We start from the raw sequence: 57671 nt of genomic DNA on the forward strand, positions 1-57671 counted from the left end.
CGCGGCGACATCCGGATCGACGTGGACTTCGTCGGCGCCTTCCACCAGGCAGCGCAGCAGCGCCGCCGGGGTGATCATCTTCATGTACTTGCACGACGCGCGGTCGTTGACCGCCTGGAAGTCGACACCTGGTGCCGCCCTGCGCAATTGGTGCAGCATGCCGACCTCGGTGGCGACCAGTACCTTCTGTGCGCGGGTCTGGTGCGCGGCGTCGAGCATGCCGCCGGTGGACAGGATCTTGACCCGGTCGGCCGGGAAGGCTCCCTCGCCCGCCAGGTACAAAGCCGAAGTGGCGCAACCACATTCGGGATGCACGTACAGTTCGGCGTCAGGGTTGGCACGCGCCCGTTCGGCGAGCTCGTCGCCGTTGATGCCGGCGTGCACGTGGCATTCACCGGCCCACACGTGCAGGTTCTTGCGGCCGGTCACCCGCCGCACATGCGCGCCCAGGAACTGGTCCGGGCAGAACAGCACCTCACGGTCGGGGTCGATGGAGGCGACGACGTCGACGGCGTTCGAGGACGTGCAGCAGATGTCGGTGAGCGCCTTGACCTCGGCCGTGGTGTTGACGTAGGAGACGACCACGGCGTCGGGGTGCTCGGCCTTCCAGGCGCGCAGGTCGTCCGGCGTGATCGAGTCGGCCAGGGAGCATCCGGCCCGCTGATCCGGGATCAGCACGGTCTTGTCCGGGCTGAGGATCTTCGCCGTCTCGGCCATGAAGTGCACGCCACAGAACACGATGGTGTCCTCGGGCGCCTCGGCGGCGATCCGCGACAGCGCCAGCGAATCCCCTACGTGGTCGGCGACGTCTTGGATCGCGGGCAGCTGATAGTTGTGCGCCAGCACGGTGGCGCCGCGCAACCGTGCCAGCCGGCGGATCTCGGCAGCCCACTGCGCGTCGCCGTCGACCCCGGCATAGCCGGTGGGCGTGCTGATGATGCGGGCCGCGAGCTCATCACAGATGGCGCCGACCCCCAGCGCCCGGCTGCGCCGTGCTTGCGATCGCCGCTCCGCGAGCGTGTCCATGCGATTCAAAATCGTCATGGCGGCTCCTTTCGCACTCAGGAGGTTTTCGACTTACAATCGAAAACATGCCCAATGGTAGCACCGCCCACGAAGTGCTCGCCGTCGTGTTCCAGGTTGGGATGGTTACCGGCGGCTCACAAAAGGGAAAACCCCAGTTGAACGTGCTGTTATGGCAGCGCGCCCAGGATCCGCAGCGCGGCGCGTGGTCGCTGCCCGGTGGACGGCTGCGCAACGACGAGGACATGACCACCTCGGTCCGCCGGCAGCTGGCCGAGAAGGTCGATCTGCGCGAACTGTCCCACCTCGAACAGCTCGCGGTGTTCTCCGATCCGCAGCGGGTGCCGGGTGGGCGGATGATCGCCTCGACGTTCCTGGGGCTGGTGCCCTCCCCCGCGACACCTGAGTTACCCCCGGACACGCGCTGGCATCCGGTCAATGCGCTGCCACCGATGGCCTTTGACCACGGACCGATGGTGGCCCACGCGCGCACCCGCCTGGTCGCCAAGATGTCCTACACGAACATCGGATTTGCCTTGGCGCCAAAGGAATTCGCACTGTCCACGCTGCGCGACATTTACGGCGCGGCGCTGGGCTATCAGGTCGACGCGACCAATCTGCAGCGGGTACTGGCCCGCCGCAAAGTCATCACCGCCACCGGGACCATCGCCCAGTCCGGCCGCAACGGCGGGCGACCGGCCGCGCTCTACCGCTTCACCGACTCCCAACTGCGGGTCACCGACGAATTTGCTGCACTGAAGCCCCCCGGATAGGGCTGACAATGGATTGTGACGAGCGACACCCGGCGCGGTTTTAGGCGTGTCGACGGTTTGTACAGTAGCTTGTATAAGAGAAGAATAAGGCGAATTAAGACATTGGTAAGAGGCGCTGGCCGCCACGCGCAGCCGGCGCCGCATTATGACTAGCCTGAACTCCGCCCTCATTCGGGATCGCTGGGCGCGACGAAGGCCACGAAGGGAGCCTTAATGGTCGAGCTCGCAAAGCTGGGAGGCGAAACCGGGGCGGAATGGATCGGGCGACCCCCGCATGAAGAGCTGCAGCGCAAGGTCCGCCCGCTGCTCCCGGCCGACGACCCGTTCTACCAGCCGCCCGCCGGCTTCCAGCACGCCGCGCCGGGGACCGTGCTGCGCTCCCGCGAGGTCGAACTGGCGTTCATGGGGCTGATCCCGCAGTCCATCACGGCGACGCAGTTGCTCTACCGGACCACGGACATGAACGGAAATCCTGAGGCGACGGTCACCACCGTCCTGCTCCCGAAGGAACCCGCCCCCGGCAAGACCATGCCGCTGCTGTCGTACCAGTGCGCCATCGACGCCATCTCGTCCCGGTGCTTTCCGTCCTACGCGCTGCGCCGCCGCGCCAAGGCGGTCGGCTCGCTGACCCAGCTGGAGCTGCTGCTGATCAGCGCGGCCGTCGCCGAAGGGTGGGCGGTGTCGGTGCCTGACCACGAGGGCGTGCACGGGTTGTGGGGCACCCCGTACGAACCCGGCTACCGGGTTCTCGACGGTCTGCGGGCCGTGCTCAGTTCGGAGCGGCTCGGTGTGCCCGCGTCGGCACCGATCGGGCTGTGGGGCTACTCCGGCGGCGGGCTGGCCAGCGCGTGGGCCGCGGAAATGTGCGGCCAATACGCCCCTGAGCTCGACATCGTGGGTGCGGTGCTCGGATCGCCCGTCGGCAACCTCGGGAACACCTTCAAGCGACTCAACGGCAGTCTGCTCGCCGGCCTGCCTGCCATGGTCGTGGCCGCGCTGACGCACGCCTACCCCGACTTGGACGCGGTGATCAAGGAACACGCCAACGAAGACGGCCTGGCCATGCTCGAGAGCATGGAGCGGATGACGACCGCGCAGGCCGTCATCTCGATGGCCAAGAAGAACATGGCCGACTACCTGGACGAGCCACTGGACGACATCCTGGCCACCCCGGCGGTCGCGCATGTCTTCGACAGCACCACCCTGGGGGTCGCCGTGCCGACGCCGCCGGTGCTGATCGTGCAGGCCGTGCACGACTACCTCATCGGTGTCGACGACATCGACGCGCTGGCCGACGCCTACTCAGCTGGCGGCGCCGACGTCACCTACCACCGCGACGCCTTCAACGAGCACATGCTGCTGCACCCGTTGTCCTCACCGATGGCGTTGCGCTGGCTGATCGACCGGTTCGCCGGCCGGCCCATCACCGACAACCTCATCCGGACCACCTGGCCCACCATGTTCAACCCGATGACCTACGCCGGGATGGCACGTCTGGCCGTGATCGCGGCCAAGGTCATCACCGGCAGGAAGATCCACCGGCGTCCCCTCTAGGGGGCGACCGGTCCGGCAGGAACGGGCGGCACCACAGCAGGACGCGGGTCGACGGGCGGGTAACCGCCCAGGTCGTCGCGCACCGTCCCGGTTGCCGCGAGGGCATAGATCAGGGCCGCGGTCGCCGTCGGCGAAAGCAGCGTGGCGGCGATCTGCAGCGGCAGGTGACCGAAGAAAACCGGTGGCGCCTGTCTGACATAGGTCACGTTGTGATCGCCTGACGCGAGCGCAACCGTGTCGAAATTCAGTGCGCCGTAACGAAACAGGACCAGGAGCGCGCCGACGCCCGCGGCGGCTGCCGCGGCCCCGATCAGCCCGACGGTCAGCGCGGCGACCATCTGCGGTCCCCGGTGGTCGCGCCACTGCCACACCGCCACGGCGCCGACCACCGCAAGCACGCCGAGCAGACCGAGCAACATGAACGGCGCCACGAAAAAGTTCTGCGATTCGCTGCCCAGGTAATCGTGCACCCGCTCACCCTTGCGGCTGACCGCGACCACGGCGTGGATCGGCGGGGCGATCCACGCCCAGAGCGCACCGACCAAGACACCGGCAGCACTCAGTGCCAGCACGACGGTGAGCAGCGCGCGATTGCGGGGCGTGCGCGGCCCCACCGGGCGATCCAGGGGTGGAGAAACGTCGGTTACCGCTTCCTCGGTCATCTCTGCGCCTCCAGATCTGCCGAGTCCACCTGGCCATGTCGGGAGCATCGTGCCCACCAGCCGTCGGGCCGGACCTGCACGATCATCCGTCGTCCGCATTCGGCGCAGAACCGGGGCGGCTCCAGCCCCAGTTGTGCTGCCGTGGGCGTGGCCGAGCCCGCCGGTTCCCCGGTGTAGACGTTGTAGACACCGGCTCCGACCGGAGCACCCAGATTTCCCGCCACGCTTCTCTTTCTACAAACTCGCGTTGAGCGCCTTGAGCGGCATCTGCAGGTCGTCGAGCAGCTCCAGATCGGCCTCGGCGGGGCGACCCAGCGTGGTGAGGTAGTTGCCGACGATCACGGCGTTGATTCCGCCCAGGATGCCCTGCTTGGCGCCCAGGTCGCCGAGGGTGATCTCCCGGCCGCCGGCGAAGCGCAGCATGGTCCGCGGCAACGCCAGCCGAAACGCTGCCACCGCCTTGAGAGCCTCGCTGGCCGGCAGCACCTCCAGGTCGCCGAACGGGGTGCCGGGGCGCGGGTTGAGGAAGTTCAGCGGCACCTCGTGCGGGTCCAGTTCGGCCAGCTCAGCGGCGAATTCCGCGCGCTGCTCCAGCGTCTCCCCCATGCCCAGGATCCCGCCGCAGCACACCTCCATGCCCGCTTCGCGCACCATCGACAGGGTTTGCCAGCGTTCTTCCCAGGTGTGCGTGGTGACCACGTTGGTGAAGAACGAGCGGGCCGTCTCCAGGTTGTGGTTGTAGCGGTGCACACCCATCGCCGCCAGCCGCTCCACCTGCTCGGCGTTGAGCATCCCCAGCGAGCAGGCGATGTGGATCTCGACCTCGTTGCGGATCGCTTCGATTCCGGCGGCGACCTGGGCGAGCAGCCGCTCGTCGGGTCCGCGCACCGCGGCCACGATGCAGAACTCAGTCGCACCGGACTTGGCCGTCTGCTTGGCCGCCTCGACCAGGCTGGGGACGTCCAGCCAGGCGCTGCGCACCGGGGACTGGAACAGGCCCGACTGTGAGCAGAAGTGGCAGTCCTCCGGGCAGCCGCCGGTTTTGAGGCTGATGATTCCCTCGACCTCGACCTCCGGGCCGCACCAGCGCATCCGCACCTCGTGGGCCAGTGCGAGCAGCTCTTCCAGCCGGGCATCGGGCAACTGCAGGACCTGCAGCACCTGGTCTTTGCTCAGTCCCTGGCCACCGTCGAGCACTTGCCGGCGGGCAACCGCGAGGATGTCGTCGCTGTCTTTGCCATCCTGGCCGGTGTCGCTGGTCGGTCGAGTTGGCGCTTGAGTCACCGGGTACTCCCCTGTTTGTTGATCGCGTCCGAGCACGGTCGGACCTGTTCGCGGCCGCGGCGTTCGTGGCAGCCGGAATGAAATGGTGTTCAGGTTAGGGTAGCGGGCGCCCGGTCGGCGGATGCCGTGCGGTTGCCGGGATACGACCGGTTCCGGGAGGGTATGGAAGCACCATGAGCAATCCGCCCGTCACCTACCTGGCCGACCACGGGATCTGGCTGGCCATACCGGCGTTTCTGCCGGCGCTGATCGTCGCGGGAGTGGTGCTGTACGTCGCAATGAAAAACCGGCGAAGCTCCGGCAAAAAGCAGGATTGACCTGCCCGTCTTTTGGGCATTACAGGTTCGTCCCAGTCAGCCGTGCGCAACGGGAGGCGATCGCGGTGATATTGACAGTTGTTGCGGAGGCACCGGCGGCCGGTGGAGCCGCCATCGACCAGGTAATCGGGCTTTCGGTCGCCGCGCTGGTCATCACGCTGATCATGCTGGCCATCGGTTATGCGCACCGCACCCGCCGGATTACGTGGCTGGGGCGGTTCGCCGACTGGCTCGGCGTCAAATTCAAGCGCCCGTCGTGGGTGGCGCTACCGGTGCTGGTGTACACCTCGTCGATCATCTGCGCGCTGTTCGGTTTCATCTGGGACGTCAGCTGGCATATCGGTGAGGGCCGCGACCCGGGCCCACTGGCCAATCCGGCGCACTACTTCATCATCTTCGGCCTGTTCGGGATATTCCTGGCCGGCATGATCGCCATCGTGCTGCCGTTCGACGAGCCTGGCCCGGCGCCGGTGCGCATCACTGACAACTGGCATGCACCCGTCGGCGGCATCTTGATGGCGGGCTGTGGAATGTACGCCCTGTTCGGGTTCCCGCTCGATGACATCTGGCACCGCATCTTCGGCCAGGACGTCACGCTGTGGGGACCAACGCACCTGATGATGATCGGCGGCGCCGGGCTCTCGCTGTTTTCGGTGCTCATGCTCGAATACGAGGGCGGACGGGCGCTGCCGGACGCGCCGCCGGAGAAGCCGTTCGTGCGCTTCCTGCGCTACCTGTCCTGCGGCGGTCTGCTGATCGGCCTGTCCGTCTACCAGATCGAATACGACTTCGGCGTCCAGCAGTTCCGCCTGGCGTTTCACCCGATGATGATCGCCGGCGTGGCATCGCTGGCGCTGGTCGTGGCCCGCGTGACGCTGGGCAAGGGCGCGGCGATCATCGCGGCGCTGTTCGCCATCGCACTGCGTGGTGCGGTCGCATTCACCGTCGGCCCAATTTTGGGAGCTCCGATCAACTGGTTCCCGCTGTACCTCGGGCCGGCGCTGATCGTCGAGTTGCTCGCCCTCAGTCCCCTGTTCAAGCGCCCCATCGCCTTCGGCGCCGTCGCCGGTCTGCTGATCGGAACCGTCGGCCTCTGGCTGAGTTCACTGTGGGTGGGCGCGGTTTACCACTACCCATGGCCGACCAGCATGTGGGGCGAGGCCCTCGCGATGTCGGTGCCCGTGGCGGTGATGATGGGCCTCTGCGGCGCGCTGACCGGGATGGTGCTCACCGGGCAACCGCTGCCGCGTCGGGCGATCGGCATCGCCATTGTCGCGGCGACCGTCGTCGTAATCGGTGGCGCGGTGGCCAACGGGCTGCACATCGTCATCCCGAGCAAGAACACCGCGACCATCAAATTGACCGACCTGCCCAGCGAGCCCGGCAAGCAGATGGTGTCCGCGGACGTCCAGATCAATCCGCCTGACCTGATCAAGGACGAACCTGACTGGGTGTCGATCACGTCCTGGCAGGGCAAGATGGAGAACCAGCGTGGTCTGGTCATCGATCGGCTGCAGCGGGTCGGCCCGGGGCACTACCGCAGCACTCAACCCATCCCGGTCTGGGGCTCCTGGAAGACCCTGCTGCGCGTCCAGGACGGCTACACCATGACCGCCGTTCCGATCTACGCTCCGGCCGACGAGGCGATCCCCGCTCCCGAGATCCCTGCCCAGCCCGTGATCACCCGGCCGTTCGTCCTGGAGAACACGATCCTGCAGCGCGAACGCGACCCGAACGCCCCAGAGTGGCTCTTCACGGCCGGCTCGATACTGGTGCTGATTTTCACGCTGATGGTGATCGCGGCCCTGACCTGGGGTGCCGGACGGATCAACGGCGAGACCAGCAAACCCAAACGAGCGGAGGAAGAACGACACCCGCTCCCGCGGGCGGCATGAGTTGATGACGGCACGCATCTTCGCCGCTGCCTGGGCAGCCGTGGTGGCCTGCGCGCTGGTCGGCTGCGGTGGCAGTTCGCACCGTGACCATCAGACCAGTGGTGCGGTGGGTCCGGGCCTGACGATCGAGGTCACCATCGCCAACGGACAGGTGAACCCGACCAACGCCACGCTGCAAGCCAGGGTGAAAGAACAGATCACGCTGAAGATCACCAGCGACGTCACCGACGAGCTGCATGTTCATTCGGTGCCCGACCACAAGTTCGAGATCGCGGCGGCGCCCAACCAAACATTCCAGTTCTCCGTCGACGTGCCCGGCAATGTCGACGTCGAGCTGCACCACCTCAAGCGCACTATCGCCACCATCCAGATCCAGCCGTGACCACCGCCGGGGCGGTGCTGGCGCATGGCCTCGGCGGGTCGAACGATCTTCCGGTCCCCTACACCTTCGCGTTGATCGGTGCGGCGTGGGCCCTGACGTTCACATTCGCACTGGTTGCCCTGGCGTGGAAGAAGCCCCGGTTCGATCCGGCCAAGCCGGGACACGCCCTGCCCGACGCGGTCACCCGCTTGGTCGATGCCCGTGTCACCCGCTGGACGGTGGCGGCACTGGCGTTGCTGTTGGCAGTGTGGGTGCTGCTGGCCGGGCTGTTCGGCCCGCAGACGCAGGCCAACGGTCTCCTCGGGGCGTTCTACGTTGTGCTATGGGTCGGGTTGGTGGCTCTCTCATTGGTTTTCGGGCCGGTATGGCGGATGGTCTCGCCGGTCCGCACGGTGTACGTCATGCTGCGGCGGTGCCTGCCGGAGCGGCTGGGACGGGCGCGGTTCGCCTATCCGGAGAGCTGGGGTTACCGTCCTGCCGCGCTGGGGCTGTTCGCGTTTGTCTGGATGGAGTTGGCCAGCCCCGACTCGGCGTCGGTGTTCGCCGTGAAGATCTGGTTGCTGGTTTACACCGTCGTTCTCCTGGTGGGCGCCTGGCTATGCGGTCAGCGCTGGCTGGCCCGGGCCGACCCGTTCGGCGTCTACAGCATGGCGGTGTCCCGGTTGTCGCCTTTTCGGCGTGATGCCGGCACCGGAAAGATCGTCGTCGGCAACCCGTTCGACCATCTGCCGTCGCTGCCGGTGCGGCCGGGCGTCGTGGTGGTACTGGCGGTGCTGCTGGGCTCCACGGCGTTCGACAGCTTCTCCGCATCGCCGACATGGCGCAACTTCTCCGACGGGGTGGCACGGGAGGCATCCGGGGTGCCGGAGACGCTGACGTCGTCGGCGCTGCGCACCGCCGGCCTGATCGTCTTCATTTCCGTTGTAGCACTGACATTTTCGCTTGCAGCTCGGGCCACCGGCGGAGTGGATGCCGAGCAGCGTCGGGCGTTGCCCGGCCAGATGGCGCACTCGCTGATCCCCATCGTGGTCGGCTACATTTTCGCGCACTACCTCACATACCTGGTGGAGCGTGGCCAGCAGGCCGTGATCGCGCTGGCCGACCCGCTCAGCCGTGACTGGCAGGTCGCCTACATCCTGTCGATGCACCCCGCCGTGCTGTCCACCATCAAAGTGACCTGCGTAGTTACCGGGCACATCGTGGCGGTCATAGCCGCGCACGACAAGGCTTTGCGGTTGCTGCCATCGGCACATCAGCTGACCGGGCAGCTCACCATGATGCTGGTGATGGTCGGCTACACCTTCATGGGCTTATATCTGTTGTTCGGCGGTTAGCCGAGACTGAATTCGACGCGCTCGTCACCGTCCCAGCGGCGGAGTCCGGCGAAGCGGCCCTCGAACTGCGCCGGCCGGCCCGCAACGGCCAGTGCCGAACCGAGATGCGCGGCGTCCATGCGCCGGGCCAGGGTCACATGTGCCGTCCACTGCCCCGGCAGGCTGTTCGCCATCGGCTCGGGGATCAGATGTGGGCCGCACAGCCGATGTACCTCGGCGTGCAGATCCAGCAACTCTCGTGACGGCACGATCAGCCGGGTGAACACGACGTTGGCCCGGCCGAACAACACCGGTGCGCCGATGGTGCAGCGCAACGGCAACTGCCGCGCCACCGGAACCAGCAATTCGTCGACGGCCGGGTCGATGCGCTGGGCGACCGCAACCGTCACGTGCGGACGGCCGGGCGGGACGCGGATGGGCAGCCCCGCCTTCTTCAACGCGCCGACGTCGTCCCACATCCGACGCAACTCGGCCTCGGTGTCAGAGTCGAAGAGCAGCTCGATCGAATGCGCCATCAGGACACCACCGACCTCACCCAGTCGCCGTCGAACGCGGCCGCACTCATCGCCGCAAAGCCGGCGGCCGTGCCGGCGCCCTCTGGCAGCGCGGCGCGCACCGGCGCCAGTCGGTTCAACTCCAGGCGGTTCGAACGCTCCACCGCTCCGGGTTGCGCCGGCCAACTGCCGATCACCAATCCGGCACACGAAAGTTCATGTGTTGCAAGCGCTTCCAGCGTCAGCGCGGTGTGGTTGAGGGTCCCCAGACCGGCTCTGGTCACGACGAGCACGGGGGCCTCGAGGTCCGCCGCGAGATCACGCAGTGTGACGCCGCCGGCGGCGAGTTCCACCAGTAATCCACCGGCACCCTCTACCAAGGTCAACCGGCCCGGTCGGTCCATGCCGCGGATCAGTTCCACCATCTCGTCGCGAGCCGGCAGCGACATCCCGGCCTGCTCGGCCGCCGCCGCCGGAGACATGGGTAGCGGGAAGCGCGCCAAGCCCGCGAGTTCGGTCACACCGGCCAGTCGCCGCACCTCGGCCAGGTCGTCGTCGCCATCGGCGGTGCCGGTCTGGGCGGGCTTGCAAACAGCCACATCGACGCCCAGTTGACGGGCGCAGGACGCCAGCGCGGCGGTGGCGACCGTCTTCCCGACGCCGGTGTCGGTGCCGGTGACAACCAGGACCGTCAACGGCGGGCGCCGGACAGCACGTCGGCGAACACCCGCCGGGCCAGGTCGAGTTCGTCGGCGCTCAGCGAGGCCCGCGCGGTCAGGCGAAGGCGGGAGGTCCCGGCGGGTACGGTCGGCGGCCGGAAGCAACCCACCTTGACGCCCGCCTCCAGGCATGCCGTGGCCGCGGCCAGCGCGACCTCGGGATCACCCAGGATGACCGACACGACCGCCGACTGCGGAACCTCGGCGACACCACACGCCTGGGCCAGCGTGTCGGCATGGCTGAGTACCGCCGCCGGCCGCCACGGCTCGGAAATGAGCAGACGCAGCGCCGCCAGTGCGGCGCCCACCGCGGCGGGCGCCAGGCCGGTGTCGAAGATGAATGGTCGTGCCGCGTCGATCAGGTGGGCGCGCACCTCGGCCGGGCCGAGTACCACCCCGCCCTGACTCCCGAGCGCCTTCGACAGGGTGGTGGTGACCACCACGTCGGGCGCTCCGGCCAGCCCAGCCTCGTACAGCAGGCCGCGGCCGCCGCCCCGCACGCCGAGTCCATGAGCCTCGTCGACGATCAGCAGCGCGCGGTGTCGCCGGCACACGTCGTGCAGTTCGCGCAGCGGCGCCAATGAGCCGTCGGCGCTGAACACCGAGTCGGTGACGACCACGGCGCGCTCTTCGTCGCGGGCGGCCAAAGCCGACTCCACCGCGCCGACATCGCGATTGGGCGTCACCACCACCCGAGCCCGGGACAGCCGGCAGGCGTCGACCAGGGATGCGTGCGAGTAGGCATCGGACACCAGCAACGAGCCCGGACCGGACAGGCTGACCACCGCACCCAGGTTGGCGGTGTAACCCGAGGAGAAAACCAGCCCGGCGGCGGCACCGACATACTCGGCGAGTTCGGCCTCGAACTGCGCGTGCAGTTCGGTGTCGCCGGTGACCAGCCGGGAACCCGTGGCCCCGGCACCCCACACCCGCAGCGCCTGGACGCCGCCTTCGATGACGTCGGGATGCTGAGACAAGCCCAGGTAGTCATTCGAGGCCAGGTCGAGTTCGGTGCTCACCGGCGGACGAGGCCGCAGGGATCGGCGCAGACCGGCCTGACGGCGCTGGATCTCCACCGCTTCCAGCCAGGCCAGCGGGGACGTCTCGGTTGACTTCATCGCTGATCAGACTACGAGCCGGGCAACCTGCACCATCGCCGAGGTGATCTGAGCGATCTCGTCGGGTGTGCAGACATACGGGGGCATTGCGTAAACCAGGTTGCGGAACGGGCGCAGCCACACACCGCAGTCCAGCGCCATGGGCGTGGCAACCGCCAAATCAACCGCGCGGTCGCATTCGATGACGCCGATGCCGCCGCACACCCGCACGTCGGTGACCCCCGGCAGCGCGCGGGCCGGTGCCAGCCCGGCGCTCAGTCCGGCAGCGATCTCGGTGACCCGGGATCGCCAGTCCTGACTCAGCAGAACCTCGACACTGGCCACCGAAACCGCGCACGCCAGCGGATTGGCCATGAACGTCGGCCCGTGCATCAGCGCTCCCGCGCTACCGGCGCTGATGGTGTGGGCGATGTCGGTGGTGCACAGGGTCGCGGCCAGGCTCAGATATCCGCCGGTGAGGGCCTTGCCGACGCACATGATGTCCGGGCTGACGCCGGCGTGGTCGGCGGCGAACAGCTCGCCGGTGCGCCCAAAGCCGGTGGCGATCTCATCGAAGATCAGCAGCACCCGCTGGCGACGGCAGATCTCGCGCAGGTCGGACAGGTACCGCGGGTCGTGAAATCGCATCCCGCCGGCTCCCTGCACCACGGGTTCGACGATGACGGCTGCCAACTCGGCGGCATGGTCGGCCACCTGGGCTTCGAACGCCGCACTGTAGGCGGGGTCGTAGTCCCGCGGCACCTGCGGGGCGAACACCTGGGGCACCAGCACGTCGGACCACAGCGAGTGCATGCCTCCTTCGGGGTCGCAGACGCTCATCGGCGTGAACGTGTCGCCGTGGTAGCCGCCTCGCCAGGTCATCAGGCGATGCTTGGCCGGTTGGTCCAGGCTGCGCCAGTACTGCAACGCCATCTTCACCGCGACCTCCACCGACACCGAACCGGAGTCGCTGAAGAACACGGTCTCCAGGCCCGGCGGGGTGATCTGCACCAGCAGTTGGGCCAGCCGGGCGGCCGGTTCGTGGGTCAGACCACCGAACATGACGTGGTTCATGGTGTTCAGCTGGGCGATCATCGCCGCATCCAGGGTCGGGTGCCCGTGGCCGTGAATGGCGGTCCACCAGGAGCTCATCGCGTCCAGCACCTCGACCGGGCGACCGTCGCGGACCAGTGTCAGCCAGGCGCCACGCGCAGCGACGGCCACCACCGGCGGTATCGCTTCCCTGCCGATCGTGCTGTATGGATGCCAGAGATGTGCGGCATCGATCGCGCTGATCTGCGCGGGCGTCAATCGGGTTGGTGATTGTCCGGCCGCTGCCACGAAAGCCGACCTTAGTCGGTTGCGGTCGCAGAAAACCCGTTCATCGGGAAGCATGCAGGGCATGGCAGCACCGGAACAGTCCCGCGACCCGGACCAGGATCAGCGCCGGGTCATCCGGCTCCGCCTGGTTCCGTGGGACGTCATCACCATGTTTGTGCTGCTGGGGTTGCTGATCGCCGCGGTCACCATGACGACCTGGCCGACCCGGTTGTTCGCCTTCACCGACAACGTCTGCCAGGGTGACGACTGCCCGATGGTGCCGTTCGGGGTGAACTACTACATCTACCCCTTGGTGTGGGGCGGTATCGGCGCCGCCGGGACCGCCGCCCTGGTGGGTCCATTCGTGTCACTGGTCAAGGGCTGGTTCATGTCCTTCTGGCCGATCGTCGCGGTCGGCGTGCTCAGCCTGGCCTCGGTGCTGGGCCACGCCCTGACGGATTTCAGCAACACGTTCGGGCGCTGAACGCGTTTTAGAGACATCACGTGGCGGCAACGTCTTTGAGACCGAAATCACAACTGCCATCACAAGATTGACCCTCTCCATCACCGTCGGGTCACGTTCCTACAAATAATGTTTCGCCACTCTGGCGGTCACTTATCTCTGTTGTCAAAGTGTCTGTAGTGACTGGTGTGATTTGGACTCGGGCTAACGGGGTCGGTCACGCCATCAGGTACAGCGGCGCTCGGCCCCGAAGAGGCGGCCCATCGCTCCTGAACGCCGGCGGATGCGCGCGGTCACCGCGCTGAGGCACAGAGGGGCCACCCGGCCCCAGGAAACGAGGGAACGAAATGAAACGCGTCTACGCCTTCGCGATCGGGCTGCTGATGTTCGTGGCGCCAATGGTGACTGCCGCGGGGATAGCGTCCGCAGATCCTTACACCCGGTCCAACGACTACCAGCAGCTCGCCGACACGGTGATCGCGCGCGGACTCTCGCAGCGCGGCGTGCCGTTCTCGTGGGCCGGCGGCGGTGTCACCGGACCCACCCGAGGCACCGGTTCGGGCATCAACACCGTCGGGTTCGACGCCTCGGGCCTGATCCAGTACGCCTATGCCGGCGCCGGGCTCAAGCTGCCGCGTTCCTCGGGTCAGATGTACCGGGTCGGTGAGAAAGTCCTTCCCCAGCAGGCCCGCAAGGCTGATCTGATCTTCTACGGCCCCGAAGGCACCCAGAGCGTCGCGATGTACCTGGGCAACGGGCAGATGCTCGAGGTCGGTGACGTCGTGCAGGTCTCGCCGGTGCGCGCCAGCGGTATGGCGCCGTACCTGGTCCGGATCCTGGGGACGAATTCGTTGCAGACCGGACCGGTGCAGCCGGCGCCGGCGCAGACGGTGCCCGGTCAGCAGGCTCCGGCCCAGACGATCCCCGGCCAACAGGCTCCAGCTCAGACCGTGCCCGGTCAACAGGCTCCGGCCCAGACCGTGCCCGGCCAGCAGGCTCCGGCCCAGACCGTGCCCGGTCAGCAAGCTCCGGCCCAGACGATCCCCGGCCAGCAAGCTCCGGCCCAGACGATCCCCGGCCAACAGGCCCCGGTCCAGACGATCCCCAGTCAGCAAGCTCCCGTTCAGCAGGCGCCGCTGCAGCAGCAGGCCCTCCCGCAGGCACCGTTGCAGCAGGTGATCCCCCAGCCGCCGAATCCACTGGTTCCCACGCCACAGCCGCCGCTGCAGCTGATGCCGGCGCAACCGGCCCCGGGAGCCACCGCCCCGCGCTGACCGACCGGGTTCCCAGGTTTTCCCCCAAGCCGCCGCTTGCTCCGCACGGAGCGGGCGGCGGTTTTCGGTAAGTTAGCGGTGATCATGCCGACACCGCCGCCTCCTCCGATCCCGGCTGCCACCACGCAGGCCGCGGGCATGGGCACGCGCTCGTCCGGCTTCTACCGGCACGATCTCGACGGTCTGCGCGGCATCGCGATCGCTCTGGTCGCCGTGTTCCACATCTGGTTCGGCCGGGTGTCCGGCGGGGTGGACGTGTTCCTGGCCCTGTCCGGATTCTTCTTCGGCGGCAAGGTGCTGCGGGCCGGGTTGGGCGGGAAGCTGTCTCCGGCTACCGAGGTGGTCCGCCTGATCCGACGGTTGTTGCCGGCGCTGGTCGTGGTGCTGGCGGGGTGCGCGCTGCTGACCGTTCTGATCCAGCCGGAGACCCGGTGGGAGGCGTTCGCCGACCAGAGCCTGGCCAGTCTCGGCTACTACCAGAACTGGGAACTGGCCCACTCGGCGGCGGACTACCTGCGCGCCGGCGAGGCGGTCAGTCCGTTGCAGCACATCTGGTCCATGTCGGTGCAGGGCCAGTTCTACGTGGCATTTTTGGCGCTGGTCGCGGCCGTCGCCTATTTGGGCCGGCCGCTGGGCAGGCATTTGCGCACGGTTTTCGTGGTGCTGCTCAGCACGCTGACGGTGGCGTCGTTCGTGTACGCGATCATCGCCCACCAGGCCTATCAGGCGACCGCGTACTACAACAGCTTCGCCCGGGCCTGGGAACTGTTGCTGGGAGCGCTGGTGGGCGCGGTGGTCCCCTACATCCGCTGGCCCATGTGGCTACGGACGGCGACCGCCACGGTGGCACTGGCGGCGATCCTGTCGTGCGGTGCCCTGATCGACGGTGTCAAGGAATTTCCTGGACCGTGGGCCCTGGTACCGGTCGGCGCCGCGATGCTGATGATCATGGCGGGAGCCAACATGGCCGGCGAGCCTGCCACCCGCGGCCGGATGCCCCTGCCCAACCGGGTACTGGCGGTCGGACCCCTGGTGACACTGGGCGCGATGGCCTACTCGCTGTACCTGTGGCACTGGCCGCTGCTGATCTTCTGGCTCTCCTACACCGGTCACCGCCAGGCCAACTTCCTCGAGGGGATGGGCGTGCTGCTGGTAGCGGGGGTGTTGGCATACCTCACCACCCGCCACGTCGAGGACCCGTTGCGCTACCGGGCAGCCGCGGCACCGTCCGCGCCGGTGCCCTGGCGGCTGCGGTGGCGCCGGCCGACGATCGCGCTGGGATCAGTGGTGGCGCTGCTCGGTGTCACCCTGACCGCGACGTCATTCACCTGGCGCGAACACCTCGTCGCCGAGCGCGCCGGCGGCAAAGAGCTCAGTGGACTCAGCTCCGCCGACTACCCGGGCGCGCGGGCACTGGTCAACCACGTGCGGGTACCGAAACTGCGGATGCGGCCCACGGTGCTCGAAGTCAAGGAAGACCTGCCCGCCTCCACCCGGGACGGGTGCATCAGCGACTTCGTCAACCCGACGGTGGTCAACTGCACCTACGGCGACACCGATGCTCCGCGAACCATTGCCCTGGCAGGCGGGTCACACGCCGAGCACTGGCTGCCCGCGCTGGATCTGCTGGGCCGGCTGCACCACTTCAAGGTGGTGACCTACCTCAAAATGGGCTGCGCGTTGTCCACCGAGCAGGTCCCGCTGATCATGGGCAACAATGCGCCCTACCCCCAGTGCCGGCAGTGGGTGGAGACGACGATGGCCAAGCTGGTCACCGACCGCCCCGACTACGTCTTCACCACCTCGACCCGGCCCTGGAACATCAGGGCCGGCGACGTGATGCCCGCCACCTACATCGGCATCTGGCAAACGTTGTCCGACAACAACATTCCGATCCTGGGCGTGCGTGACACACCCTGGCTGGTCAAGGACGGTCAACCGTTCAACCCCGCCGACTGCCTGGCCAAGGCCGGCAATGCGGAGTCCTGCGGAGTGAAGCGCTCCGAGTTGCTGTCCGATCACAACGGCACGCTGGACTTCGTCGCTCAGTTCCCGCTGCTCAAGCCGATCGACCTGTCAGACGCGATCTGCCGGCCCGATACGTGCCGCGCCGTCGAGGGAAACGTGCTGATCTACCGGGATCCGCACCACCTGACGCCCACCTACATGCGGACGCTGGCACCGGAACTGGGACGGCAGATCGCGGCGATCACCGGTTGGTGGTGACACGCGACCAAGGGCGGCCGACACGGATAAGGTTTGGTGATGTCGTCGACGGAGCGCGGGAACCAGGGTGCATATGACGGCGCGGACGCCTCACCCGAACTGGCGACGGTATGGCCCGGGGCGCCATTTCCCTTGGGAGCCACTTATGACGGCGCCGGCACCAACTTCTCGTTGTTCTCCGAAGTCGCCGAGAAGGTCGAGCTGTGCTTGATCGCGCGCGACGGGAGCGAAACCCGGATCAATCTCGACGAAGTCGACGGCTATCTCTGGCACTGCTATCTGCCGACCGTTACCCCTGGGCAGCGGTACGGGTTTCGCGTGCACGGACCGTTCGATCCGGCGGCGGGTCACCGCTGCGATCCGAGCAAGCTGCTGCTCGACCCGTACGGCAAATCCTTCGTGGGCGACTTCGATTTCACTCAGGCGCTGTTTTCCTACGACCTGGAGGTGGCGGCCGAGGACCCGTCCGAAACCGGTACTCCCCCGATGGTCGACTCGCTGGGCCACACCATGACCAGCGTCGTGATCAACCCGTTCTTCGACTGGGCCTCTGATCGGGCGCCCTGCACGCCGTATCACGAAACGATCATCTACGAGGCGCACGTCAAGGGCATGACCCAGACTCATCCGGGTATCCCACACGAACTGCGCGGCACGTATGCCGGGCTGGCGCATCCGGCGATCATCGACCACCTCAAATCGCTCAATGTCACCGCCATCGAGCTGATGCCGGTCCACCAGTTCATGCACGACCACCGGCTGCTCGACCTGGGTTTGCGAAATTACTGGGGGTACAACACCTTCGGCTTTCTGGCTCCGCACTATCAATATGCGGCGACGCGCAAACCGGGTGGTGCGGTAGCCGAGTTCAAGTCGATGGTGCGCACTTTCCACGAGGCCGGCATCGAGGTGATCCTCGACGTCGTCTACAACCACACCGCCGAGGGAAACCATTTAGGCCCGACGATCAACTTCCGCGGCATCGACAACGCCGCCTACTACCGCCTGGTCGACGGTGACCTTCGCCACTACAAGGACTTCACCGGCACCGGCAACAGCCTCAACGTGCGGCACCCGCACACCCTGCAGCTCATCATGGACTCGCTGCGCTACTGGGTGCTGGAAATGCACGTCGACGGCTTCCGGTTCGACCTGGCCGCCACCCTGGCCCGCGAGTTCTACGACGTCGACCGGCTGTCAGCGTTTTTCGACCTGGTGCAGCAGGACCCGGTGGTCAGCCAGGTCAAGTTGATCGCCGAACCGTGGGACGTCGGCGAAGGTGGTTACCAGGTCGGGAATTTCCCAGGTTTGTGGACCGAGTGGAACGGGAAATACCGCGACACTGTGCGCGACTACTGGCGGGGTGAGCCCGCAACCCTCGGCGAGTTCGCTTCCCGGCTGACCGGGTCGTCGGACCTGTACGAAGCGACCGGCCGGCGGCCCGGCGCGAGCATCAACTTCGTCACCGCCCATGACGGTTTCACCCTGCAGGATCTGGTGTCCTACAACGAAAAACACAATGCCGCCAACGGTGAAGACAACCGCGACGGTGAGAGCCACAACCGGTCCTGGAACTGCGGCGTGGAAGGACCTACCGACGATCCCGACGTCGTCGCGCTGCGTTGCCAACAGATGCGCAACTTCTGGGCGACGTTGATGGTCAGTCAGGGCACCCCGATGATCTCCCACGGCGACGAGATCGGGCGCACCCAGTTCGGCAACAACAACGTCTACTGCCAGGACTCCGAGTTGTCCTGGATGGATTGGTCGTTAATCGAGAAGAACGCCGATCAGCTGACCTTCGCGCGCAAGGTAACGCGGCTGCGCAAGAAGCATCCGGTGTTTCGCCGCCGCCGCTTCCTCAAGGGCCGGCCCATCCGCAGTGGCGAGTCGGAAGTCCACGACATTTCCTGGCTGACGCCTGCCGGGCAGGAGATGACAGAGCAGGACTGGGACAACGATTTCGGCAAGAGCATCGCGGTGTTCCTCAACGGCCAGGCCCTGCCCGAACCGAACCGCCGTGGCGAACGGATCGTCGATGACTCGTTCCTGCTGTGTTTCAACGCCCACGACCAGGAAGTCACATTTGTCATGCCGCACGGCGACTATGCACAGCAGTGGACAGTGGAGCTGGACACCACCAGCCCGACCGGAGTGACCGAACGGGTGGTCGACGAGGGCGACGAGGTCGCACTGCCCGGACGCTCCGTGCTCATTTTACGTAAGACGTTGTGACGTATGCCTTTACCGGTCTCCGCAACCTATCGGTTGCAGTTGCGCGGCGCGTCCAGCGGCTTCGCGTTCACCCTTGGCGATGCTGAAAAGCTCCTGGATTACCTCGACGAACTCGGGGTGTCCCACGTCTACCTGTCCCCGATCCTGACCGCGACCGAGGGCTCGTCGCACGGTTACGACGTCACGGATCCGACCACGGTGTCGCCCGAAATCGGCGGCCCGGAAGGGCTGGCACGGCTGTCCGAAGCGGCGCAGGCACGCGGTATGGGCCTGGTGATCGACGTTGTGCCCAACCATGTGGGCATCGACCAGCCGGATCAGAACGCCTGGTGGTGGGATGTGCTGCGGCACGGGCGCGAATCCAACTACGCCGGGTACTTCGATATCGACTGGACCTTGGATGATGCGGGCCGAATCGTTTTGCCGCTGTTGGGTTCTGACGATGATGCGGCCGATCTGACGGTGGATGGCGACCTGCTGCGACTGGGTGACCTGGCGCTTCCCATCGCCCCGGGCACCGGCGACGGCCCCGGCCCCGAGGTGCACGAGCGCCAGCACTACCGGCTGGTGGGATGGCGCAACGGCGTGGTCGGATACCGCCGATTCTTTTCGATCACCTCGCTGGCCGGTCTACGTCAGGAGGACCGCAGCGTCTTCGACGCCAGCCACGCCGAAGTTGCCCGCTGGTTCAGCGAGCGGCTCGTCGACGGGGTGCGCATCGACCATCCGGACGGATTAGCAGATCCGGCAGGCTATTTGATCTGGCTGCGCGAGACGGTCGGACCCGACGCCTGGATCGTCATCGAGAAGATCCTGGGCGTCGACGAGGCGCTGGAACCCACGCTGCCGGTCGCCGGCACCACCGGCTATGACGTGCTGCGGGAGGTCGGCGGGCTTTTCGTCGACCCGGCAGGCGAGACCACGCTCACCGAACTCGTCGGGTCCGCGGGCGTGGACTACAGTACAATGCCGGATATGTTGGCGCAACTGAAGATCCGCGCCGCCACCGACACCCTGGGCAGTGAGCTGGCCAGGTTGCGGCGCAGCATCGTCGCGAGCGCAGGTGCCGATGATCCGCGGTTGTCCGACGCCGTGGCCGCCCTGCTCACCCACATCGACGTCTACCGGTGCGACTACCAGTCTTTGTCGGCGATCCTGCCCACTGCCCTGGCGGAAACCCAAGCAGCGCAACCGGATCTGGGTCCCGCGCTGACGGGGCTGGCAGCGGCACTGGCCCGGGGCGGCGAGCCGGCCACCCGCCTGCAGCAACTCTGCGGCGCGGTCACGGCCAAGGCTGTCGAAGACTGCCTGTTCTACCGCGACGCCCGGTTGGTGTCGCTCAACGAGGTCGGCGGCGAACCGCACCGGTTCGGAGTCGGAGCCGCCGAGTTCCACCAGAGTTCGGCCACCCGCGCACGGCTGTGGCCGGCCGCGATGACGACGCTGACCACGCACGACACCAAACGCGGCGAGGACGTGCGGGCCCGGATCGGAGTGCTCTCTCAGGTGCCGTCGCTGTGGGCCGAGTTCGTCGGGCGCTGGGAGACTCATGCCCCCTCCCCCGATCCCGCAACCGGACAGTTCTTGTGGCAGAACATCTTCGGCGTCTGGCCGGTGAGCGGCGAAGTCACCGGCGAACTGCGCGAGCGGCTGCACGCCTACGCCGAGAAGGCGATTCGAGAGGCCGCCTGGCACACGTCGTGGAATGACCCGGACTCCGACTTCGAAGGCGCCGTGCACAGCTGGCTGGATACCGTGCTGGACGGGCCGGTGGCCGGCGAGCTGACTAAACTCGTGGGGCAACTCAACCCGCATGCCGCCAGCGACGCGCTGGGCCAGAAGCTGTTGGCCCTGACCGTGCCCGGCATCCCGGATGTTTACCAGGGCACCGAGCTGTGGGATGACAGTCTGGTCGATCCGGACAATCGCCGCGAGGTCGACTACACGACGCGGCGCAACGCACTGAAAGAATTGCAGCACCCCAAGATTCGCGTGGTCACCACCGCACTGCGGCTACGGCGGTCGCGGCCGGACTGTTTCCTGAACGGCGATTACGTGCCGGTGCTCGCCGCGGGTCAGGCCCGCGATCATGTCGTGGCGTTCCGCCGTGGTCCGGGCATTCTGGTGGCGGTGACCCGCTGGACGGTGGCCCTGGCCGACACCGGTTGGGGCGACACGGTAGTGCCGCTGCCGGAGGGGTCGTGGACCGATCGACTGACGGGCGCGGTGGCCAGCGGGCCGACGTCAGCCGCGCAATTGTTCGGTGAGTTGCCCGTGGTGCTGCTGGAGCGTCGTGATGACTGAATTCAAAGTATGGGCACCGAAACCCGAGCTGGTGCGACTGGACGTCGACGGCACGGTGCACGACATGGTCCGCTCCGACGACGGCTGGTGGCACACCGACGTCGACGCGCCCGCGGACGCCCGCTACGGCTTCCTGCTCGACGACGACGACAGGGTGCTGCCGGACCCGCGCTCGGCCCGCCAGCCCGACGGGGTGCACGAACGTTCCCAGCTCTGGGACCCGTCGAACGCGGCCTGGACCGACAGTGACTGGTCGGGTCGGTCGGTCGAAGGCGCGGTGATCTATGAACTGCACGTCGGCACTTTCACGCCCGCGGGTACCTTCGACTCCGCCATCGAAAAGCTCGACTACCTGGTCGATCTCGGCGTCGACTTCGTCGAGCTGATGCCGGTGAACTCTTTTGCCGGTACGCACGGCTGGGGGTACGACGGCGTGCTGTGGTACAGCGTGCACGAACCCTATGGCGGTCCCGACGGCCTGGTCAGACTGGTCGACGCGTGTCACGCCCGCGGCCTTGGCGTGCTGATCGACGCGGTGTTCAACCACCTCGGCCCGTCGGGCAACTACCTGCCGAAGTTCGCACCATATCTGTCGTCGGCCAGCAATCCGTGGGGCGAGGGCATCAACATCGCCGACGCCGACTCCGACGAGGTGCGCCGGTACATCATCGGATGTGCGTTGCGGTGGATGCGCGACTTCCACGCCGACGGTCTGCGGCTGGACGCGGTGCACGCGTTGGTAGACCTCACCGCAGTGCACCTGCTCGAGGAGCTCGCCACCGAAACTGACTGGCTGTCAAGGCAGTTGGGCCGCCCCCTGGCTCTGGTCGCCGAGAGCGACCTGAATGATCCGCGCCTGATCACTGCACGCGAACGCGGCGGATACGGCCTGACCGCGCAGTGGGCCGACGACATCCACCACGCCATCCACACCGCGGTATCCGGCGAACGGCAGGGCTATTACGGCGACTTCGGGTCCCTCGCCACGCTGGCCCAGACGCTTCGCCACGGTTTCTTCCACGCCGGCACCTACTCGTCGTTCCGGCGGCGCCGCCACGGTCGCCCGCTGGACACCACCGAGGACACCGGCATCCCGGCGACCCGACTGCTGGCCTACACCTGTACCCACGACCAGGTCGGCAACCGCGCCCTCGGAGACCGCCCGTCGCAGAACCTGACGCCGGGACAATTGGCCGTCAAAGCCGCTCTGGTGCTGGCATCTCCCTACACCGCAATGCTTTTCATGGGTGAGGAGTGGGGAGCATCCACGCCGTTCCAGTTCTTCAGCTCGCATCCTGAGCCGGAACTGGCCGAGGCTACCCGCAAGGGACGCAAAGCGGAGTTCGCCGAACACGGGTGGGACGCCGATGAGATCCCCGACCCCCAGGATCCGCAGACGTTCGAGCGGTCGAAGCTGAACTGGGGTGAAATCGCATCGGGAGCGCACACCCGGCTCCTGGCGTTCTACCGCGATCTGATCAACCTGCGGCACAACGAGCCCGACTTCGCCGACCCGTGGCTCGACCATCTGGTCGTCGACTACGACGAGGATCAGCGCTGGATCGTGCTGCGGCGCGGCGGCCTGACGGTCGCGTGCAACCTCGGCGAGGAGGCGGTATCCATACCCGTCAGCGGTGAGCTGGTGCTCGCCTGGGACGCCCCCGAGATCGGCAAGGACGCCACCCGGGTTCCCGGGCATTCCGTCGCCATCCTGCGGTAGCGTCCCCGCGCGAGCAGTCCCTGCGGTAGCGTCCCCGCGCGAGCAGTCCCTGCGGTAGCGTCCCCGCGCGAGCAGTCCCTGCGGTAGCGTCCCCGCGCGAGCAGTCGCAAAATCGCCCTAATCGCGCCCGATTTGGGCGATTTTGCGACTGCTCGCTGGCTGACCCGGCCCCGCGGGAACGATGACGGTCAGCTCGTTCCCGCTGCGCTCCACCCGCAGGCCGGCTCTGCGGGCGACGGCCGCGACGGCCGCCGCGTCGTCGGGCTCGGCCCTGGTCGCGGCCAGAACACGGGCCAGCCGTCCTTTGTGCGCCTTGTTGAAATGGGTCACCACCGCCCGCCGCCCATCGGGATACTCGGCCAGCACGTTCACCCCGACGGCCTCAGGCGCCCTGCCCAGCGCAACGTAGGACCCCGAACGGAGATCGACGATCAGGTGCTCGGCGGCCAACTCGCGAAGCAGCGGCTCCAGCACCGGGCGCCACCGGGTGGCCAAAGTGGGCTTGCCCGGCAGTTTCGACGTCGCCGAGAGCCGATAGGCGGGCACCTGATCGTCGGCGGCAAGCAGCCCGAACAATGCCGACACGATGAACAAGCGGGCACCCGCGCGCTTCGCCTGGGCGCCGCGCAGCGAATCGATGTCCAGCGCGTCGTAGAGGACCCCGGTGTAGCGGCGGATGGCCGGCAGCGTCGGCGCCACGCGCAGGGCTGCGTTGCGCTCGATCTCGGCGAGCTGCGACGGCGAGACGCCCAGCGCCGCCCTACTCGCCGCCGGGTCCGCCGCCAGCTCGACGAGCTCCGCCACCAGCGCCGACCGTAATGGATTCAGCGCCGGGTGACCCAGGCTGTCGATGTGCAGGGGTGGGCCGTCGCCCCCCGCTCGCTTGGTCTCCGACGGGGGCAGCAGCACGATCACGGGTGCAGACGATAGTCGGCGCCCGCCACGCCCTCCCCGCGAGCAGACGCGAAATCGCGGTGGAGCGTCAGCTCCACCGCGATTTCGCGTCTGCTCGGCCTCAGCCGGCATCAGCAGGCTCCAAGAATCCTTCAAGCGCCGTGGGCGACGCTATCTCCCATGACGACGATCGCCCCCCAGTTGGTAGCCCCCGCCCCCGCCGTCAAGGTCCCCACCGTCAAGCGCGCTGCCGTCACCCGGATCAGCGGCCTCGCCGTGATGAGCCTCGTCCTGGGCGTCCTGCAGTACGTGTTTCTCTTCATCCCCTGCTGGCTGGTCACGATCCCGTTCGGAGTACACGCGCTGCACCAGGCCGACAAGGCCAACGCCCCCAGTCGCGCGGTGGCGATCGCCGGCCTGGCGCTGTCAGTCATCCACTTCGCCGTCTACACCTTCGTCTTCATCTGGCTGCTCACCACCAGCTAACTCACACGCTCGCCGGTCCGGTGCCGTGAACGGCTTCCGCGATGGCATCCGCCAGCGGTTCGATCTCCTCGTCCGTCAAGTCGGCGATCGTGATGCGCATGCCCGGCGGCGTGTCCATCCGGAACCGTGTCCCCGGCGCCGCCGCCCAGCCCGCGTTGAGCAGCCTGGTGATGGCGACCGTCTCGTCGGGCACCGGAATCCACACGTTGAGGCCGGATCGGCCGTGAGCGGCAACGTCCCGCTCCGCCAGTGCTTCACACAGCGCGGTGCGGTTGCCGGCGTATTGTTTCCGCGCAGCGTGCACCAGCGTCGTCGCCTCGTCGTCCGACCACATGCGAACGGCGAGATCCTGCAGCAGCCGACTCACCCATCCCGGGCCCAGCCGCAGACGTCCGTGCACTCGCTCGATGGTGCGCCGGTCGCCGGCCAGCACGGCCAGGCGCAGGTCGGGACCGTATGCCTTGGACACCGAGCGGACAAATGCCCAGCGGCGCGTACATCCGGCCAGGGCGTGCAGCGGCACGCCGGAGATCTTGGCGCAGTGGTCGTCTTCGATGACCAGCACGTCGCTGGTCTTCGCGGCCAGCAGACTGCGCAGCGCCTTGGCACGCTCCTTCGACAAGGCCGCGCCGGTCGGGTTCTGCGCACGGGTGGTGACGATGACGGCCTTCACGCCGCGGCGCAGCGCCCGCGCCATGCTGAGCACCACCGGCCCGTCGTCGTCGACTCGGACGGGTTCTGGCGAAAGTCCAAGTGCTGCAACGAGATCAAGCATATTCGCCCAACCCGGATCCTCCACCGCCACCCGGTCACCGGGTCGCAGATGAGCACTGAGCACCCGCTCGATGCCGTCGAGTGCTCCACTGGTCACCGCGAGATGCTCGGCCGGCACCCCGTCGCCGCCCAGATCCGCACGGGCGCGATCGACCAGTTCGGCCGACATCGCGGACTGCCCGTACAACAACGGCCGCTCCTGCTTCGCCGGATCCAGCCTGGCGGTGGCGATGGGCAGCAGCGCCGGGTCCGGATTGCCGGTCGACAGGTCGCGTGCGCCGTCGGGAACCGCGAGCCCCAGCAGCGACCGCGGCGTGGTCGCCGGCCGGTTGCGTACCCGGGTTCCACGGCGGCCCGCGGTCTCGACGGCCCCGCGGTCACGCAGCAGCCGGTATGCGGCGGCAACGGTGTTGGCGTTCACCCCGAGTTCGGCGGCCACTTCCCGGATCGACGGCAGCGCATCACCGGGCGCGAGGGCGCCCTCTGAGATGCCCTCTTCGATGCTGGCGGCGATCGACTCGGCACCCGTCCCGGAAATGGTGTATCGTACTGGCACAGTGTTAATTATGTACTAGAACAATAGCGAAGGCAAGCGGATGGACACGGCTTTTCACCCGACCCCACGCACCACCCCGACCCGCTACCGGGAGCGGGCCCGTTATGACCGCGAGACGGTGCACCGCATCCTCGATGAGTCGCTGATCTGCCACCTCGCATACATCAGGGACGGACAGCCGGTGGTCCTGCCGACCATCCACACCCGCATCGACGAGACCCTCTACATTCACGGCTCGTCGGGCAGCGGACCGATGCTGGCGACTCGGTTGTCCGGCATGCCGGTGTGCGTCACCGTCACGCTGGTGGACGGACTCGTGCTGGCCCGTGCAGCGATGCACCACTCGATGAACTACCGCTCGGTGGTCGCGGTCGGGACCGCGCGCCTCGTCGACGACCCGGACGAGAAGGGGCGTGCGCTGCACGCCGTCCTCGACCACATCCAGGCGGGCCGTGCCGACGATTGCCGACCGCCGAACGCCCGCGAACTCGCGGCGACCGCGGTGCTCGCACTGGATCTGGTGGAAGTCTCGGCCAAAATCCGCGAAGGCGGGGTGTCCGACGACGAGGAAGATCTGACGCTGCCGTACTGGGCCGGCGTGGTGCCGTTGCGGGTGACGGCCGAATCGCCCATTGCCGACGGCGATCTGGACCCCGCTACCCCGCTACCTGCGTATCTGCGCTAAACCGCCGCGCGTCAGAGCAGCAGGTAGCGGTACGCCGGCGACCCGGGAAGCAGCGTTTCGACGTGAATCTCGGTCGCCCTCATCCGGGCGAGCAGACCATCGAGGTCCGCGGCCGAACCCAACTGGACCCCGACCAGCGCCTCGCCGGTCTCCCGGTTGTTGCGCTTGACGTACTCGAACAGCGTGATGTCGTCATTGGGACCCAGCACCTCGTCCAGGAACCGCCGCAGCGCGCCCGGCTCCTGCGGGAAGTCGACCAGGAAGTAGTGCTTGAGACCCAGGTGAACCAGGGATCGCTCGAGCACCTCGCCGTAGCGGGACACGTCGTTGTTGCCGCCCGAGATCAGACACACCACGGTGGAACCGGGCGCGACGTCGGCCTCCAGCAGACCGGCCACCGACAGCGCCCCGGCGGGCTCGGCGATGATGCCTTCGTTCTGATACAGGTCCAGCATCGCGGTGCACACCGCGCCCTCGTCGACCGTGGTGATCGAAACCATGTCTCCGGCGGCGGCCAGCGCGGCGTAGGTCAGCGTTCCCGCGCGCGCCACGGCGGCACCGTCGACGAACTGGTCGACGTGCTCCAGGGTCACCGGCTCGCCGGCGGCCAGTGCCGCCATCATCGCCGCGGCGCCGGCCGGCTCGATGCCCAGGACCGCGGTCTTCGACGTCCGTTCGGCCAGGTAGCTGGTGATACCGGCGATGCACCCGCCGCCACCGACGGGCACCACGACCAGGTCCGGCTCGTCGCCCAGGGCGTCCAGGATCTCGACGGCGATGGTGCCCTGACCGGCCATGGTGCGCAGGTCGTCATACGGCGGGACCAGCGTGGCGCCCGTACGTGCGACGTCTTCGCGGGCGGCCGCGGCGGCCATGTCGTACGTTGAGCCGCCGACGATCAGTTCGATGAACTCGCGCCCGTGATACCGGATCCGGTCCCGTTTCTGCTTGGGCGTCTTGGCCGGCACGTAGATGCGGCCGTGCACACCCAGTGAGCGGCAGGCGTATGCGAACCCCTGCGCGTGGTTGCCGGCCGAGGAGCATACGACTCCGGCGGACAGCTCCTCTTCGGAGAGCTGAACCAGCAGGTTGTAGGCGCCACGCAGCTTGTACGAGCGCACTACCTGCAGGTCTTCGCGCTTGAGGTAGACGGTGGCGCCGGTGATCTCGGACAACCGGTCGCTGTACTGCAGGGGCGTCGGCGTGACCACCGGAGCAATTCGCTTGGCCGCGCCGTCGATGTCAGCCGCGCACAGCGGCAGCTCGCGAGGGTTCTGGCTCAGTTCGGCGGACACCGGTCAATGGTGCCATGTCCCCAGGAGCCGCGTGCCGCCCCTATTCCTGACGACGGGCCAGTTCCGCGATCACGTTGACCCGGCGACACGCCGTCGCGATCTCGTCGGCGAACTCCCGCCGCCGCTTGGCGATGTCGGCCTGATCGGCACCGTCGACCAGCTCGCGATGGTGCGCCAGCCGCAGCGCGGTCTTGAACAGTTCCATCGAACGCGACTCGGCGTTGGCGATCCGGCGCTGCAACTCCCACTGCTTGCCCACTTCCAGGCACTCGGTGAGGAACGCGTCTTCGTCCAGCGCCTCGTCCTCGAGCGCGGCCAACCGGTCGGCGACGATGTGATACGCGTCCAGGAAGGGGCGCAGCACCAGGTGCGCCAGCAGCAGATCGGCGTCTTCCAGCAGGCGCCGCACATCGGCCGCGATGACTTCCTTGGACGTGTCCTCCACCGGCCCGATCAGCTTGACTTCGTCGGCGAGTTCGACCTCGAACTGCGCGCGCGCCGAGAACAGGAACTCGAACTTCAGCAACTCGCGCAGACTCAGCGCTTCGTCACGCACCGCCGCAGGAGAGACGAAACCGTCCCCGGAGCTCTCCGCGGTTTCCGACGCCGCCAGCAGAGCCAGCTCGGCGATCGCGCGGTCGACCAGGATGTGGATGGCGGTGTTGCGGTAGAACGCTGCGACCAGATGCTGGTCGGCGCCAACTCCCCACACCGCCTCGGTGCCGGCGTCATAGACACTCACCACCCCTGAATTGACCATCTGGTGCAGGGTCCAGCGGATCGTCGAGCGGTTCGTCAGGTCGGCGGCCCCGGCGACCGCCCAATTGCGGGCGGTGATGTAGCTGGCCAGCGGGCTCACCGTGGCCAAGACCTCGCTGATGGACAAGGACCGGTCAGCACCCAGCAACGCCAGACTCACCACCGCGGTGGGCGTCACCGGGGTGGCGCGGTTGATGCGGTGCTCGACGTCCAGCGCGATGCGTTCGACCACCGTGCCGGTTCCCGACGGGTCGGCCCTTAATTCCTCCAGGCGTTTGCGCAGCGGAAGTGGCTCACCGAAATCGAGATAGGCGCGGCCCAGTCGCTCCCCTTGCTGACGGGACAGCCGCACCAGGAAGCGCAGGTCCTCCGGGCGCTTGGTCGCCCCGTAGGCCTCGGTGGTCATCGCCTCCACTTCGTGCAGCTGGTCGTAGACGATTGATGTCGGCACCAAATACACTTCGGGACCGTCGATTTCGTCGACGGCGTCGGTGAGATAGCGCAGGATGCCGAACACCGGCGGCCGCAGTTTGCCGGTGCGGGTGCGGCCGCCTTCGATCGACCAGGTCAGGTTGGTGTGGTTCTGCACCAGCTGGGCGGTGTAGGCGCGCAGCACGAACCGGTAGACCGGAATGTCCTTGGTCTGACGGCGAATGAAGATGGTGCCGGTGCGCTTGGCGAAGCCGCCCATCGGGAAGAAGTTCAAGTTGGCGCCGCCGAAGGTGAACGCCGACGAGAGCCGGTTGGCGGCGATCTCCTCGGGCAGCAGCATGCCGTCCAGGTAGGACCGATGAGAGAAGGCGAACGCCAGTGTCGCTTTGCGGTCCAGCGAACGCAACTGCGCGATCTGGTCCTCGTCGACGAGCACGTCGTAGGCCCGCATCAGCCATCGGCTGAAACCCCGCCACGCCTGCACCGCGCGCTCGTCGAGCGACGCAGCCACCTCACGCAGATATCCCGCGGCCTCCACCCGCACGCTGGCGGGATCGCGCCCGAGTTCGGCGGCCAGCGCTTCCAGCCGCTCACCGAACCAGTCGGCGTCCAGCAGCTGGGTCACCGCTTCGGGATCGGTGCCCAAGGCCGTCGTCGATTCGTCGACCAATCCGGTGCGCTGCAGCAGCTTTCGCACTCCGCTGCGACCGACCTCCCGTGCCGTCATCGCCCCTCCCTATGCCGGCTGCGGCGCCGGTGTGGCGCTGGGCTCGTGGATGTGCGGTCCGGGTTCACTCACGTACAGCTCCTCAATCTCGGCGGAGTACTTGGCGTGGATCGGTTTGCGTTTGAGCTTCATGGTCAGCGTGATCTCGTCACCGCCGGGCTCCCACACGGTCGGCAGGATGCGGAACCGTTTGATCTGCTCCACCCGCGACAACTTGCCGTTCCCCTCGGCAACGCCCGCCGCGATCTCCGCGATCACATCGGGATGCGACGCCAGTGCCTCCGGGGAGGGATCGAGCCCCCGCTGCGCGGCGTAGGGGGCGACCGAGTCGGCATCGAAAACCATCAGCGCGGTGTTGTACGGCCGCCCGTCCCCGATCACGATCATCACACCGATCATGCCGCAGGCGGCGACGATGGTGTTCTCAATGTTGGCCGGGGACATGTTCTTTCCGGCCGCATTGATGATCAGTTCCTTCTTGCGGTCCACCACCCGGAGATAACCGTCGTCGTCGACCTCGAAGATGTCGCCGGTGTGTAACCAGCCCTCTCCGTCGATCGCTTCCGCGGTCTTCTCCGGTTCCTTGCGGTAACCCTTCATCACCAGCGGCCCCCGGACCAGATACTCGCCGTCCTCGGCGACCCTGCCTTCCAGCGAGGGCAGCAACTTGCCGACGGTGCCCAGCTTCGCGTCACGCGGGTGAGATGCGGTGGCCACACAGCTGAGCTCGGACATACCCCACACCTCAGACAGCGGGATGCCGATACCCATGAAAAAGGCGAGTGTTTCGCGGGGAATCGGGGCTGCGCCCGACACCGCCCAGCGCAGCTCGCCGAAACCGATTCGCTCGCGCAGCTTGGACAACACCAGTTCATCGGCCGTGGCCCATTCGGCTGCCAGGTCCGCGGGCATGGTGTCGCCGGCCAGCTCGACCGCCGCGCGTTTGGCGGCGACCGACATCGCCCACTGCAGGGCCTGCCGCCTGGTGTCGTCGGTTTCCTGACTCACCGCGAATTCGATTCCGGCCCTGAGCTTTTCCCATACCCGGGGCACCGCACCCCAGACGTTGGGCTGCACGTCGGGCAGCACCGCGGCGATGGTGCGCACGTCCGCAACCGCCGTCACCTGGGTACCGAACATCTCTTGCGAGTACACGCCGGTCATCCGGTCGGCGATGTGGGCCGATGGCAGAAACGAGGTGATGCGGTCGCCGCGTTGCACTCCCAGCACCTCGTCCAGCGCGTATCCCTCGAAAAGCAAGTTGGCGTGCGTCATTTCGACGCCCTTCGGATTCCCGGTGGTGCCGGAGGTGTAGATGAGGGTGACGACGTCGTCGGGTTGCACGGCCTGCCAGGTTGCTTCGAAGTCGAAGTCCGCGGGTGCGGCCGCATAAAGGTCGGCTATGGACAGTGCACCTTCGGGTGTGCCGTCGATACAGATGAGGTGCTCGATCGGTGCGCCGCTGGCCCGGATCCGCTCGACATATTGTTCTTCGCACATCACCACCCGGGTACCGGCGTTGCCGAACACATAGGTCAGCTGCTCGGCGGGCAAGGTGTTGTAGACCGAAAACGATGTCGCCCCAACGTGTTGGGCGCCGACCTCGAGTGGGTAAAACTCGACGCGGTTGGCCATCATCAGGGACACGGTGTCGCCACGGCGAACGCCCAGACCGGTCAGCCCGGCGGCGACCTTGCGAACCTGTTCGGCGTAGTCGCGCCACGTCAGTTCTTGTGTGCCGCCTGGAGTGCGCAGGGCGACGGCGTCCGGGTCGACCAACGCGGCACGCTGGAAGGCCTCACACATGGTGCGCGGACGCTGGGTCGGGCTCATCTTCCGCACTCCTCGGCAGCAGATCGCTTCTCACCGCTGAGCCTACGTCCGCACTCGTGGCCCACGGAACACGGGACCGGGCGGACGTCGGTGCGCATTTGGATCGGGGATCGCTCAATGCCGAGCTGACGCTGCTGTGCCGCTCGGCCGGGCGTCGCCCTCACGCCGGCAGCGCGTGGTGGATTCCGCAGCTGCAGTCGTCGATGGACGGACAGGTGCAGCGCATTCCCCACTCGATGACCTCCCGCGCGCGCGCCAATGACGCCATCTGCGCGTCGATCTGCGCGAGTTTGGCCTCGGCGAGCGCACGGCTGGCGGGGCGCCCGGGTGCGTCGTCGGCGAACAACAGCTGGATCTCCTCCAGCGCGAATCCCGCGGACTTGCAGAGCCGGATCACCTCCAGCCGAGCCAGCACCGAGCCGTCGTAACGACGCTGGCCGCCCTGGCGGGCCGGTGGCGGTACCAAACCGATCTGTTCGTAGTAGCGCAACGTGGTCGCCGCGATACCGGCTTGGCGGGCCACTTCTCCGATGGTCAGGCGCATCGAGACCTCCAGGGCTTGACTTCGAGTTAACTCTAAGTCGTTGACTGTCGGTTATGCACTCACTTCTGAACACCTCGCGGTACGCCATGCTGCGGTCGTTCCGTCGCGACGGCACGGCTGCCGACACCCCGATCTGGTTCGCATTCGACGGTGACGCGGTGGTCTTCCGCACCAAAATCGGGCCGAAAACCACGCGACTGGCACGACGCCCCGACGTTGCACTCGCCGCCTGCGACTACCGCGGCCGCGGCGCCACGGACTGGGCGCCCGGCCGCGCCACAGTGCTGTCCGGGGCCGACGCGCAGCGGGCCAATCGGCTGCTACACCAGCGCTATGGCTGGCAGTGGAATATCGTGCCGCTACTGAAGATTCCGGGCGTCACGAATGTGCACCGCGACCTCGGGCTGCGTGAGAAGCTGCGTCGGGCGCGGCACCGCGAGGTGTGGCCTGACAGCGCCATCGTCCGGGTTGAGCTGTAGCCCGACGAGAGCCCCGGACCGAGCGTGAAGCTAGCCGCACACTCGACGCCGAACGTGAAGCTGGCCGCACACTCGCGGCGGCCGCGAGCCGACTCAGCTACCCAGGCACCCCGGGCCGAGCAACTCCTTGAGGTCACCCATCAGCGCCGGCGACGGCGTCACACGCAGCGATTGATCCAGCTCCAGCGTGGTGATCCGGTCGCCGCTGATCAACCGCAGATGCACCTGCGATGTGCCCGGGTGCCGGGCCAGCACTTGCTTGAGCGCCGTCACCTTGTCGATGGTGCACTGCCGGGTGGGCAGACTCACGGCCAGCGGACGGTTCGGCTGAGCGTTGGAAAAGTCAGGGACCACAAGCTCATTGGCGATCAGGCTGATGCGGTCGTCGCGGATCGCGACCTTGGCGTTGACCAGTACCACCACGTCGTCGGCGATCTCGGCACCGTAGTTGGAATAAGTGTGCGGGAAGAACATCACCTCGATACCACCGGTGAGGTCTTCCAATTGCGCTGAGGCCCAGGGCATTCCGTTCTTATTGACGCGCCGGTTCACAGAGGCCAGAATGCCGCCGACCCGCACCTGGGTCTCGTTGGCGACGTCGCCGTCCAGGATCGCCGGGATGGCGGTGTCGACCTGCGTCGCCAGCAGATGCGCTACGCCGTTGAGCGGATGCCCGGAAACGTAAAGACCCAGCATCTCCCGCTCCAGGGCGAGTTTGTGTTTGTCTTCCCACTCGTCGTCGGGCACCTTGATGGTGAACACCGACTCGGTGCACCCGTCATCCCCTCCGAACAGGTCAAACTGGCCCATCGCCTCGGCTTTTTTGGTCCCGAGCACCGAGTCGACGGCGTCGGTGTGCACCAGGAACAGACCCTTGCGGGCATGCTTCAACGAATCGAAGGCACCGGCCTTGATCAACGACTCGGTGACCTTCTTGTTGCATGCCGAAATATCGATCTTGTTGAGGTAGTCCGAGAAGTCGGTGAATTTGCCTTTCTCGTTGCGGGTCCTGATCAGCGAACCGACCACGTTGGCGCCGACGTTGCGCACCGCACCCAGACCGAAGCGGATGTCCTCACCCACCGACGCGAAGTTCACCAAGGACTCGTTCACGTCCGGCGGAAGCACGGTGATACCCAGCTTGCGGCAGTCGGCCAGGTACACCGCGGCCTTGTCCTTGTCGTCGCCGACGGAGGTGAGCAGGCCGGCCATGTACTCGGCGGGATAGTTGGCTTTCAGATACGCCGTCCAGTAGGACACCAACCCGTACCCGGCGGCATGCGACTTGTTGAATGCGTAACCGGCGAACGGAAGAATGGTGTCCCACAACGCTTTCACGGCCTTTTCAGAGAAGCCGTTGGCGGTCATGCCCTCGTAGAAGCCCTTGTACTCGGCTTCGAGCACCTCGAGCTTCTTCTTACCCATGGCCTTACGCAGCGCATCGGCCTTGCCCATCGTGTACGAGGCGACCTTCTGGGCGATGAACATGATCTGCTCTTGGTAGACGATCAGACCGTAAGTCTCCGAGAGGATTTCGCGCAGTGGCTCCTCGAGCTCGGGATGGATCGGCTTGATCGCCTGACGGCCGTTCTTGCGGTCGGCGTAGTCGTTGTGGGCGTTCATACCCATCGGCCCCGGCCGGTACAGCGCCAGCACGGCGACGATGTCGTTGAACTCGGTAGGTTGCATGCGGCGCAGCAGATCGCGCATCGGGCCACCGTCGAGCTGGAACACGCCCAGGGTGTCGCCGCGGCCCAGCAGCTCATAAGTGGCCTTGTCGTCCAGCGGCAACGACTCCAGATCGAGGTCGATCCCTCTGTTGGCCTTGATGTTTTCCAGCGCGTCGCCGATGATCGTCAGGTTCCGCAGGCCCAGGAAGTCCATCTTCAGCAGGCCGATGGCCTCACAGGACGGGTAGTCCCAGCCGGTGATGATGGCGCCGTCCTGCGGCCGCTTCCACAGCGGAATGGCCTCCGTCAGCGGCTCACTGCTCATGATCACCGCACACGCGTGTACGCCGGCGTTGCGGATCAAGCCTTCCAACCCCCGCGCCGTCTGATAGATCGTGCGCACGTCGGGGTCGGTCTCGATCAGGCCGCGCACCTCGGCGGCCTCTTTGTAGCGTTCGTGGGCCGGGTCGGTGATGCCGGACAGCGGAATGTCCTTGGCCATGATCGGCGGCGGCAGGGCCTTGGTGATCCGGTCGGCGATCGCGAAGCCGGGCTGGCCGTAGTGAATCCGCGCCGAGTCCTTCAGCGCAGCTTTGGTTTTGATGGTGCCGAAGGTGATGACCTGGGCGACGCGGTCCTGCCCCCACTTGTCGGCGGCGTAGCGCACCATCTCACCGCGACGGCGGTCGTCGAAGTCGATGTCGATATCGGGAGCCGACGGACGCTCCGGGTTGAGGAAGCGCTCGAACAGCAGGCCGTGCGGGATGGGGTCGATATTGGTGATACCCATCGCGTAGGCCACCAGCGACCCCGCGGCCGAACCACGGCCCGGTCCCACCCGGATGTCGACCGAGCGTGCGTAGTTGATCAGGTCGGCCACGATCAGGAAGTACGCCGGGAAACCCTTGTCGCAGATGACCTTGATCTCGTACTCGGCGCGGTCAATGTAGTCCTGGCCGACACCATCGGGAAAGCGCCGCTGCAAACCTGCCATCACCTCGTGGTGCAGCCATGAACCCTGGTCGTGGCCATCGGGCACCGGGAAGATCGGCATCCGGTCGCGCGGCGTCCATACGTCGGCGTAGGACTGCACCCGCTCGGCGATCAGCAACGTGGAATCGCAGGCACCAGGGACCTGGCTGTCCCACAGCCGGCGCATCTCGTCAGCCGACTTGATGTAGTAGCCGTCGCCGTCGAACTTGAACCGGTTCGGGTCCGAGAGCGTCTTGCCGGTCTGCACACAGAGCAGGGCTTCGTGGTTGTGCGAGGCATCGCGGGTGACGTAGTGACAGTCGTTGGTGGCCAGCGGCGGAATGCCCAACTTGCGCCCGATTTCCAGCAGGCCTTCGCGGACCCGGTGCTCGATCGAGATACCGTGGTCCATCAGCTCGAGGAAGAAGTTCTCGGCGCCAAAGATCTCCCGCCACTTGGCGGCCGCCTCCAGCGCTTCGCGGTCATGCCCCAGGCGCAGCCGCGTCTGCACCTCCCCCGAGGGGCAGCCGGTGGTGGCGATGATGCCTTCGGCGTGTTCGGCAATCAGTTCGGCATCCATCCGCGACCACTTGCCGAGTTGACCTTCGAAGGACGCCAGTGACGACAGCCTGAACAGGTTGCGCAGGCCGGTCGCGTTCTCGGCCATCATCGTCATGTGCGTGTAGGAGCCGCTGCCCGAGACGTCGTCGGACTTCTGGCTGGGGTCACCCCAGGTGATGCGCCGGGTATCGAACCGGGAACCGGGAGCGATGTAGGCCTCGACGCCGATGATCGGCTTGATCCCGGCCTTGGTGGCCGAGTTGTAGAACTCGCTGGCGCCGAACATGTTTCCGTGGTCGGTCATGCCGATCGCGGGCATCTCCAACCGTTGCGCCTCGGCCAGCATCGGCGAGATCTTCGCGGCACCGTCGAGCATCGAATACTCGGTGTGGTTGTGCAGGTGCACGAACGACGATTGGTTCATAGGGGAGCCAGTCTATGACCGGGCACCGACGCCTTTCGGGCGTGTCGCGCAAGTGTGTCTTGGCGGATTTACGCGTACCGCTCGACGAACAATTGCAGCGACTTTTCTACGTCCCCTTTGACCGCCCGCGCCGCGGCCGAGCCGACCGGGCCGAACAAGGCACGCCCGCCCAGCTCAAGGCGCAGACCCATGGTCGAACCGTCTTCGTGGGGCGCGACCGTGACGGTCACACCGTACTTTGCTCCGCCTTTGCCCGACCCTGACATGGCGACCTCGTGGGGCGGGTCCCACTTGGTCACGGTCCACGTCACCCGGTTGCGCAACCCCTTCGATCGCGCCACGCCGATGATCTCGGTTCCCACGGTGATCTCGTCGGGGATGTCGCTGCGCCATCCCTCGTGCATGACGAGCCATTCACCCAACTCGGAAAGGTCCGACACGCGCTCCCACATGTCCTGCGGGGCCATCGGAACGTTTGAGGTCAACTCAACGGAAGCCATCGGTTGAGACTAGCGAGGGTCGCAAGCCCGGCGAAGCCGGGCGCTGCGGGCCCGAGCCAACAACCCAGCGAGGGTCGCAAGCCCGGCGAAGCCGGGCGCTGCGGGCCCGAGCCAACAACCCAGCGAGGGTCGCAAGCCCGGCGAAGCCGGGCGCTGCGGGCCCGAGCCAACAACCTAGCGAGGGTCGCAAGCCCGGCGAAGCCGGGCGCTGCGGGCCCGAGCCAACAACCCAGCGAGGGTCGCAAGCCCGGCGAAGCCGGGCGCTGCGGGCCCGAGCCAACAACCCAGCGAGGGTCGCAAGGCCGGCACAGCCGGCCGCCGCGGGCCCGAGCAATGCGGCTGGCCGCCGCGGGATGGTCCGCGATGCCGTTACGCTCAGCAACAGAGGAGGGGCGAGTGGTCGAGGATCGGGCGGGTTCGCAGTTCGGGCCGTATCGGTTGATCCGGATGTTGGGTAGCGGTGGGTTCGGCGAGGTCTACGAAGCCGAGGACACCGCCATGCACCGCACCGTGGCGCTCAAGCTGCTGAGCAATACGTACTCAAAGGACCCGGTGTTCCGCGAGCGCCTCTTCCGGGAGGCCCACACCGCCGGACGCCTCCGCGAACCCCACGTGCTGCCGATCCACAGCTGCGGCGAGATCGACGGCCAGGTCTACATCGACATGCGGCTGGTCCGGGGCGTCGACCTGGAGACTCTGCTCAAACGGGACGGGCCGCTCGACCCGGCGCGCGCGGTGAAGCTGATCCGCCAAGTGGCCGCCGCCCTGGATGCCGCGCACGCCGAAACCGTGCTGCACCGCGACGTCAAGCCGGCCAACATCCTGCTGTCCGGCGACGACTTCGCCAGCCTGGTCGATTTCGGGCTCGCCAGCGCGGCCGGCGACGCGCGGCTGACCAAGACCGGCAAAGCCGTCGGCACCTTCGATTACGTTGCTCCGGAACGGCTTTCGGAGGCCCCGGTAGACCATCGCTGTGATGTGTACGCGCTCGCCTGCGTCCTTTATGAACTGCTCACCGGCAAGGCGCCGTACGAAGAGCACCGGGATCTGTCCGCACTGATGACGGCGCACCTGACCGCGCCGATTCCGCGGCCCAGCCAACAGCGCCCGGGCATCCCGGCAGGGCTGGACGACGTCATTGCACGGGGCATGGCAAAGAATCCCGACGCGCGCTACCACAGCGCCGGGGAACTGGCCACGGCCGCGGAGAACGCCCTTCACCCGGCCGCGCCGACACGCGAGTGGGCCGTCGAGCCACCGCCGCCGCCGATCCAGCACGCCCCACCGCCACTCCCGACGCAACCCGATCCCCGGCCGCCGTGGGCGCAGCCGCCCAGCCGGAAGCGCCGCAGTCGCGCCGCGCTGGTTGTGGCCGCGATCGCGCTGGTGGCCGTCGCGGTCACGGTCGGGGTTGTGGCCCTCACCCACCGGCACGAGGCTGCTCATTCCTCCATGTCCAGCGCGCCACGGCCCTCTTCGACGGTCCCGACGGTCCTGAAATTCCCCAACCTGGTGCTGGCGCGGGGAGTGGCAGTCAGCGGCGACGGGACGGTTTACGTCGCGGAGATGACCAGACACTCTCCGGAGGGCCGGGTGCTGAAACTCTCGCCCGGACAGGCCTCTCCCACCGAATTGGCATTCGGAGAGGTTTACGGCATAGACGTCGCGGTGGATTCAGCAGCAAACGTGTACCTCGCCGACGTTCACGCGCCCGGAGTATGGAAGCTCGCGCCGGGCGCCCGCGGCCCGATCTTGCTGCCATTCGGCCACGTTGGTCGGCCGGCCGGTGTCGCGGTGGGCCGGGACGGCAGCGTCTACATGACCGACAACGCCCTCAAACAGGTGCTGAAGCTGGTGCCCGGTGCAACCAGCGCCACCCAACTGATGCCCACCGTTCCGATGAACGGGCCCGGCGGCATTGCGGTGGACAAGGACGGCAACGTCTACATTGCTGACAGCGATGACCGCCGCGTGCTGAAGTTGCCCGTCGGCGCCGCCACTCCCACGGAGTTACCGTTCGCCGGCCTCGAAAAACCTTACGGTGTGGCGGTGGATCCGAGTGGCAACGTTTACGTCTCCGATTTGGAGGGTCACGGGATCATCAGATTGGCCAACGGCGCCACCAGCGCCGGTCGACTCACCTTCCCCGGCCTGAACTATCCGCTCGGCATCGCTGTGGACAACAGTGGCGATATCTTCGTCGTCGACTGCCACCGCACCGACGACTGCGCGACCGGGAAGGTGCTGGAACTGGGGCCGCCGCAATGACCGACGATCCCACCGTCCGCCACTCATCGAGTTCGCGGGTCGGCACCCGCTTCGGGCCTTATCTGCTGCGCCGCCTGCTCGGCACCGGCGGGTTCGGCGAGGTGTATGAGGCCGAGGACACCGTCATGCACCGGGTGGTGGCACTGAAGCTGTTGTCCAGCAGCTATTCTCACAATCCGGCTTTCCGGGAACGGCTCTTCCGCGAAGCCCGCACTGCCGGACGCCTGCACGACCCGCACGTGGTGCCCATCCACGGTTGCGGCGAGATCGACGGGCAGCTCTACATCGACATGCGGCTCATCGACGGAACCGACCTGCAGAGCACGCTGGAGCGCGACGGTGCGCTGGGGCCGGCGCGGTCGGTGAACATCGTGCGTCAGATCGCGGCGGCCCTCGATGCCGCCCACGCCGAAACGGTGATTCACCGCGACGTCAAACCGGCCAACATCCTGCTCGGCAAAGACGATTTCGCCTGCCTCGTCGACTTCGGGCTGGCCAACGCCGCCACCGACACCAAGCTCACCAGCGAAGGCACCACCATCGGTTCGTTCGCCTATCTGGCCCCCGAGCGCCTCGCCTCGGGTGAGGCCACTCCCGCCGCCGATATCTACGCGCTGGCCTGCGTACTCCACGAATGCCTGACCGGAGCGTCGCCCTTCGAGAATCGAACCGAGATCCCCGCCCTGGTTGCCGCCCACCTGACTTCGCCGCCACCCCGGCCCAGTCAACAGCGGCCCGGGATTCCGGTCGGCTTCGACGAGGTGATCGCGCGCGGCATGGCCAAGGAGCCCGAGCATCGCTACCGAAGCGCCGGTGAACTCGGTGCCGCGGCCCAGCGTGCGCTGTCCACACCGGTAGCCAATCCATCGTGGCCACCGCCCGCCGCCCCGCCGACGCAGGCCTGGCATCCGCCGGCGCCGACCATGGCGCCGAGAAATCAAGTGCTTCAGCCAATTCGGCGCAACTCTCGCCGTCGCACCGCGGTCATAATCGCTTCCGTGGCCGCCGTTGCCGTGATCACCGCCGTCGTGGTGGCGGTCTCCGGCACACCGAACTCCTCCAGCCCGGCCTCCAACTCAACGAGCGCCGCGCCCAGCCCGAGCACCCCGGCCGTCAACGCCGCACCTCCCCTGAACGCCACCCCGGTGACGACGATCGGCTACGGCGATCTGGGCGGTGTGGCGGTCGACGCCGCCGGCAATGTGTTCGTGGTCGACACAGGCAACAAAAAGGTATTCAAACTTGCCTCGAACTCCAACGCCCCCACCGAGATTCCGATTCGCGGGCTGACCAAACCGAAGTCCGTGGCCGTGGACTCGGCCGGAACGCTGTATCTCACCGACTGGTCCAGACCCGGTACGGGTCAGGTGTGGAAACTTCCCCCCGGCGCCACCTCACCCGTCGAACTGCCCTTCGGCGAGATACTTCCGTCCGGTCTCGCGGTCGACGGTGGCGGCAACGTCTATGTCACGGCACGGGACCAGGTGCTTCGGCTCGCCGTCGACGCTCCGGCTCCCGCCGTGCTTCCGTTCGGAGCCGGTTTGTTCGAGAGTGTCGCCCTGGACGCCGCCGGCAACGTCTATGGCCTGCAGATGGGCCGCGTCCTGAAACTGGCGCCCGGAGCAACCAGTCCCACACAGTTGCCCTTTGCGCAGCTGGGCCGGGCGCAAGGCATCGCCATCGACGCCAAGTCCACGATCTACGTAGTCGACAACTCCGACAATCTGGGGAAGCTCTTGAAACTCCCGGCGGGGGCCGCAATGTCGACAGCTCCCACCGTGCCCGAGAATCAGTCCTTCGACGGTATTGCGGTCGACGCAGCGGGGACCGTCTACCTGACCGAAAGCAACAGACTGCTCAAAATTGGAGCCAGTTGATGGGCGACTTGAAAACCCAGCTGGCGCAACACGGTCCGCTTGAGCCGGGTCGTGCGGTCGACGTTATTCGCCAGATCGCGGCGGCGATCGACGATGCCCACGCGCACCGAAGCGTGCACCACGGCGTGACGACCGAAACAGTCCTGTTGGCCGACGACGGCTCGGCACGTCTGGCGGACACGGAGGGCACAACACCGTCCACCGAGCGGACCCGCACGTTGGTCACCGATACCCAGGCGGCTTACGGCGCCGACATCTCGGCGCTGACTGCCGTGCTGTACGAGTGCCTCACCGGACACCCACCCAACGCCTCGGCGATGCCGCCGAGTCAGCAGAAGCCCGGCGTCCCAGCCGGTTTCGACGCCGTCATCGCCCGCGGCCTGGCGGCCAACCCCGATGACCGATACCGCAGCACCACCGAGTTGGTTGAGGCCGCACAAGCTGCGCTGTCGGCGGCGGTCACCCAGACGATCGATCTGCCACCACGCCAGCCCAATCCGCCTCCTCCACAATGGGATCCGGCGCACAACCGCACGATATCCTACCCACACACACGTCCCGTGGCGTTTCCACCGCCCCCGCGCCGACGAAACTTCGCGCCGCTCATCGCGGTGATCGCGATCGTCGTCGTGGTCGTGGTCGCTGCCTTCGCGATTCCCAAACTGGTCCACCACCCAGGGAATTCGGCAGCCCCCAAAACCACAACCACATCGACCCCACCCCAGCGCAACTACACCGGACTGCCCACCGCGCTACCGTTTCCCGGTCTGGGCGTGACGACAAGCGTGGGCGTCGATGGTGCCGGCAACATCTACGCGCTGGCTTCCCTCATCGGTGACGGGTCATTCGACACGATGCCGACGATGCTGTTCAAGCTGGCACCCGGTGCCGGGGATGCGGCCGCCGTCGACATCCCCGGTGTGAATGTTCGCTCGGCAACGGACTTCAAGGTCGACCAGGCCGGCAACATTTACTACAGCGAGGGCGCCCAGGTGTGGATGTTGGAGGCCGGCAAGACCAGCCCGATGCGGTTACAGTTCCGCGGCTTCTCCAAGATCGACGCCATCACGTTCGATTCGGCGGGCAACGTCTATGCGGTCGGCGGCATGCTGTCGTCCGACCTCAAACTCAAGTACGGGGTGAAGAAACTGGCCCCGGGCGAAAACCGCCCGACCGACCTGTCATTCGGCGGCCTGTACGTGCCCAAAGGCATCGCGGTCGATAAAGCCGGCAACGTCTACGTCAGTTCCGGCATCGAGAACACCGGCCACGGCAAGGTCGTCAAACTAGCGCCCGGCGCCACCTCGACGACCACGCTGCCCATTCCCGATATCTTGGAACCTCGCCAGATTGCTTTCGACAGCGCGGGCAATGTTTTCGTCGCTGACGGCTTCGGCAGGCGATTCTTCGAATTGCCGGCCGGTGGCGGCAGCGCCATTTCGATACCGATCCCCGCGAGCTCACACGGTGTCGCTGTCGACTCGGCCGACAATCTCTACGTCCTTACGGGCGCGATTGCCGATCAATCGGACAAGTCCGTGCGCCCGGGTCAAGTGCTCAAGGTCGTGCCCGAGAAGTAACCGCTTGGCGGCCGGGCTCAGTGGCTGGGGCCGCCGCGCAGTTTGTTTCCGATCCGGATCGCCGGCAGCAGCACGGTGCGCGGCAGCAACCGGCCGGTGGTGCTGGCGACCTTGGGCACCAAACCCGGTACCACGCCCCGCTTTCCGGACAACATGCCCTGAATGGCTTGTTCGGCGACTTCTTCCGGGGACACCTGCGCGAGCGGTACGCTGAACCGCTCGGCATTGGCGATCTCGGCCCACTCGGTGGGAACGGGACCGGGACACAGCGCCGTGACGGATACTCCCGTCCCGTGCAACTCCTCCTGGACGGCTTCGGAGAAGGTCAGCACGAACGCCTTGCTCGCCGAATACACCGCCATGAAGGGAAGCGGCTGGAACCCGGCGATCGACGCGATATTCAGCACGGCACCTGCGCCCCGCTCCACCATGCCGGGCAGTACCGCGCGGGTGAGCTCCATCAACGCCAGCGCGTTAAGGGTGACCTGCTCGCTCTCGCGCTCGGCGGGCAGTTCGTAGAAACGCCCACTGGTACCGAATCCGGCACTGTTGCACAGCCCGGCAATGGGATCTGCACTGAGCCGCTGCGCGAGCTTGGCCCGCGAATCGGCGTCCGACAGATCCAGGGGCAAGACCTCGACTTCAACACCGTCGCTGTCTCGCAGCTGGTCGGCCAGCTCGTCGAGGCGCTCGCGGCGCCGGGCCACCAGCATCAGCGGAAAGCCGCGCCGCGCCAGGCCTTTCGCGAGTTCAGTACCGATTCCCGACGAGGCGCCGGTGATGACGACCGTACTCTGCTTGCTGGGCTTGGGAAGGCTCATGACGTCACCAATGGATCCCTCTGGTCGCCTGCAGGAAGGTCTCGCTTCGCTTGTCGAGATCTGTTTCGTCGGTCGGCTTTTCGCTGCCCTTGGCCGCCGCGGAGTCGTCGAACATGCCGAATGCGCGGTTACGCACCCGGTCCATCACCGCCGGGTTGACGGCGTCGGCGACGGCGGCGAATTGCCCGAAGGGCGAACTGGCCCGCCGCGGCCGGTGGATCAGCGCGTCGGTGATCACCCCGGCCGCCTGATCGGGCGTCAGGGTCGGGAAGTGGTCGTACATTGTCGTCGGGCTGATCATCGGTGTGCGCACCAGCGCCATGTGCACCGTGGTGAACCGGACGTTGTCGCTGACAGTCTCCGCCTGCAGCGCGTCGCACAGGCTGTCCAGCGCGGCCTTGCTGGCGATGTAGGCGCCGAAGCGTGGCGCGCGCGTCTGTACGCCGACCGAGGAGACGTTGACGATGTGGCCGAAGCCGCGTTCGCGCATGCCGGGGATGAACTTGAGGATCAGCTGGACCGCGCCCAGGTAATTCAATTGAATCGTGCGCTGGTAGTCATGAATCCGGTCGTAGGACAGAGCCAGCGACCGCCGGATCGAGCGGCCCGCGTTGTTGATCAGGATGTCGACCCCACCGAGGTCGTCGAGCACCTTGTCGGCCATGGCGGCGATCGCATCGGTGTCCGACAGATCGCACGGGTAGACATGGGCGGTGCCACCGTTGGCACGGATGTCGTCGGCGACTTTCTCGAGATTTTCCAGAGTGCGCGCGACGAGCACCACGGTGCCACCGGCCTCCGCGATCTTGTGCGCAGCCGCCTCGCCGATTCCCGAGGACCCGCCCGTGATGAGAACGACCCTGCCCTGCACCGCGTCGCTGAGTTTGCGACCCTGCACGGCGTCGAGCAGGTTCCTCAAATAGAAGGGCCGGTAGCGGCCCGCGGAGTTCGGCGTGTTGATCATGTTCGACATCGCCGCGAACGGTTTTTCGACCAGATGCGTGAGGTCCCCAAGATTCATCGGCAGTTGCTCCTGATGGCGGTGTGGAAGGTGTGACGGGGCGTCATGATGCCAACCTAGGACATCGCCCGGTGAATAGGTATACGGGTTGTCATTCCGGGAAGCGACGGCCGCGACGGCGATCGCGCCCCCGCCGTTGTCACACACCCTCGTCGTGAGCCCATTCTCGTGGGCCGGCATTCGGTCCCGGTGGTCCGCCCACCGGATGGGTTGACTGACACGTTTGCGCACGCGAGCCGGGCGAGCGGCGCGGTGAAAGTCGGGACGCTGTCCACGGCGTGTCGAGGACGTGCTAATCCCCGCCACCCGGTAGTCAGCAGGTATGAGACTGTTGGTCGTCGTCCTGGCCGTTCTGCTCGTCAGCGCCTGCAGCAGCAAGTCAGGGGGAACCCGGCCGACGACGCAGTCGAGCTCGTCGTCGGCGACCACCAGCACCCAGCCGCCCGCCCCGGCGATGACCTTCGACTGCGCCAAGCCGGCGAACAAAGCTCAGCAGTCAGTATGCGACGACCCCCAACTGACCGACCTCGACCGCCGGTTACAGGCCGCCTACCAGCAGGCCCTGGCACGACCGGGCGCCGACCAGGCGACGCTGACCACCGCACAGAGCGCGTTCGCGACCATCCGCGACGGGTGCGCCGATCGGGTCGAAATGCGGACCTGCGTGTTGGAGGCCTATCAGACGCGGCTGGTCGAGTTGACGATCGCGGATCCGGCCACCGTCGCGCCGCCGGTCGTCACCTACAACTGCCCCGCTGACGCAGGAACGTTGACCGCGCAGTTCTACAACCAACTCGATCCCAAGACGGCGGTGCTGGACTGGAAGGGCGTGCAGGTCATTCTGTTCCTGCAGCCCTCGGGCAGCGGCGCCCGGTACGGCCGGCAGGGATCGGAGTACTGGGAGCACCAGGGCGAAGTGACGCTCGACCTCAGCGGCACCAAGTTCGTCTGCCGCACCCAGTAGCTGGTCGAAGACCACGACGGGTAGTTAGTCGAAAACGACGACGGCCCGTCCGACGATGTCGCCGCGGCCCAGTGCCTCCGGGTTCACATGTGACAATGCGTAGGTGGGCAGGACCTTCGAAGAGCTGGTGGCCGAGGCCGACTGCGGGTCGAGGCGCGCAAGCGTGAGTGACAATGCTGAGCATGCGCTCGTTTGAGGAGCTGGTCGAAGAAGCCGTGGCCGTGCCGGTAGAAGGTTGGGACTTCTCCTGGCTGGACGGCCGGGCGACCGAGCAGCGGCCCTCGTGGGGGTATCAGCGGCTGATGAGTCGCAGACTGGCGAATGTGTCGGCGGCGCTGGACATTCACACCGGCGGCGGCGAGGTGCTCGCGGGCGCGGAAAAGTTCCCGCCAACCATGGCGGCCACCGAATCATGGCCTCCCAATGCGGCATTGGCCAGCAAGCGACTCCATCCCCGCGGCGTGGTCGTGATCGCCACCGGCAACGAGCCGCCGTTGCCGTTCGCGGACGAGGCCTTCGATCTGGTGATCAGCCGCCACCCGACAGCGGTGTGGTGGAGCGAGATCGCCCGGGTGTTGCGACCCGGTGGCACCTATTTCGCACAGCATCCCGGTCCGGCGACGGTGTCGGAGTTGGTGACCCACGTTGTGGGCCCGCAGCCACAACTTTGGGCACTCTACGAGCCGGATGCCCAGCGCGCCGGCGCGCAAGCTGCCGGGCTGCAGGTGCTGGATATGCGGATGGAGCGGCTGCGGGCAGAGTTCTTCGACATCGGCGCGGTTATTTATTTCCTGCGCAAGCTGATCTGGACGGTGCCCGATTTCACCGCCGAACCGTATTACTCGCGACTGCGCGAACTGCACGACCTGATTTCGGCGGAGGGCCGTTTCGTCACGCACCCGACGCGGGTGTTGGTGGAGGCACGCAAGCCCGCGCCGTCAGCCCTCGGCGCGTAGTACGTCCAGTGCATGCTGCAGATCGGCCGGGTAGGGACTGACGATCTCGATCCGCCGGCCGTCGGCCGGATGCGCAAAGGCCAGTGATCGTGCATGCAACCATTGCCGTTCCAGCCCAAGCTTTTTCGCCAGCTTCGGGTCGGCGCCGTAAACGAGGTCGCCGCAGCAGGGATGGTGCAGCGCGGAGAAGTGGACCCGAATCTGATGGGTGCGCCCGGTTTCCAGGTGCACGTCGAGCAGGCTGGCGGCGACGAACGCTTCCATGGTGTCGTAATGAGTGATGCTGTGCCGGCCGTCCCTGGTGACCGCGAACTTCCACTCGGGGCCGGGGTGACGGCCGATCGGTGCGTCGATAGTTCCGCTGGACGGGTCCGGATGGCCTTGGACCAGAGCGTGATAACGCTTTTCCACGGTCCGCTGTTTGAATGCCCGCTTGAGCACGGTATAGGCGCGTTCGGAGATGGCGACCACCATCACCCCGGAGGTGCCGACGTCGAGGCGGTGCACGATCCCCTGACGTTCATGCACACCGGAGGTGGTGATGCGGTAGCCCGCGGCCGCCAACCCACCCAGCACTGTCGGGCCCGTCCAGCCCACCGAGGCGTGCGCAGCGACCGCAGCCGGCTTGTCGACGGCGACGATGTCGTCGTCGGAGTAGAGGATCGTCATTCCCTCGATGTCGACAGGAGTGTTCTCCGGCGGTTTCGGCGGCTCCGGCAGCCGCACCTGCAGCCAGGCGCCGGCGTTGAGCCGGTCGGATTTACCCGCCGTCACGCCGTCGAGCTCGACACCGCCGTCTTCGGCGATGGCCGCCGCGGCGCTGCGGGACAGCCCGAGCAGGCGGGCCAGGCCGGCGTCCACGCGCATGCCCGCCAATCCGTCCGGGACCGGCAGCGAGCGCTCAGTCAACGGCGTCCTGGTCCTTGTCCCCGTTGGACTTCCGTCGCCCCACCGTGTCGAAATCGAAGCCGAAGATGGAGAGCACCACCAGCAGGATGGCGCCGCCGACCACCGACGGGTCGGCCACATTGAACACCGGCCACCACCCGACCGACAGGAAGTCGACGACGTGGCCGCGCAGTGGCCCGGGAGCCCGGAAGAAGCGGTCGACCAGGTTGCCCATCGCGCCGCCCAGGATCATGCCCAGGCCCAGCGCCCACCATGGCGAGACCAGCCGCCGCCCCATCCAGAAGATCCCGACCACTACACCGGTCGCGATCAGGGTCAGCACCCACGTGTAACCGGTCGCCATCGAGAACGCGGCACCCGAGTTACGCACCAGCGTCCAGGTCACGGTGTCCCCGATGATCGACACCGGCTGGCCCGGCGGCAGAAGTTTGACCGCCAGAACCTTGGTGATGATGTCGAGCGCCAGCACCACTCCCGCGACCGACAAGAGCAGGCGCAATCGACGGGGCGGCGCCTGAGGCGCGGGGGCACCGCTGTCGCGGGCTCCTTCGGCGTCACCGGCTGAAGTCAGCGGATCAGCGGATCCCGTTGGTTCGTCAGGCACCCCACCATCATCCACTAAGAGGTGTTCATGCCCGTCACGCGGATGGGCCCGCGCGTGCGGAATGATCCCCTCATGGTCCGCATCACCGTCATCACCACCGGAGGGACGATCTCGACGACCACCGGCGCCGACGGCGTCCGCCGGCCCGCCCAACGCGGCGCCCAGCTCACCAGCGGTCTCAGCCCGGCATTCGAGGTCGACGTCATCGACCTGATGGCGGTTTACAGCTCGGAACTGGTCACCACCGACTGGGACCTGATCCGCGCCGCGGTGCTCACCGCGATCGACGACGGAGCCGCGGGAATCGTCATCGCCCATGGCACCGACACCATGGAGGAAACCGCGCTGTGGCTGGAGCTGGGGTACTCCGGCGCGGCGCCGGTGGTGCTGACCGGGGCGATGCGCAGCTCCGACGCCCCCGACTCCGACGGTCCGGCCAACCTGCGCGACGCGATCACGGTGGCAGGCAGTGCGCAGGCCCGTGGTCTGGGTGTGCTGTTGTGTTTCGCCGGCCGGGTGTTGCAGCCGTTGGGCCTGCGCAAGGCGTCAACCCAGGATCTGAGCGGTTTCGCCGGGCACCTGCTCGGCACCGTGTCCGGCGCGATGACCGCTCCCAAGGTGCGGCCGTTTCTCGGCGACCTGCGCGCAGCGGAGGCGCCGCGCGTCGACATCGCGGCCGCCTACCTGGGCAGCGACGCGGTAGCGCTGGACGCCTTCGCCGCGGCCGGTGCACGGGGCGTGGTGCTCGAAGCGTTGGGAACGGGCAACGCCGGGCCGGCCGTGGTCGATGGGGTACGTCGTCTCTGCCGCGACGGCGTAGTCGTGGCGGTGTCGACCCGGGTTCCCAACGGCCGGGTCAGTGCGCATTACGGCCCCGGCCACGATTTGGTCGAAGCGGGTGCCGTACTGGTGCCGCAGCTGGCCCCGCCACAGGCCCGGGTCCTGGTGATGGCGGCGCTGGCGCTGGAGTTACCGGTCGCCGATGTCGTCGGCCGATGGGGTTGACCGCACCTGGACCCTGCCCGGTTCGAGTTGACGTGGCTGCGCCGATCTGGCGAGAGCCACGTCAGAGGATGACTGTCCGGGGTAGACGCGAGGCTCGCCTACAGCAGGGCACGGGCGCTATTGCGGCGCAGCTTGCCAGACGTGGTCTTCGGAAGGCTCCCAGGCTGAAGGAGCCGCACCTCGCGCGGCGGGTGGCCTACATGACTGCTCACCCGTGCCGCGACGGCCCGACGGATTCCGGCCCGCTCGGACTCGTTGAAGCGTTCGTAGACTTCTGCGAGAACCGCAAAACCTTCACGTTCGGTGTCCAACCGCAGCGCTACGACGCAGCCTTTGCGCACACCCTCAACGCTCGCCGCGGCGCGCTCGATGTCGTGAGGATGAAGATTGCGGCCGGCTAGCACGATGACATCCTTGAGGCGTCCACAGACGTGGATCCGACCGAGTTCATCGAGATATCCGAGGTCTCCTGTGTCGAACCAACCTGTGTCGTCGAGCACCGGAACCGTACCGTCAACGGTGACGTATTGCCGGCCGATGGAGGGGCTGCAGAGCTCGATGGCGCCGACCTGCCTGGCCTCATGCAGCACCTGACCATTTCTGGCGATGCGGACCTGCATATCCGGGATCGGTAATCCCAAACACACCACGGGCTGGGCGTCCTCTGAGTCGGGATCGATCGGTTCGGCGCGGTGGTTCTCGGCGAGGCTCCGGCGGGAAACGTAATCGACGACCGCCGGCGCCCGCAGGTCGCCCGCGGAAACCGTGAGAGTTGCTTCGGCCAATCCGAAAAATGGCGTCGCCACGCCGGCACCCATACCGAACCGCGATCCCACCGAGGTCAGATATTCCAGGTCACGATGGTCGATCGGTTCGGCACCGTTGACCGCAACTCGCAAGCTTGACAAGTCAATTGAATCGGGGTCGGCCTTTTCGAGCACACGAGCCAGAACTGAATAGGCGAAGTTGGGACCAGCCGTCACCTCGGCGCGAAACTTACTGAGCATCTCAGCCCAGACAATGGGCCGCCGAAGGAACGCGTCGGTTCGAATGACAATCACTTCATTGCCGGTCTTCATCGGCAGGCAGATGAAGCCGACCATACCCATGTCGTGGCAGAGCGGCAGCCAGCTGGCCATCACGGTGTCGATGTTGATCTCGACTGCACGACATGACGCTTCGACGTTGGCGGCCAGATTCCCATGGCTGATTTCCACCGCTTTGGGCACTCCGGTGGAGCCAGACGTGAGCTGGCGCATTGCGATGTCGTCGTCGTCGGTTTCCACCAACGCGATCGGACCCGCGCCACGCAGAGAATTGACGGTGCAGACGCGCAATCCCTCTGCAGTGAGGGCCTCTGCCGCCACCTCGAACGGATCGCCCAGCACCACCAACGGGGCATTCAACATCCGGCACGCTTGTACGGTGTCGGCGGTCCACACCGCCAGATCGTTGCGTGGGGTGGGTTGCTGCAACATCGTCAACGCGGCTCCGCGAATCCACAGGGCCTGCGCCAGGGGCGCCACGTCAGATGCCTCTGCCGCCAACACGGCGACGGTGTCGTTGCGACCGATATCCATGCTGGACAGAACATTTGACATGCCGCAGGCCTGCGTGTGAACCTCCCGCCAGGTTATCGATAGAGGTTCATCGATCGAACCGACGCGCAGGGCGTGGGGCGAGGTTTCGGCGGTTAGGAAGATGTCGCGGAGTAGCGTGCTCAAGACATCGGGTCCTTTCTCGATTTCTTGTCAAACGAGATTGCATTGGGCGGCAACCGGTTTGAAACCGCAGCGCGGGACTGATATCCGGATTTCGCCAACGATCCAGGCAGGGAAGGCTTCATTGAGCGCCCCATCTGATCGGCGAACGCTGCTGAGGCTTCTCACCGCGGACGATCGTGGCCTGCGCACAGTCGAACGGCGGCGGAGACGATGATTCTGACCACGGGAGCGAGGAGCGGCGAATCCGCATCTTCGTCAGGCAACGTAGTCGTCAATGTCAGGTCGTGAAAGGCGAGCCGCGGCCGGCATTCATGACACACACATGCGAGCGCTCTCCGCCCTCACGGATATGAGATGCGCAGACAGTTCAGTAATAGTTGGGTAGTCCCACGCGATCGTCGCATCCGCCTCGATGTCGAGCTCAAGGTGAAGATCGGCACACAGCGAAAGACTCATTGTCGAGTCGAAGCCATATTCCGGCAACGGGGTTTCGACGTCGATCGAGTCGCGAGGAATGTTGAGATAGGCGGCAATTCTTCCAGTAAGCCAATCGGCAAGCTGAGCTTGGTTCACGTTTGTTGCTCCTGATAACGAGTGCGTGCTGATAGACCGTTGGTAATTGGATATTCTACTTCCAGTACTTACAGTCTTCACCCACCCGATCAAATCCGACCTATATGACACATATCGGTCTTATATGGGCATCGCTTGCTCATTTTGAGACATCTTTTGCCGTAATTCCACCCTGCCTACATCATCGAAACCGTCGTCGCCGACGTCGCCGACGTCATTGACGGCTCTCCGGCGCATCAGGCTGGTCGGGCGCTGGGTCTGAAGCCGCTGGCACCGAATCCTGATCCCGGTCGCGCAGCTCACCGACGTAGTCGGGCCAGTCCAGGCTGTCAACCGGGTTGGCGGCGGTGATGTCGCCGGTATCGATCGGAAAGGTGCGGGCCGGCCCTGGTCCCGAACCGCGGGTCTCGAATCGGACGGTGACGACGCCGTGGCCCGCGCCCTGCACCCAGCCGTGTCCGAATTCGCGGTGCGTGACGTCGTCGCCGATGCGCCACGACGAGCCGTCCTGTCCGGTGAGCAGTGTGGCGCGCATCGTCTCGAAATCCTGGTGTGCCTCGGTGGGTGACAGGTCCAGCTCGGGAAACAACGATTCCTGCCGCACGTCGCTGAGACCCGAAAACCCAACGCCGAGAAGGCGGATGGGGCCGATCTGCAGTGGGTCCAGCAGCAGCCTGCGGGCCACCGCCGTCAGCGCGCTCGCTTCGGCCGTGGCATAGGGCAACGTCGCCGAGCGGGTGAGGGTACTCATGTCGGACTTCTTCAGTTTCACCGTCACCGTGCGCGCGCCGCGGCCGTCTTTGAGTAGCCGCCGATGCGCGTGCTCGGCGATCGGCTCGATCGCCTCCCGCAGCTGGTCCAGGGTGGTCAGATCAGTCGCGAACGTGGACTCGGCGCTGATCTGTTTGGCTTCGGCGCGTTCGGCGACGGGGCGGTCGTCGATCCCGCGGGCCAGCCGGTGCAGCGCGGGACCGATGGTGGCACCGAGAATGTTGGACACTTCCGCGTCGGACAGCGCCGCCAACTGTCCGATGGCCTCGATGCCGAGTCGGTGCAGTTTCTCCTCGGCGACCGGACCGATCCCCCACAGCCGCCGCACCGGCAGGCCGTCGAGCAGCAGCCGCTCTTCGGCACGGCGCACCACCCGAATACCGTCGGGTTTGGCCAGGCCCGAGGCAATCTTGGCGATCTGTTTGCCCGACCCCGCGCCCACCGACGCGATCAGACCGGTCTCATCGCGAACCCTGCGGCGCAGCATTTCGCAGAATTCTTCCGCGTCGGACGCCGAGGCCCCGACCAGTTGCGACGGCTCGCCGAACGCCTCGTCGAACGAGAGCTGCTCGACAACGGGAACCACACTGCGCACGGTGTCGAAGACGCGTCGGCTGGCCACGCCGTAAACGACTCCGCGCGGCGGCAACACGACCGCGCTCACCCCGACCAGCCGACGGGCCTGGTGCATCGGCATGGCAGAACGGGCACCGAACACGCGCGATTCGTAGCTGGCTCCGGCCACTACCCCTCGGCCACCCAAGCCGCCCACCAACACCGGACGGCCCCGCAGGGTCGGCCGGGTGAGTTGTTCGACTGAGGCGAAGAACGCGTCCATGTCCAGGTGCAGCACCCAACGGGACTCCACGACTGTCGATGCTATTGCGGCACGGCTGAGCCCTTGCGGCCGAGGCGCATCAGGGACTTCCGATCGCCGTACAAGCCGATTTGCGAAGGAAATACGGATTACGCAGGAGTAAATATTTCGTTGCGCACACGTTTAAGAAGTCCCATTCGGGGTCACTTCTCTTGAGGCGAGTGCGCTTGCCAAAGGCATGCATCAAGGGGGATGGCTATGTCGGTGTTTATCGCTCCTGAATGGGTTCAGTCGGCGGCTCAGGAATTGTCCGGCATTCGCTCGACGATAGAGCAGGCAGCCAAATCCATCGCGGGTTCCACTACATCGATTTCACCGGCAGCAGCCGACGAGGTTTCGGCCGCCGTCGCCGCGATGTTCGGCGACCTGGGCCGGGAGTTCCAGACACTCAGTGCGCAGACTCACGCATTCCACGCCGAGTTCGTCAAGACCCTGAACTCGAGCGTCAGCGCGTACCTCGGCGCCGAAATCGCCAACGCCCAAAAGACTTTGGCAAGCCTGGTACCCGCGGCCGCAGCCGCCTCGGCCGCCTCGATCCTGGACGGTCTCACCGGCAGCGTGGGCAACCTCGGCGGACTGCTGGGCGGCTCCGGCAGCCTCTTGAGCGGTCTCGGGACTTTCCCGTCCCTTCAATCCCTACTGCCCGGCATATTCGGTGCCACTCCCGGACCCACGCCGCCCAGCTTGGCCGCGATCACCGGACCCTACGAGGCATTTGTCTCCAACACGATCACCAATCTGCAAAGCCTCGGCACTGGTCTGGCCACCAACCCATTTCCGTTCCTGCACCAATTCATCACTAACCAGTCGAACTACGGGCAGATAATCACGTCGGCTTTTTCGAACGCGGCTCAGCACTTGAACAACGGGGCCGCCGCGACCCAGATCCTGGCCGATGTGGCGCCCATCGCCTCGATACCGGGCCGGATCGGTCAGAACGCGGTCAACCTGCTCGCGACCGTCACCGACTTCTCCTACTCCGTCGGCGTCAACCTGACCGATCCCCTGCAAATCGGGGCCGCCTTCTTCGGGATGCCCATAGCGCTCGGCATCGACGCCATCGGTTCGCCCGTCACCACGGCGAATGCCATCGCCTCCGTCGGTGCGGCCTTCAGCAGCGCCGTGCAGAGCGGAGACGGGTTCGGGGCCGCTGTCGCGGTCCTGACCTCCCCTGCCGTCGTCGCGAACGGGTTCCTGAACGGCCAGTACACGCTGGGGGTGACCCTGCCCGGGGTGCCCCTGCCCGTGCTCGGCGGTCTCCCTGCCATCACTGTCCCGCTGCACGCCAGCATCGCCCTGGGCGGGATATTGACCCCGTTGTCGACCGTGACGGTCAACATCGATCCGCTACCCGGCAGTCCCATCGTCAGCGTCCCGATGGGCGGCACGCCCACTGGCGGGATTCTGCCGGGGCTCCTGCTCTACGCACCTCAGCAGCTCGCCCAGGCGATAGGCGCGCCACCGCTGCCGAGCCCGCTGCTGCCCCTGCCGCAGATCACCGTGCCGGGTCTGCCGTCGCTGGGATCTCTGCTGCCCGGTCTGAGCCTGCCGACCCTGCCTGGGCTGACCGGATCGCCGCTGCCGCCGCTCCTAGGTGGGCTGCTGTAGCGGCGTCAGGTAGCTGCAAGCTCAATCTCGTTGTCCGACTGGCTTATCGCCCAGTCGACGTAGCGGTCGATCCCGGTCCAGATCTCGACCTGAGGCGCAAAACCGATGCTGCGCGCCAGCTGGATATCCGCGGGGTAGCGTGCGACCTCCCCGGGTCGCGCCGGCCCCCTGACTACGTCCACCTGGAATTTGGCGGCGATGTACTCGGCGATGTCGCGCACGCTCGTGTTGATACCGCTGGCGAAGTTGATTGCGCGGCCTTTGAGTTCCGGATTGTCCAGAACCAGCAGGTAGGCCCGCACCACGTCACTGACGTGGAGGTAGTCGCGCGTCGCGGTCCCTTCACCGAAGACGGTGAGATCCCTGCCCGCCATCGCCTGGCGCACGAGTATCGGGATCAGCGCACCGAATGCGCCGCTCTTCTGCCGCTCGCCGAAAATGTTGAACGGGCGGACCACGGTGATATCCATGTCGTAGGAACGGAAGTAGGAATAACAGAGCCGGTCGGCCGCCGCCTTGGACGCGCCGTACGGACTGTTCGGCATCAGCTCGGCGGTCTCGTCCAGCAGCTCATCCGCGCCGAGGTCCTGCCCGTCGCCGTACACCTCACATGTCGAGGCGTAGACGACGCGCGATCCGCTCCGGCGGGCCGCCTCGAGAATGTTGTAGGTGCCCATCACATTGGTGTCCAGAAAGCTCTTCGGATCGCTGAGCGACTTGTCGACATTGACGTTGGCAGCCAGATGGAAGACGACCTCGTGCTCCGGCACCGTCTTGGCGGTCAGTTCGGCGTCAGTCACCGAACCGAAGACCACATCGGCCCGACTGTCGGCCTGCAGTCGTCTGGTATTGCGCTTGGCGGCGCTGGACAACGTATTGAGAACGGTCACTTGATGTCCCACGGCGAGCAGCGCCTCGGCAAGGTGGCTTCCCTGGAAACCCGCTCCCCCAGTCACGAGAATTCTCACTGCACAAAGCCCCCCGCGTTCCGTGCCGTTCTTCGCTGAACCGGCTCATAGCTTACTGGCCCGCCGTGGCACATCCGGTTAGCCGGTCGCGACACGTACGGTGGCCGATAGAGATTGAGAGGGGGGTTCCTCGGTGTGTCCGTCGAATACCGGATCCGCTGACGTCGCGGCCCATGTCCGCGAGGAGATCCACGCCTGGGCTACGCATCCGGCTCTGACGGAGTTGGTGGAGATGTTCGGCGGGGCCGTTCCGTCAGACCTTGACCTCGTCGAGCGCCTCGGCTGGCTCGACGATTTCAGCACCGTGTGGGATTACCGGGCGCGGGCACGGGCAGGAGCGGGGCGGGTGAACAGCCAGGACGCAGCCGGAGCCGTGCGGTGGCTCATTCCCCGCCTGGACGTACCTGCCGGCCAGCAGCAGAAGATCGTCGCACTGGCAGACGAACTCGGCCTGATCGGCGAATCGATGCCCAGCGCAACCGATTTCGATTACCTGCTGGTGATCGGCGGCGGCCGGTACACGAACCGGCTGCGCGTCGGCTACGCACGAGAGGTGGCGGCGGGGCGGCAAATCGGGCATGTGGTGTTGGCTGCGGCCTCACGCCCCCTCATGGATTCCGAGCGGGACGCGGTATCCGTCCTCGCGCCGGCGGCCCGCAGCGAGTTCGACCTGGTGGCCGCGGCCGCCGGTGAAATGCTGGGGCTCGATATCCGCGAGGTTGAGGATCATGCACGACGACGCGTCGATCGGCCACACCGCGACCGAGCCGTCTGGCGGTTCCCAGCGGACAGCAACGAACTGGGCGTGCCGGTCACTCTGCTGGAAACGCCGTCACCCGATCCGGACAACCGTCGGGCGAATTCCGGTGACACGTATACCTTCGCCGCGCATACGGTAGGTATGCGCGGGTCGACGTGCCTGTTGGTGACCGGCCAACCGGTAGTTCCCTATCTGCACTTCGAGGCGTTGCGCACGCTGGCGCTGCCGTTCGGAATCCGTTTGGAGTCTGCGGGATTCGGGATCGAGCGGTACAACCGTCTCGGCGAGCTGGACGAGCAGCATCCGGCCAAGATCCTTCAGGAGGCGCGATCGGCGATCCGGTCCGCGCGGGCCGTGGCCGAGCGGCTCACCCGGCAACGGTGATGGTGCACGGGGTGGCCGCCGGATAGGTACCCGACACCGGCCGCGGCCGGCCCTGCGGTGGCCACGGCTGCAAACCCCGGTTGCCCAGATAACGCAGCGGGCTGGTGTGCCCGCCGCCCGTGTGGACCTCGAAATGCAGGTAGCCGTCCGCTGATTCGGCTTCCAGGCCAACGGCGCCGATCTGTGCCCCGGCAGCGATCTCATCGCCCACTCGGTGCTCGCCGCCGCGGAACACATAGACGAGGTCGGCCTCTGCGTTCGACACCGTCACCGACCGGAGCCCACGGTCATCGAGATCGTCTGTGCGAGTGACGGTTCCGGACGAGACAGCGTGGATGGCGGTGCCCGGCGCAGCGGCGAAATCGATACCGGGGTGGAATGCGCCGGCCCGTGGACCGTAACCCGCCCCGATTGACAGGTTTTCGCGGTCGATCGGCAAGCGGGCATCGACGTCGACCGGATCGAAATCGCCTCGGCAGCGTCGACCGTAGTCAGCCGTGAGCAGGTCGACCTCGTCGCGCGCATAACCGAACAACAGCGCGCGGTCGTAGGGGACGCCGTAGTTCAGCCGGCAATCCGGGTCGATTCTGCGGTAGTGGTCGACCTTGGCCACTCGTTCGGCAAGCGTGGACCAGCCGTGGTGCACCAGGCGAACGTCGTACACCATCCCGATGCGACCGCGTTCGGTGATGTTGGCGGGCCAGTGCGGATTGTGAATCATCCTGGTCCCCGCCCGAAGTTCCGGACGCCAGCGCCAGAACGGTCCGCGCACCGACTCCGCCGGCCCCATGATCGGGATCATGTCCGGGAATTCCGGATCATGCCACGTCGGGATCATCGGGCACATCAGCGCCGCCACGTCGGCCGGAATATCGGCCAGCATGCCGCGCACGTCGACGTCGGCCTCGACCACCTGGTCGGAGTCGATCATGGCGATCCAGTCGGGACGGCAGAAATCGGCCATGCGATACAACAATTCCAGCCCCGGGGGTTCCGGGATGAGCCATGGCGTCTGCGGCAGATCCGACCGGGCGCGAACGACATTCGTCACCGCGGGATGCTCAGCCAGGATGTCGGCGGAGTTGTCGGTACTGCGGTCGTCGATCACATAGATGTCGTCGCACCAGCCGGACAACGAGTCCAGGACTCGCGGCAGGATGTCCTCACCGTTATGCACCCGGAACAGCCCCAGAACCCGCATCGTCCCCCTCCGTTCGGCCCGTACCTCACGCGGAGGCACGTTGAATGAATACCCGCACTCCGTCCCCGATTTCGGCGGCCCCGTCCGCGGGTTCACCGAACTCGAAACTCGTGGCCAAGATTTCACCCGCGAT

49 protein-coding genes and 1 pseudogene (2 of these 50 running past the window's edge) are annotated in these 57671 nt (G+C 66.7%); 23 read left to right on the top strand and 27 right to left on the bottom strand.

The annotated features are described in order from the left end of the window. On the bottom strand, positions 1-1044 hold the 5' portion of the coding sequence (nadA, locus tag QXK92_RS06405; protein ID WP_306240825.1) for a quinolinate synthase NadA. The gene continues 60 nt to the left of window position 1, outside the view; the window shows 1044 of its 1104 coding nt (coding positions 1-1044); the start codon lies at positions 1042-1044; its stop codon lies off the left edge, out of view. A 47-nt stretch (positions 1045-1091) separates the two neighbouring features. Here nadA and QXK92_RS06410 point away from each other — a divergent pair, with 47 nt between their 5' ends. Both QXK92_RS06410 and QXK92_RS06415 read left to right on the top strand, forming a co-directional pair. Next, positions 1092-1796, top strand: a complete 705-nt coding sequence (locus tag QXK92_RS06410) for an NUDIX domain-containing protein (protein ID WP_306240826.1) — start codon at positions 1092-1094, stop codon at positions 1794-1796. A 213-nt stretch (positions 1797-2009) separates the two neighbouring features. Then, positions 2010-3350 carry a lipase family protein gene (locus tag QXK92_RS06415; protein ID WP_306240827.1) on the top strand — a complete coding sequence of 447 codons (1341 nt, stop codon included), beginning with the start codon at positions 2010-2012 and terminating at the stop codon, positions 3348-3350. On the opposite strand, the gene QXK92_RS06420 is transcribed toward QXK92_RS06415, so the two are convergent. The 3 genes from QXK92_RS06420 to bioB are packed head-to-tail and all read right to left on the bottom strand — an operon-like array spanning position 3347 to position 5296. Beyond that, positions 3347-4012 carry a DUF2567 domain-containing protein gene (locus QXK92_RS06420; RefSeq protein ID WP_306240829.1) on the bottom strand — a complete coding sequence of 222 codons (666 nt, stop codon included), beginning with the start codon at positions 4010-4012 and terminating at the stop codon, positions 3347-3349. The genes QXK92_RS06415 and QXK92_RS06420 overlap by 4 nt on opposite strands. Continuing rightward, positions 4009-4236: a hypothetical protein gene (locus QXK92_RS06425; protein ID WP_306240830.1), complete on the bottom strand. Its 228-nt coding sequence runs from the start codon at positions 4234-4236 to the stop codon at positions 4009-4011. Before QXK92_RS06425 ends, QXK92_RS06420 begins: the two co-directional genes overlap by 4 nt. 10 nt (positions 4237-4246) lie before the next feature. Continuing rightward, positions 4247-5296 (bottom strand): biotin synthase BioB, encoded by a 1050-nt coding sequence (gene bioB / locus QXK92_RS06430; RefSeq protein WP_306240831.1) that lies wholly within the window; start codon positions 5294-5296, stop codon positions 4247-4249. A 173-nt stretch (positions 5297-5469) separates the two neighbouring features. Here bioB and QXK92_RS06435 point away from each other — a divergent pair, with 173 nt between their 5' ends. From QXK92_RS06435 to QXK92_RS06450, 4 genes are all read left to right on the top strand, one after another. Continuing rightward, positions 5470-5613: a hypothetical protein gene (locus tag QXK92_RS06435; protein WP_306240832.1), complete on the top strand. Its 144-nt coding sequence runs from the start codon at positions 5470-5472 to the stop codon at positions 5611-5613. A 113-nt stretch (positions 5614-5726) separates the two neighbouring features. After that, the gene (locus QXK92_RS06440) at positions 5727-7508 is read left to right on the top strand and encodes a hypothetical protein (RefSeq protein ID WP_306244237.1); all 1782 of its coding nucleotides are present in this window, start codon (positions 5727-5729) and stop codon (positions 7506-7508) included. A 4-nt stretch (positions 7509-7512) separates the two neighbouring features. After that, positions 7513-7890, top strand: a complete 378-nt coding sequence (locus QXK92_RS06445) for a hypothetical protein (protein WP_306240833.1) — start codon at positions 7513-7515, stop codon at positions 7888-7890. Beyond that, positions 7887-9224 (top strand): hypothetical protein, encoded by a 1338-nt coding sequence (locus QXK92_RS06450; RefSeq protein WP_306240834.1) that lies wholly within the window; start codon positions 7887-7889, stop codon positions 9222-9224. Before QXK92_RS06445 ends, QXK92_RS06450 begins: the two co-directional genes overlap by 4 nt. Here the strand turns inward: QXK92_RS06450 and QXK92_RS06455 are convergent. Genes QXK92_RS06455 through QXK92_RS06470 form a run of 4 tightly spaced genes read right to left on the bottom strand, consistent with a single transcriptional unit; the run spans position 9221 to position 12875 of the window. Further along, positions 9221-9739, bottom strand: a complete 519-nt coding sequence (locus QXK92_RS06455; protein WP_306240835.1) for a 2'-5' RNA ligase family protein — start codon at positions 9737-9739, stop codon at positions 9221-9223. The genes QXK92_RS06450 and QXK92_RS06455 overlap by 4 nt on opposite strands. Beyond that, positions 9739-10413, bottom strand: coding sequence for a dethiobiotin synthase (gene bioD, locus QXK92_RS06460; RefSeq protein WP_306240836.1), 675 nt, complete (start codon positions 10411-10413; stop codon positions 9739-9741). The genes QXK92_RS06455 and bioD overlap by 1 nt, the downstream gene beginning before the upstream one ends. Then, positions 10410-11555 (bottom strand): 8-amino-7-oxononanoate synthase, encoded by a 1146-nt coding sequence (locus QXK92_RS06465; RefSeq protein WP_306240837.1) that lies wholly within the window; start codon positions 11553-11555, stop codon positions 10410-10412. Before QXK92_RS06465 ends, bioD begins: the two co-directional genes overlap by 4 nt. A 6-nt stretch (positions 11556-11561) precedes the next feature. Next, positions 11562-12875 (bottom strand): adenosylmethionine--8-amino-7-oxononanoate transaminase, encoded by a 1314-nt coding sequence (locus tag QXK92_RS06470; protein ID WP_306240838.1) that lies wholly within the window; start codon positions 12873-12875, stop codon positions 11562-11564. A gap of 61 nt (positions 12876-12936) precedes the next feature. On the opposite strand from QXK92_RS06470, the gene QXK92_RS06475 reads away from it, so the two are divergent. The 6 genes and pseudogenes from QXK92_RS06475 to treZ all read left to right on the top strand — a co-directional run bounded on the left by QXK92_RS06475 (position 12937) and on the right by treZ (position 23076). Further along, the gene (locus QXK92_RS06475) at positions 12937-13338 is read left to right on the top strand and encodes a hypothetical protein (protein WP_306240839.1); all 402 of its coding nucleotides are present in this window, start codon (positions 12937-12939) and stop codon (positions 13336-13338) included. Positions 13339-13664: 326 nt separating this feature from the next. Beyond that, positions 13665-14333 (top strand): annotated as a pseudogene (ripD, locus tag QXK92_RS06480) (NlpC/P60 family peptidoglycan-binding protein RipD); the annotation flags it as partial. 342 nt (positions 14334-14675) lie between these two features. Next, positions 14676-16817, top strand: coding sequence for an acyltransferase family protein (locus tag QXK92_RS06485; protein ID WP_306240840.1), 2142 nt, complete (start codon positions 14676-14678; stop codon positions 16815-16817). A 39-nt stretch (positions 16818-16856) separates the two neighbouring features. Further along, positions 16857-19052: a glycogen debranching protein GlgX gene (gene glgX / locus QXK92_RS06490; protein WP_306240841.1), complete on the top strand. Its 2196-nt coding sequence runs from the start codon at positions 16857-16859 to the stop codon at positions 19050-19052. Positions 19053-19055: 3 nt separating this feature from the next. Then, the gene (gene treY / locus QXK92_RS06495) at positions 19056-21356 is read left to right on the top strand and encodes a malto-oligosyltrehalose synthase (protein ID WP_306240842.1); all 2301 of its coding nucleotides are present in this window, start codon (positions 19056-19058) and stop codon (positions 21354-21356) included. After that, the gene (gene treZ / locus QXK92_RS06500) at positions 21349-23076 is read left to right on the top strand and encodes a malto-oligosyltrehalose trehalohydrolase (RefSeq protein ID WP_306240843.1); all 1728 of its coding nucleotides are present in this window, start codon (positions 21349-21351) and stop codon (positions 23074-23076) included. The genes treY and treZ overlap by 8 nt, the downstream gene beginning before the upstream one ends. Before the next feature lie 117 nt (positions 23077-23193). On the opposite strand, the gene yaaA is transcribed toward treZ, so the two are convergent. Further along, on the bottom strand, positions 23194-23991 hold the full coding sequence (yaaA, locus tag QXK92_RS06505; protein ID WP_306240844.1) for a peroxide stress protein YaaA: 798 nt from the start codon (positions 23989-23991) through the stop codon (positions 23194-23196). 159 nt (positions 23992-24150) lie between these two features. On the opposite strand from yaaA, the gene QXK92_RS06510 reads away from it, so the two are divergent. Beyond that, positions 24151-24456, top strand: a complete 306-nt coding sequence (locus tag QXK92_RS06510; RefSeq protein WP_306240846.1) for a DUF4190 domain-containing protein — start codon at positions 24151-24153, stop codon at positions 24454-24456. A gap of 1 nt (position 24457) precedes the next feature. Here QXK92_RS06510 and QXK92_RS06515 read toward each other — a convergent pair whose 3' ends face one another. Further along, the gene (locus QXK92_RS06515; RefSeq protein ID WP_306240848.1) at positions 24458-25786 is read right to left on the bottom strand and encodes an aminotransferase class I/II-fold pyridoxal phosphate-dependent enzyme; all 1329 of its coding nucleotides are present in this window, start codon (positions 25784-25786) and stop codon (positions 24458-24460) included. 40 nt (positions 25787-25826) lie between these two features. Here QXK92_RS06515 and QXK92_RS06520 point away from each other — a divergent pair, with 40 nt between their 5' ends. Further along, a complete protein-coding gene (locus tag QXK92_RS06520; protein ID WP_306240849.1) occupies positions 25827-26471 on the top strand; it encodes a pyridoxamine 5'-phosphate oxidase family protein in 645 nt (214 codons plus the stop codon). A gap of 11 nt (positions 26472-26482) precedes the next feature. Here the strand turns inward: QXK92_RS06520 and ilvA are convergent, their stop codons facing one another. The 4 genes from ilvA to QXK92_RS06540 all read right to left on the bottom strand — a co-directional run bounded on the left by ilvA (position 26483) and on the right by QXK92_RS06540 (position 32061). Further along, positions 26483-27766 (bottom strand): threonine ammonia-lyase, encoded by a 1284-nt coding sequence (gene ilvA, locus QXK92_RS06525; protein WP_306240850.1) that lies wholly within the window; start codon positions 27764-27766, stop codon positions 26483-26485. A 40-nt stretch (positions 27767-27806) separates the two neighbouring features. Beyond that, positions 27807-29684 carry a lysophospholipid acyltransferase gene (locus QXK92_RS06530; RefSeq protein WP_306240852.1) on the bottom strand — a complete coding sequence of 626 codons (1878 nt, stop codon included), beginning with the start codon at positions 29682-29684 and terminating at the stop codon, positions 27807-27809. Between the two features lie 9 nt (positions 29685-29693). After that, positions 29694-31517: a fatty acid--CoA ligase FadD11 gene (gene fadD11, locus QXK92_RS06535; RefSeq protein ID WP_306240853.1), complete on the bottom strand. Its 1824-nt coding sequence runs from the start codon at positions 31515-31517 to the stop codon at positions 29694-29696. Between the two features lie 160 nt (positions 31518-31677). Further along, the gene (locus QXK92_RS06540; RefSeq protein ID WP_306240854.1) at positions 31678-32061 is read right to left on the bottom strand and encodes a MerR family transcriptional regulator; all 384 of its coding nucleotides are present in this window, start codon (positions 32059-32061) and stop codon (positions 31678-31680) included. Positions 32062-32114: 53 nt separating this feature from the next. Here QXK92_RS06540 and QXK92_RS06545 point away from each other — a divergent pair, with 53 nt between their 5' ends. Next, positions 32115-32540: a PPOX class F420-dependent oxidoreductase gene (locus QXK92_RS06545; RefSeq protein WP_306240856.1), complete on the top strand. Its 426-nt coding sequence runs from the start codon at positions 32115-32117 to the stop codon at positions 32538-32540. 93 nt (positions 32541-32633) lie between these two features. Here QXK92_RS06545 and dnaE read toward each other — a convergent pair whose 3' ends face one another. Both dnaE and QXK92_RS06555 read right to left on the bottom strand, forming a co-directional pair. Next, complete coding sequence (gene dnaE, locus QXK92_RS06550; protein WP_306240857.1) at positions 32634-36167, bottom strand: DNA polymerase III subunit alpha; 3534 nt, start codon at positions 36165-36167, stop codon at positions 32634-32636. A gap of 68 nt (positions 36168-36235) precedes the next feature. Beyond that, positions 36236-36667, bottom strand: a complete 432-nt coding sequence (locus QXK92_RS06555; RefSeq protein WP_055576211.1) for an SRPBCC family protein — start codon at positions 36665-36667, stop codon at positions 36236-36238. Positions 36668-37063: 396 nt separating this feature from the next. Between QXK92_RS06555 and QXK92_RS06560 the strand changes: the two genes are divergently transcribed. Genes QXK92_RS06560 through QXK92_RS06570 form a run of 3 tightly spaced genes read left to right on the top strand, consistent with a single transcriptional unit; the run spans position 37064 to position 42392 of the window. Then, positions 37064-38935, top strand: coding sequence for a serine/threonine-protein kinase (locus QXK92_RS06560; RefSeq protein ID WP_306240859.1), 1872 nt, complete (start codon positions 37064-37066; stop codon positions 38933-38935). Continuing rightward, complete coding sequence (locus tag QXK92_RS06565; protein ID WP_306240861.1) at positions 38932-40812, top strand: serine/threonine-protein kinase; 1881 nt, start codon at positions 38932-38934, stop codon at positions 40810-40812. The genes QXK92_RS06560 and QXK92_RS06565 overlap by 4 nt, the downstream gene beginning before the upstream one ends. Continuing rightward, complete coding sequence (locus tag QXK92_RS06570; RefSeq protein ID WP_306240862.1) at positions 40812-42392, top strand: hypothetical protein; 1581 nt, start codon at positions 40812-40814, stop codon at positions 42390-42392. The genes QXK92_RS06565 and QXK92_RS06570 overlap by 1 nt, the downstream gene beginning before the upstream one ends. A gap of 17 nt (positions 42393-42409) precedes the next feature. Here the strand turns inward: QXK92_RS06570 and QXK92_RS06575 are convergent, their stop codons facing one another. Further along, positions 42410-43213: an SDR family oxidoreductase gene (locus tag QXK92_RS06575; protein WP_306240863.1), complete on the bottom strand. Its 804-nt coding sequence runs from the start codon at positions 43211-43213 to the stop codon at positions 42410-42412. A 4-nt stretch (positions 43214-43217) separates the two neighbouring features. Further along, positions 43218-44234, bottom strand: a complete 1017-nt coding sequence (locus tag QXK92_RS06580; protein WP_306240864.1) for an SDR family NAD(P)-dependent oxidoreductase — start codon at positions 44232-44234, stop codon at positions 43218-43220. Positions 44235-44556: 322 nt separating this feature from the next. Here QXK92_RS06580 and QXK92_RS06585 point away from each other — a divergent pair, with 322 nt between their 5' ends. Beyond that, positions 44557-45198, top strand: coding sequence for an MliC family protein (locus QXK92_RS06585; protein ID WP_306240865.1), 642 nt, complete (start codon positions 44557-44559; stop codon positions 45196-45198). A gap of 24 nt (positions 45199-45222) precedes the next feature. Here the strand turns inward: QXK92_RS06585 and QXK92_RS06590 are convergent, their stop codons facing one another. Further along, positions 45223-45372: a hypothetical protein gene (locus tag QXK92_RS06590; RefSeq protein WP_306240866.1), complete on the bottom strand. Its 150-nt coding sequence runs from the start codon at positions 45370-45372 to the stop codon at positions 45223-45225. Between QXK92_RS06590 and QXK92_RS06595 the strand changes: the two genes are divergently transcribed. Beyond that, complete coding sequence (locus QXK92_RS06595) at positions 45372-46154, top strand: class I SAM-dependent methyltransferase (RefSeq protein WP_306240867.1); 783 nt, start codon at positions 45372-45374, stop codon at positions 46152-46154. The two genes, QXK92_RS06590 and QXK92_RS06595, sit on opposite strands and share 1 nt — an antisense overlap. Here QXK92_RS06595 and QXK92_RS06600 read toward each other — a convergent pair. Then, a complete protein-coding gene (locus QXK92_RS06600) occupies positions 46137-47063 on the bottom strand; it encodes an RluA family pseudouridine synthase (protein WP_306240868.1) in 927 nt (308 codons plus the stop codon). The two genes, QXK92_RS06595 and QXK92_RS06600, sit on opposite strands and share 18 nt — an antisense overlap. Next, entirely contained in the window at positions 47056-47667 is a 612-nt protein-coding gene (lspA, locus tag QXK92_RS06605; protein ID WP_306240869.1) for a signal peptidase II, read from the bottom strand. The genes QXK92_RS06600 and lspA overlap by 8 nt, the downstream gene beginning before the upstream one ends. 72 nt (positions 47668-47739) lie before the next feature. On the opposite strand from lspA, the gene QXK92_RS06610 reads away from it, so the two are divergent. Beyond that, positions 47740-48672: an asparaginase gene (locus QXK92_RS06610; RefSeq protein ID WP_306240870.1), complete on the top strand. Its 933-nt coding sequence runs from the start codon at positions 47740-47742 to the stop codon at positions 48670-48672. A 98-nt stretch (positions 48673-48770) separates the two neighbouring features. Here the strand turns inward: QXK92_RS06610 and QXK92_RS06615 are convergent, their stop codons facing one another. The 3 genes from QXK92_RS06615 to QXK92_RS06625 form a co-directional block, all read right to left on the bottom strand. Further along, positions 48771-50396: a fatty acyl-AMP ligase gene (locus tag QXK92_RS06615; protein WP_306240871.1), complete on the bottom strand. Its 1626-nt coding sequence runs from the start codon at positions 50394-50396 to the stop codon at positions 48771-48773. 309 nt (positions 50397-50705) lie between these two features. Then, the gene (locus tag QXK92_RS06620) at positions 50706-50969 is read right to left on the bottom strand and encodes an acyl carrier protein (protein WP_306240872.1); all 264 of its coding nucleotides are present in this window, start codon (positions 50967-50969) and stop codon (positions 50706-50708) included. Between the two features lie 214 nt (positions 50970-51183). Beyond that, positions 51184-52593 carry a DNA polymerase IV gene (locus QXK92_RS06625; RefSeq protein WP_306244238.1) on the bottom strand — a complete coding sequence of 470 codons (1410 nt, stop codon included), beginning with the start codon at positions 52591-52593 and terminating at the stop codon, positions 51184-51186. Positions 52594-52815: 222 nt separating this feature from the next. On the opposite strand from QXK92_RS06625, the gene QXK92_RS06630 reads away from it, so the two are divergent. Continuing rightward, complete coding sequence (locus tag QXK92_RS06630; protein ID WP_306240873.1) at positions 52816-54225, top strand: PE family protein; 1410 nt, start codon at positions 52816-52818, stop codon at positions 54223-54225. Between the two features lie 5 nt (positions 54226-54230). On the opposite strand, the gene QXK92_RS06635 is transcribed toward QXK92_RS06630, so the two are convergent. Further along, positions 54231-55193 carry a dTDP-glucose 4,6-dehydratase gene (locus QXK92_RS06635; RefSeq protein ID WP_306240874.1) on the bottom strand — a complete coding sequence of 321 codons (963 nt, stop codon included), beginning with the start codon at positions 55191-55193 and terminating at the stop codon, positions 54231-54233. 133 nt (positions 55194-55326) lie between these two features. Between QXK92_RS06635 and QXK92_RS06640 the strand changes: the two genes are divergently transcribed. Further along, entirely contained in the window at positions 55327-56337 is a 1011-nt protein-coding gene (locus QXK92_RS06640; protein WP_306240875.1) for a hypothetical protein, read from the top strand. Here QXK92_RS06640 and QXK92_RS06645 read toward each other — a convergent pair. After that, the gene (locus tag QXK92_RS06645) at positions 56321-57538 is read right to left on the bottom strand and encodes a peptidoglycan DD-metalloendopeptidase family protein (RefSeq protein WP_306240876.1); all 1218 of its coding nucleotides are present in this window, start codon (positions 57536-57538) and stop codon (positions 56321-56323) included. The genes QXK92_RS06640 and QXK92_RS06645 overlap by 17 nt on opposite strands. Before the next feature lie 25 nt (positions 57539-57563). Then, positions 57564-57671, bottom strand: partial view of an isoleucine--tRNA ligase gene (gene ileS, locus QXK92_RS06650; RefSeq protein WP_306240877.1) — the 3' portion only. 3099 nt of this gene lie beyond the right edge of the window; the window shows 108 of its 3207 coding nt (coding positions 3100-3207); its start codon lies beyond the right edge, outside the window; its stop codon occupies positions 57564-57566.

It is taken from the genome of Mycobacterium sp. TY815 (assembly GCF_030755135.1).
Classification (GTDB): Bacteria; Actinomycetota; Actinomycetes; order Mycobacteriales; family Mycobacteriaceae; genus Mycobacterium.

Bases quoted from the DNA above. Each gene is read 5' to 3' on its own strand.
- QXK92_RS06630 (WP_306240873.1), top strand. From the start codon at position 52,816: ATGTCGGTGTTTATCGCTCCTGAATGGGTTCAGTCGGCGGCTCAGGAA.
- glgX (WP_306240841.1), top strand. From the start codon at position 16,857: ATGTCGTCGACGGAGCGCGGGAACCAGGGTGCATATGACGGCGCGGAC.
- QXK92_RS06545 (WP_306240856.1), top strand. From the start codon at position 32,115: ATGCACTCACTTCTGAACACCTCGCGGTACGCCATGCTGCGGTCGTTC.
- QXK92_RS06540 (WP_306240854.1), bottom strand. From the start codon at position 32,061: ATGCGCCTGACCATCGGAGAAGTGGCCCGCCAAGCCGGTATCGCGGCG.
- QXK92_RS06530 (WP_306240852.1), bottom strand. From the start codon at position 29,684: ATGACGGCACGGGAGGTCGGTCGCAGCGGAGTGCGAAAGCTGCTGCAG.
- QXK92_RS06510 (WP_306240846.1), top strand. From the start codon at position 24,151: ATGACGACGATCGCCCCCCAGTTGGTAGCCCCCGCCCCCGCCGTCAAG.
- QXK92_RS06420 (WP_306240829.1), bottom strand. From the start codon at position 4,012: ATGACCGAGGAAGCGGTAACCGACGTTTCTCCACCCCTGGATCGCCCG.
- treY (WP_306240842.1), top strand. From the start codon at position 19,056: ATGCCTTTACCGGTCTCCGCAACCTATCGGTTGCAGTTGCGCGGCGCG.
- QXK92_RS06485 (WP_306240840.1), top strand. From the start codon at position 14,676: ATGCCGACACCGCCGCCTCCTCCGATCCCGGCTGCCACCACGCAGGCC.
- QXK92_RS06585 (WP_306240865.1), top strand. From the start codon at position 44,557: ATGAGACTGTTGGTCGTCGTCCTGGCCGTTCTGCTCGTCAGCGCCTGC.
- QXK92_RS06595 (WP_306240867.1), top strand. From the start codon at position 45,372: ATGCTGAGCATGCGCTCGTTTGAGGAGCTGGTCGAAGAAGCCGTGGCC.
- QXK92_RS06445 (WP_306240833.1), top strand. From the start codon at position 7,513: ATGACGGCACGCATCTTCGCCGCTGCCTGGGCAGCCGTGGTGGCCTGC.
- QXK92_RS06645 (WP_306240876.1), bottom strand. From the start codon at position 57,538: ATGCGGGTTCTGGGGCTGTTCCGGGTGCATAACGGTGAGGACATCCTG.
- QXK92_RS06410 (WP_306240826.1), top strand. From the start codon at position 1,092: ATGCCCAATGGTAGCACCGCCCACGAAGTGCTCGCCGTCGTGTTCCAG.
- QXK92_RS06610 (WP_306240870.1), top strand. From the start codon at position 47,740: ATGGTCCGCATCACCGTCATCACCACCGGAGGGACGATCTCGACGACC.
- fadD11 (WP_306240853.1), bottom strand. From the start codon at position 31,517: ATGAGCCCGACCCAGCGTCCGCGCACCATGTGTGAGGCCTTCCAGCGT.
- treZ (WP_306240843.1), top strand. From the start codon at position 21,349: ATGACTGAATTCAAAGTATGGGCACCGAAACCCGAGCTGGTGCGACTG.
- QXK92_RS06475 (WP_306240839.1), top strand. From the start codon at position 12,937: ATGGCAGCACCGGAACAGTCCCGCGACCCGGACCAGGATCAGCGCCGG.
- dnaE (WP_306240857.1), bottom strand. From the start codon at position 36,167: ATGAACCAATCGTCGTTCGTGCACCTGCACAACCACACCGAGTATTCG.
- QXK92_RS06570 (WP_306240862.1), top strand. From the start codon at position 40,812: ATGGGCGACTTGAAAACCCAGCTGGCGCAACACGGTCCGCTTGAGCCG.
- QXK92_RS06555 (WP_055576211.1), bottom strand. From the start codon at position 36,667: ATGGCTTCCGTTGAGTTGACCTCAAACGTTCCGATGGCCCCGCAGGAC.
- QXK92_RS06435 (WP_306240832.1), top strand. From the start codon at position 5,470: ATGAGCAATCCGCCCGTCACCTACCTGGCCGACCACGGGATCTGGCTG.
- QXK92_RS06415 (WP_306240827.1), top strand. From the start codon at position 2,010: ATGGTCGAGCTCGCAAAGCTGGGAGGCGAAACCGGGGCGGAATGGATC.
- QXK92_RS06580 (WP_306240864.1), bottom strand. From the start codon at position 44,234: ATGAATCTTGGGGACCTCACGCATCTGGTCGAAAAACCGTTCGCGGCG.
- QXK92_RS06455 (WP_306240835.1), bottom strand. From the start codon at position 9,739: ATGGCGCATTCGATCGAGCTGCTCTTCGACTCTGACACCGAGGCCGAG.
- QXK92_RS06575 (WP_306240863.1), bottom strand. From the start codon at position 43,213: ATGAGCCTTCCCAAGCCCAGCAAGCAGAGTACGGTCGTCATCACCGGC.
- QXK92_RS06520 (WP_306240849.1), top strand. From the start codon at position 25,827: ATGGACACGGCTTTTCACCCGACCCCACGCACCACCCCGACCCGCTAC.
- QXK92_RS06565 (WP_306240861.1), top strand. From the start codon at position 38,932: ATGACCGACGATCCCACCGTCCGCCACTCATCGAGTTCGCGGGTCGGC.
- QXK92_RS06465 (WP_306240837.1), bottom strand. From the start codon at position 11,555: ATGAAGTCAACCGAGACGTCCCCGCTGGCCTGGCTGGAAGCGGTGGAG.